The organism is Paenibacillus sp. OAS669, assembly GCF_014873645.1.
GTDB lineage: Bacteria > Bacillota > Bacilli > Paenibacillales > NBRC-103111 > Paenibacillus_S > Paenibacillus_S vulneris.
The window spans coordinates 517,508-575,178 of record NZ_JADBDR010000003.1; the positions used below are offsets into that span (position 1 = coordinate 517,508).

Here is a 57,671-nt window from a genome sequence, read left to right on the forward strand (position 1 = left end):
ATGAGCCGCTGTCCAATCTGGACGCGAAACTGCGTGCACATATGCGTATGGAGATCATTAAGCTTCATAAGTCACTTGCTGCGACCTTCGTTTATGTCACTCATGATCAAATCGAAGCCATGACGATGGGAGACCGGATTGCTGTCATGAAGGATGGGGTCATTCAACAAGTGGATACGCCGGAAGTCATTTATTCCACACCGAGCAATATGTTTGTAGCCAGTTTTATCGGCTCGCCGCCAATGAACTTTATCCAAGGCCGAGTTCTTGAGAATATTCCCGGAAAGCTGGAATTCCACACCCAACGATTTTGGTTAAAAATTCCCGAGCATGCAGCAAGTCTACTAATCAAACACAAACAGGTTAACCGTACGGTAACACTCGGAATTCGGCCTGAGCATATGGAATTGGCTAAAGGGGCGGACGAACAGACTGCGATCCCTGCATACTACAAGCACAGCGAGCTAATGGGTGCGGATCGGTTCCTGCATTTGGATATTCACCAGAAGCAGCCGCTCATCGTGCGTGCTGACCCTGGGATTCGATTGGAGGAGGACGAAATAACGTACGTTACTCCGAATATGTCAGAGGCTTTGTTTTTTCACTTGGAAACCGGGGATCGATTAAGCTAAATCACTATGACATACACGGCATGATGCGGTACGATAGCATAATAACACAGGCTGCCAGTCATCGGCAGCCTGTTAAAATAATGAGCATATTGCTCATTTCATATGAAAAACATTTTGTAATTCCGATATCGTAAACTTTTTCATCTTCAAGTACGCTTGCGTGATCCGATCGCGTTGTTCCGGACTGCCCGTCGCCAACATCTCGTTCAATTCGGCGGGGCAGATCTGCCACGATACGCTGTATTTGTCTCTAAGCCAGCCGCATTGCTCGGCCTCAGGTGCGGCAGAAAGCTGTTCCCAATAATAGTCAATTTCATCCTGCGTCTTGCAGCAGACCATGAGGGAAATTGCTTCGTTGAAGTTGAACGGGTGTTCCAACGCGCTGTCCATTGCTGCGAACCAGGTGTTCTCCAGCATAAAGTCGGTAAACATCACCGTGTCCTCTTTGTTGGGCTCTTGGCCAGGGCCATATCGGAAGAGGGCGCCAGGTTGTGCATTTCGGAATACCGAGAGATAGAACTCACGTGCCTCTTCGGCCTTGCCGCTGTTATTGCCCGTGAACATCAGGGAGGGGACAATGGTGGGCCGCGGCTCACCGTCCGGATTCGTAAGAATGAGCTGCCACGAGACACCAAACTTGTCCTGAACCCAGCCATACCGTTCGCTGAACGGATACTTGTCTAACGGCATAAGCGCCAATCCGCCTTCGGACAACTTATTCCATATCTCGTCGATCTTTTCACTTGCGTTCTTTTCCCGAGACGGATCGAAATTTACTATAAACGAAATCGAAGGATTGATCTTAAAGAAAGGACCTGCAGATATGGCCATAAACGGATGTCCGTAGACGTTGAACGATACAGTATCGCAATCTCCCGATGGAGTATTGTGCAAGGTCGTCATGCTCGTAATAATGGAATCCGGAAATATGGAACAATAAAATTCTGCGGCTTCTTTTGCCTCTTTGTCGAACCATAAGTGCGGTATGATCGGCTGGATACCCTTCTCATATTGACTGTTGGCGTTACTCATCATCATTTCCTCCTTTGGTTTATAGGGTTTACACTTTTTGATTGTAGCACACGGAATCTTTCGATATTTCTTTCAGATTGCGGTATCGGCGGGAAGGATAACGATATGGAAGACAAAAAGATACCTACTGGCGGGTGCCTTTTCGTAGAGTCTGTAAAAAATGATAGAAAGGCTGGTTTGAGAGGATGGCTGCAATGGCTCGATCAGTAAGGAACAAGTAAAGGCGTTTGTAAAAGAAAATAATCTAAAGACCAAGGATGACGTTCAGTCCGCTCTTAAGGAGTTGTTTGCTGAAACGCTGCAGTCCATGCTGGAAGCGGAACTCGACACCGAACTTGGTTACGAGAAGCATGACGTGAAGAACAAGGCGACAACGAATAGCCGTAATGGAAGAGCAAGAAAACGGTAACTAGCGAGTATGGCGATGTTGAAATTCAAGTCCCTTGAGATCATAACGGCGAATTTGAGCTCGTCATCGTTAAAAAGCATCAGTCTACCGGCACCAGCAATAGTTAGACAATGTATGGTTAGGTAGTGTTTTGGGTATGAGTTCGGTACTGTACTGGACTCATGCCTTTTAGTCTTGCCATTATCCGTTTGTGATTGTAGTAATTCCGCTTTCAAACGGACTGTCCGGCTGCTGGTAAATAACAAAAATCGTACAGAAAGACCTAAAGAATCTTAAGGTCTAGAAAGGAAGGGTCACAGTATAGTGTAGGCATCCATGGAGCAAAGCTCATAGTGAAATGAAAGCGATTTATTGCGAGCGATCATTCCTGTCTGCCGAAAGCTCCACATAAAATCCCTAAGGAGGAAATTGTTGAAAAATGTGGACAATTGGTTTGTTTGTTGTGAGGTGATGGGATAGATCCCTGCGGGCTCCCCGAAAAGAATTCCAGCTTGTCATCAGCAAGATAACAGACAAGCAAAGCTGCGTTGATCAGTCTCAGTTGGGCTGAAGGGAGGTGATTTTACAGTTCGTACCGCGGATAATCTATTGCTTCTCTAGGTAGCACGAACGCCGTAGACAATAGGATGATATGATTCCAAGGAGGATTGTACATGGTCAAAAATAACTTCAGACATCTACTGCTTTGTCTCGCAGTGCTGCTGATGCTGCCGCAATGGAGCGGATTAGCCGGGGCTGCAGAGCCGTCGCCGGGTACGGCGGATTCGATGCCGGCGTTTTCACAGGAGGGGAAGAATGTGTCCGATTTCTATAATGTCATCATGCAGACGGGAGCCGACCCTTGGGTTTACAAGCACACGGATGGCTATTACTACAACGTTTTTGCCAACGCTAGCGGCGTCATGATCCGTAGAGCGAAGACGATCACCGGCCTGGAGGCGGGCGAGAGGCGTCTGGCCTGGTCGCCGGTTAAGGGCACTATGTACAGTTCCAATGTTTGGGCGCCGGAAATGCATTATCTCAAAGATACCGACGGCCAATCCAAATGGTTTATTTACTTTGCAGCCGACAACGGAACCAACGCAAACCACCGCATGTACGTGCTGGAGAACGCGAGCGAAGATCCGTTGACCGGCTCCTGGGAGTTCAAAGGGAAGATTACCGATCCTGCCGACCGTTGGGCGATCGACGGCACTGTGCTGACGGTGGGCGAGCAGCATTATTTCATCTGGTCCGGTTGGGAAGGAACGGATGGAAGCTTCCAAAATTTATATATCGCACAGATGAGTGATCCGCGGACCATCAGTTCGGAACGGGTATTGCTCTCCACGTCTCAATATGATTGGGAATCGTCCCCGGCCCGCATCAATGAAGGCCCGCAAGTCACGATAAAGGGCGACACAATCAATCTGGTCTATTCCGCAAACGGAAGCTGGACCGACAGTTATTGTCTCGGGCTGATCACAACCAAGATCGGCGACGATTTGATGAATCCGGACTCTTGGGTGAAAAAAGACAAGCCGATCTTCTCCAGCGCCAACGGTGTTTATGGCCCGGGCCATCACAGCATTGTCACGTCTCCTGACGGCACAGAGGACTGGATTATCTACCATGCGGCCCGCTGGCCAGGAGCGGGATGGACCCGCAAAGTCCACACGCAGAAATTCACCTGGAATACAGACAATACACCATACCTGGGAGAGCCTGCCGATCCGAACCTGCCGATTGCCACGCCTTCGGGCGAGCCGTCGCGGAAGCGCTATGAAGCGGAAAACGCGCTGCTGGTAAAGGATCCGGGCGGTGAAACCTCTCCCGCTGTCCGGATGGAGGCCACCGCTTCCGGCGGGATGAAGGTCGCCAACATCAAGAACGCTCGTGATTATGCCCAGTTTACTGTCAATGTGCCGGAGACGGGATTTTATATGCTGTCCGTGCGCAATGCCAACGGCTCGCCCAATGCGGCCGATGCTTCCCATATTTTGTCGATCAACGGGAACTCTGGCGTCAATTTGAACATCGTCTATTCCGGCGTGAATCGTTGGGGACTTTCCGCGGCGAAGGTCTTTCTGAAGGAAGGCGACAATATTCTCCGCTTCTCGAAGGGGAACAACTTTGCCGAAATCGACAGCCTGGATATATTTAAGCTGGAAACCTCGGAAATGCTATTCGATGCCCCGGGGTACACGCTCGGATTGGGTGAAACCCGCAGCTTGCCCCTGTATACCGTAACAGACGCTACCTATACCGCTGTTGACACAGGAGCAATCTTCAGTTCTTCCAATACGAAGGTCGCCGTTATTGACGGTGGGGTTAGGGTTAAGGCTGTAAGTGCGGGCAGTACCACAATCACCGCCACATATAACGGGAAAACGGCCACAGCCACGGTTACCGTTTCTGCGGATCCTAGAGCTGTGCAGTCGGTCGCCTTCGGCGGATTGCACCGCATCCTGACCAGCGGGCAGACAAGCGGACCATTGCAGGTAACGGCACACTATAACAACTATGAGGTTCAGAATGTGACAGCGACTGCCCAGTATACCAGCAGCGATCCTGGGGTGGTCAGGATTGATTCGGATTCTGTGACCCAATCGGTATATGCGGTTAAACCGGGCACAGCTCTTATTACAGCAGAATACAACGGCAAGAAAGCAGAGCGCAACTTGACCGTTATTGCAGCTTCTGATGTGGTTCAGGTTACTTCAGTAGTGAAGATTCCTTCCGGAGTGGCCCCTAAGCTGCCCAGCGTTGTTGATGTTGTCTACAACAGCCAGCCGAAGAAGGCTGAGGTTGTCAGCTGGGAACCGGAGGGACTTGACCTCAACTCCCTTGGTACTGTTCAGGTGCCTGTCACCCTGAAGCTGGATGGCCGTGATTTTCCTTCCACCGTTTCCGTAAACGTTATTCCGGGATGGGGCCTTGATGAGATTGTGAATCAACTCCGAAACAAGCTGGCCAACTTCTCCTATCCTTTGGGTGACGGGCTGGGCAACTATAGCCAATCCAAGTATGATGCCTTCGTGGCCGAAGTGAACAAGGCGGAAGAAATGGCTGCAAACGCCGATCTGAGTAAAGAACAGTTTAACGAGGAACTGGATAAGCTTGCTCAAGCGGAAGCAGCTTTGTTAGGTTCGCTGAACAGCATTCGGGACGGCGTAATATATAACGCTTACCGGGATTTCTCCGGCGATACGGTTGGCAAATACCCTTACGGCATTACCACCGAAGATCTAACCAATGGCGCTACCGCCACTGTGCAGGAAGAGGCCGGGAATAAATTCCTCCGGCTGACTACAACCGCTACCTCGGGCAAGGCAAACCTGCTCCTACCGTATGCAGGCGAGGTTAAGGCTGAGGCGGATCAGCGCATCGTCATCGAATACCGTGCCAGACTAAACACCAGCTTCCAGTACGCCAATGGCGCCATGATGCGAAATGACAGCGGCACAGGCAATTATTCCATGGTCACGGCTTTTGATATGGGGAAAATTGTAGTCCAGAATGGACCGTCCACAAAGGTCAAAGTCAAAGACTTTCAGTACAATACATGGTACAAAATCAAAATGGTGGCAAACTGGGACGCCAAGACTTATACCGTCTATATAGACGATGTTGAGGTGGCCACTGACTACAACTTCCGGCACACAGGCGGCGACAAGCTGACCGGCCAGCGGTTCGGCATCGATGGCTATGCCAACGCCTCCATCGACTTTGACGATTTCAAAGCGATGGTTATCGGAGGACCGAAGGCTGCGCCCGAAGGGCAGCAATGAAACAGCGGTTGGGGCCAATGATGGAGCATCACCGGGGTCAACCCCTCCATGGAGTGGTCCTCCGACAATGGGAGAACCTGGTTGAGTGTGGAAGGGAATACCGTCGCAAATCCTTCTCCCGGGACTTGACGCGCCATGCTATTTACCGTCTGGCCCGTTTGCATGACGTTGAGACCGAAGGCGGGGAATATTGGTACAGCAAGGCGAAAGACTGGGCTACCGCTTCCGGGATCAGTGATGGCAGTACCCCTGAAGCTTCTATTTCCCGGGAACAACTGATTGCTATCCTGCACCGTTACGCTGGACTGCCTGCTGCAAGCAGCAATAGCAAAAGCTTTGCAGACAGCGGCGAAGTGTCCGCTTGGGCAAATGATGCCATCGATTGGGCTGTATCGGCAGGTATTCTTAACGGCAAACCAGGGAACGTTCTGGAGCCTGCCAGTGTTGTCTCCCGGGCGGAAGTATCCGCCATGATCGTGCGCTTTATAGCCTGGCGTAGCAACTAAAGCCATTGAGTGGATCACAGGTAAAAAAACCAAGGAGCCAAGAGGGAACATCCCGCCCGGCTCCTTGGTTTTTTGCGTTCCGCATAGGCGGATTTGTCAGGGCATAGGATTTGCGGAGGGGGGATGTTGGCGGAACGGTATTCCAAGCGGGCATAGGGCGTGTTCGGCTGATGACTTTTGAAAAGGACCCAGTGCTGCCCTTTTCCGTGAGGCTCCCTGCTGATTTGAAGGAGAAACAAAAATCGCACAGAAAGACCTAAAGATTTTTAAGGCCCGGAATGGACGAACCGCGGTACATTATAAGCATCACATCCAACAAAAACTTTCATCAGGAAAGAAGGGGAAGCCATGAAAACGACGCCTGCCGCCGTAGGAACAGATAGAGTACCGGCAGCCAAAGAGGCTTTTTACCAGACAAAGCGGTTTCGGCAGAATATTCCGCTATTTGTCATGCTTATACCGGGAGTGCTTTATTATCTGATATTCCGCTACTTGCCTATGGGCGGTCTTGTGATAGCTTTCAAGAACTACAACTTTCACGATGGCATATGGTCAAGTCCGTGGGTGGGATGGAAATATTTCGAGATTTTGTTCCAGTCCAACGTCACGCTGCAAATTATCTGGAATACCCTCACCCTAAGCGTTCTGAACCTGGTCTTCGGGTTCCCTGCGCCGATTCTTATCGCCATTGCCTTGAATGAGGTTCGGAAGAGCTGGCTGAAGCGCTGGATTCAGACCATTATTTATCTGCCACATTTTTTGTCCTGGGTTATCGTTGCGGGCATTATCCTGACCCTGTTCTCCATCGACGGCGGCACCATCAACAAGCTGCTGGGCCAATGGGGGATGGAGCCGGTGCCATTCCTGTACCGCACAAACTCATGGATCGCCATCTTTGTCGGCTCCGGCATGTGGAAGGAGATGGGCTTCAGCGCTATTATCTATCTCGCCGCTATCTCCGGCATTGACCCCAGCCTCTACGAATCCGCGGGGATGGACGGTGCAGGCAAGCTTAGGCAGATTTGGCATATCACCCTGCCGGGTATCCGTCCTACGATTATCCTGCTGCTGATTCTTGGCATGGGCCGTTTGATGGAAGTAGGGTTTGACCAGGTTTACAATTTGCAGAATCCCACTGTCCTGCAGAAAGCGGAGGTCATCAGCACCTACGTGTACAAAGTGGGGCTGCAGCAGGCCCAATTCGGCCTGACCACAGCCATGGGCTTGTTTGAATCCTTCGTCGGCCTGGTACTTGTGCTATCGGCCAACGCCTTGGCCCGTAAATTCGATCAGGGATTATTCTAAAGAAGGGAGGGAAATGCTCTTGAGAGAATCCACAGGCGGAAAAATTTTTGTCATCCTTATTCACGTGGTATTGATCATTACTTCGCTCACCTGCATCCTGCCTTTCCTGCATCTGATTGCGCTGTCCGTAAGCTCCGGGCACGCGGTTGACCTGGGCCAGGTCTGGTTCTGGCCGGTGGGGCTTGATTTCACCGTTTACCAATACTTTTTTGAGAATACGCCAGCCTTGCGCGCCTTTACCAACAGCGTGATCATTACCTTATGTGGAACGGCCTTGAGCATGCTGGCCACGGTGCTGACGGCTTATCCCTTATCCCGCCGTTACCTGTATGCCCGCAAGCCGATCACAACGGCTGCATTGTTCACCATGCTTTTCAGCGGAGGCATGATCCCTACCTATCTGGTCATGAACAGCCTGCATTTGACCAACACTTACTGGTCCCTCTGGCTTGGCGGGCTGATCAGCACCTATAACATGCTGATTATGAAAAGCTATTTTGAGAGCATCCCGGGTGAAGTGGCGGAATCCGCCCAGATGGATGGCTGCGGCGAGGTCCAACTGCTCATGCGCATCATACTGCCCTTGTCTCTTCCCATGCTGGCTACGCTGACGTTATTCTACGGAGTGGGCTACTGGAACATGTTCATGAGTGTTATTCTTTACATCAATAAGACGAATTTGCAGAATCTTACTGTTATCGTCCAGGGGATGCTGCAAATTCAGGGGAACTTTAATATGTCGGCCATGGATATGATGCAGCAGCAGGAGATGGTATCCGAAAAGCTGAAAGCGGTTGGGGTTATGGTTATGGTTGTGCCCATGCTGGTGGTATATCCGTTCCTGCAGAAATATTTTGTCAAGGGCATTATGCTTGGCTCAATCAAGGGTTAGCGGCAACAATGAAATAAATCATAGAAGGATGAGGGGGATTCCACATGTTTGGACAAACATTCGCACCAAAAATGAAGATCACGTTAGCGCTGGGACTGTCGGCGGTTATGGCGGCAGGGGCAGCTGGTTGCAGCCAAAAGGAAGAAGGGGCAGGAGGGCAAGCTGAAGGAAAAGCCACAATTACCGTTTCCAATTATGACAGAGGCAATATTCCTGCAGCGGAGGGAACGGTTGAGGACAACCGTTGGACCAAGTGGATCAATGAGCATTCTCCCGTTACGGCCAAGTATGTGCCGGTGGCCCGGGCAGAGGCAGTCAAGAAGCTGAATGTGTTGTTCGCATCGGGCAGTGCGCCGGATATTGTCAATGATTATGATACGGGATTCAGGAATTCCCTGTACCAGCAGAAGCAATTGATGCCTCTGGATGATTACTTGCAATATGCCCCTGAATACCAGAAGCTGCTGGAGAAGTACCCCCAGCTTCGCAAAATAGGCACCAAGCCGGACGGAAAGCTTTACGAAATCGGCAAAATTAATGAGCCCCACCTGCAGAGTGTAGCCTTTATCCGGATGGATTGGCTGAAAAAGCTGAAGCTAGAGGTTCCGAAGACCACCGACGAATTGCTTGTCGTTCTAAAAGCATTCGTTGAGCAGGACCCTGACGGCAACGGGAAGAAGGATACTTATGGAACCAATATGAGCTACACCTCGGACGGCATGGTGGATTCCATGTTCGGCTCGTACGGCTGGAAAATCTCCAATGATGACAAAATTGTAAGGACTTGGGATAATTCGCTGGAGTCTCTTAAGTTCAAGAAAAGATTATTTGAAGAAGGGCTTATCGATAAGGATTACCTGGCGGACAAGAATGGAGCCAAAGCCAAGCAGGATTTTCTGAACGGAAAAATAGGCGTTTACCTTCCTCCTGCTATCACCAACTGGTTTGAGAATACGGTAACGGACGTTAAAACGCTCCGCAAGGTTGTTCCGGGGGCGGAGATTGCGCCGATGGCGGAGCCAAAGTCTCCAATGGGACAATTCGTTCATCATGTGGTCAATCCGGTTCAAATGACCACGGTGATCAATGCCGCGGCCAAGGATCCCAAGGCAGCTATGGAATATATTAACTTCATCATCAAGCCGGAGAACGCCCTTATTTTGAAGAAAGGAATAGAGGGAGAGCATTGGAAGAAAGGCGAGGACGGTTTTCCAAAGGTCATTGATCCTGCGAAGAATGCCAAGGAACTGGATTGGGCCATGGACTACTCCATGTTCTACTCAATCCCAGAGAATCCGCTTCTGATTTCCACCACTGCGTTCGACGTGAATGATCCTGACCAGAAGGCTGGTCTGGACATGCTGAAGAAAGCCGACGAGTTTCTGCTTAATCCCGAGGCCCAGTATCCCGCGCTGAGTCACTATGAGCATATGCCTACCCTGCCGAGCGATTTGGTAGTGATCAATACCAATATCGACAAGGAAATGAAGGACATCTTTACCAAAGGCATTATTGGCGGGGCCCAATATACCCCTGAGCAGGCCATTGCAGATGCCAAAGCTGCCTGGGAGAGAGGCGGCGGCAAACAGATCGAGGAATTTATGAATACCTGGTATAAAGAAAATAAGGACAGAGCCTTCCTCGGCAAGGATATCCTGGAGTTGGTCCGCTCCCAACACAAGTAAGGGCTGAAGGGCCTGGAATAGGATAAATGCGGACCTGGTCCGGCAAAGGCCGGGCCAAGTTTGCTTTCGGAACAATTTATATGAGAAGGAGTATATGAATCATGACAAATGAAATGCTGCTTCAAAAAATCGGACTGGTAGTGGACAAACTTATGAATCTGGGCGGCAGCGACTATGAAAAGGATAAAACTGCGGTCCAGGCCGATACAAGAAAAGGGATTGTCCAACGGGATTTCGGAATTGAGGAATGGGACTGGCCCCAGGGCGTCGGTCTTTATGGTCTGTACAAGCTGCAGAAGTATTACAGCGATACTCGCTATATGGAGTTTTTTCAGAACTGGTATTCCCGCAATATGGAGGTCGGCCTGCCGTCAAAAAACATTAATACGACCGCCCCTTATCTGGCTCTGGTTTTGCTCCTGGATCAGCTTGAGCCTTCCAAGCAGCTGGAACAGCTATGCCGGGATCATGCGGACTGGCTCGTTCATGAGCTGCCCAAAACCAAAGAAGGCGGCTTCCAGCATACAGTCACTGCCATTGGTAACCGGGATGGAATCCACTTGCACAATGAGCAGCTATGGATTGATACGCTCTTTATGGCGGTTCTGTTTCTGAACCAGGCCGGGCGCAAGTTCAATCGGCCGGAGTGGGAGCAAGAAGCAGTACACCAGATTTTGCTCCATATCAAGTACTTGTTCGACAAACATACCGGACTGTTCTTCCACGGCTGGAGCTTCGAGCGCAATGATAATTTCGGCAGTATCTTCTGGTGCCGCGGCAATTCCTGGTTCACCTACGGCCTCGTCGATTACCTGGAAACTTGCCAGGATACGATGAACCCGGGTGTCCGTCAATTTCTGGTTGATACGTATAAGGCCCAGGTCAACGCTCTGGTTCCTCTCCAGGCCGCTTCAGGCCTATGGCACACCGTCCTGCAAGACCCAACCAGCTATGAAGAGGTATCCGGATCGGCCGCAATTGCCGCGGGTATCCTAAAAGGCATAAAAACCGGTATTCTGGATTCCTCCTATCAGGCTGTTGCAGACAAGGCCATCCAGGCGGTTTGTCAAAATATCAGCGGTGACGGAACCGTGATGAATGTGTCGGCCGGAACCGGTATGGGAATGGACAAAGACCATTATAAAAACATTACCATTATGCCAATGGCATACGGACAGTCCCTTGCTCTAATTGCCTTGTATGAAGCTTTAAAATAATACAGGTCAACCGGATCGGAACGTGAAGCGTTTCCTTCCTACGTAGACAGGTAAAATGTAAACGTTGTTTGCTTGGAAGGAACCGTTTTATAATACAATATGAAATTCAAAGGGGGGAGGGGAGCCGACTGCGTCCGACAAGCTGGCCGGGTTATATAGCAGGAAAAATAAAGGGCAGCTTCAAGATCAAACTGATCGTGCTGCTCTCGTGTATGGTAACACTTGCCTTTGCCTTGGCAGGCTGGATGGTCTACCGGTCAAATATCCAGTTAATGGAAGATGAAATCAGCAAGCAGTTCTCCATCGCCAACGAACAGGCTTTGGCCAGACTGGAGATGTCCTTCCAGGAAATCAACCGCGTATCCCAATCCATTATCCTGAACCCGTCCATCGAACTGTTTCTCAAGGAGAACATCGTTCCCGTAAGCGATTCCTACACCCAATTCAAGAACCGCAAGTATGTAGAAGAGCAGTTGAATATGCTGCTGGTGGATGCGCCGTCCATCCGTTCCATTTTCCTGTACAATGAGAACGGGGAAATGACGGCTCTCTCCAAAATCGGTGCGTCAGGAGAGCCGGGAACGGATGACTTGACCAGGATGATGGAAAAGCTTAAGCCCCATCGGGGGAATATGGTCTGGGGCCGGGCCGAGGCGGCCAGTACCATTGATCCGGACGGCCGGAGAACGGTTCTGGTTGCAGCCAGACGGATGCTCAATGAGAAGCTGATCCCGTACGGCACCATGGTGATGGTGATGGAGGAAAGCCTGGTATCCAAAGTGCTGCGGGATCTTACGGAGAACGGCAGCGGCAAGGTGCTGCTGCTGGAGCCTATGGGCGGTGTGCTCTACTCCAATACTGATCAGAGTGAGATGGAGCAACTATTGCAACTGACAAAGGCAAATTATCCTCGTTATGTCAAAATGAATGGCATCACCTATCTGTTTGTCCGCCACGAGCTGATTCCGGCAGGTTTTACCCTATATGGAGGGGCTTCCTTACAGGAGATACAGAGGAAAAATAAAGATATCATCCAAGTATTGGCATTTGCCGGAATCGGCGTGATCCTGCTCAGTGCGTTACTTATTACGATTTCCACCCGGACGCTCCTCACTCCTCTTGCCCATCTGATGCAGGGACTGCGTACGCTGCGTTCCGGCGATTTCACGGTCCGTGTCAAAGTGGATTCCGGCGATGAGCTGGGCTTCATCGGAGACAGCTTCAACAGCATGGCGGAGCAAGTGAGCGAACTGATTAATAAGGTATATCTGGCCCAGATCAGCCAGAGGGAATCGGAGCTGAAGGCCATCCAGGCACAGCTAAACCCTCATTATCTGCACAACCTGTTCAATGAGCTGTATTGGAAGCTGTACAGCAACGATCAGGAGGAGACGGCGCTTCTGATCAACGCCATCTCGGAGATGTTGAAGTATTCCCTCAAATCTGTCCAGACGGATACGACTCTTGGCGAAGAGCTGCACCAGATCCGCAATTACATCAAGATCCAGACAGAGCTGTTCACTGGCGAGATTGAAACCATTATCCAAGCTGAGGAGTCCCTGCTGAGTCTGCGGATGATGCGATCCCTCTTGCTGCCGGTGGTGGAAAATGTTTTTGTACACGCTTTCCGTGATATGGAGAAAGACCGGGTGCTGCGGATTAAAGCGTTCCTGTTAAATGAGGCACTGCATATCGTAGTGGCTGACAACGGATGCGGTATGGATAAAGAAACCTTGAGAGCCTTGACAGAGGCGGAGGCTGTGCTGCCGGACGGCGATAAGACAGGAATCGGCTACAAAAGTGTGCTGAGGCGCATTCAACTGGTATACGGACCCGCATATGGGGTGGAAATTACCAGTAGTGAAGGGAAAGGAACGGTTGTTCACATGACGCTTCCTATTAAATCCGGGACACTGGGGAGTCATGAGGAGGGAAACGGGTGAAGGGCAAGTTGTTTATTGCAGAGGATCAGCCTAACTTCCGCAAGGGGCTGCTGAAACTGGTGGGGAAGCGGTCCGCCGAGTGGGTGGTGACTGGGGAAGCGGCCAATGGCCGGGACGCCTTGTCAATGATGGAGAAATGTGTCCCGGATCTCTTGCTGACCGATATCCGGATGCCCCATATTGATGGTCTGCAGCTGGCAGAAGAAATCAGAAGCCGCGGCTGGCTGACGAAGATTGTGATTGTAACCGGATTCAAGGATTTTTCGTATGCCCAGTCCGCCGTCAAGTTCGGCGTGGTGGACTTTATTACGAAGCCTTGTGTGGAAACGGATATATTAAGCGTACTTGATCGGATTTATGTGCAGCTGATTGAAGAAAGCCAGTCTCAGTTCTTGGTGGAGGGCTGGAAGCGCCAGCATGAAGACAGCGAGCTGCGCTCGGCTATTATGGGCATGCCCTGCAACGGTGAAGAGGTGGAGGCTCTGCTGAAGCGGATGAAGCAATGTGAGCTGCATTTTCTCCGTATTCCCACCTATTTTCCTCCAGAGAAGCATTATTCCGCCGAGGATGTGCCGCTTTTGCAATTTGCTTTCGCCAATATTGCCGGGGAGCACTTGAATAAATGGTTTCCCGGCGGCTTTCGCCTGTTTCCCATGAATGCATCGGAGTGGGCTTTATTGGTGGACCGGAGTGCTTCCCGGCCGGATACATTCCCCTCATGGCCGCAGATACTCACCGACTCGGTCCATCATTATCTGAGGCTGGCTCTTGAATACAGCGGACAAGGGCTATGCGCCAGTACGGAGGAATTGCGTCAGGGCTACAGACGGTATTGCCGGGAAGGGGACAGGGACCACGGTTCTGCCAATGAATCACTGCTCAACCAGACGGCGCTTTACGAGAAGGAGAAGGAAATTGTAACCTGGCTTATGTCGGAGGATAACAGCCGGCTGAGTCGTGAGCTGCAGGAGCAAGTCGTCCGGATCAGCCATTTGCCCCCGCAAACCGCCAAGATTGAAGCGCTGCTGCTGGCTGCTGCCATTCTTCGGCTAGTGCAGGTCCAGTTTCCCGAATGGCAAATGGCTGTGCGCCCCATAGAGTGGGATACTGTCTACAAATGTGTGACGCCGGATGATATTGCGGTATGGCTGCAGGGATACATCCATGAATTCCTGCGGTCACACAATAACTGGCTTGCCAGCAAGAATGATAATCCGGTCAAGCAGGCTATCCGGTTTATTGAAGAGTCATACATGGGGGTATGCGGCTTGGCCGAGGTGGCGGCCCATGTCCATCTCAACCCCAGCTACTTCAGTAATCTGTTTAAAAAGGAAACCGGGGAAAGTGTAACCGGCTATATCCAGAACCTGCGCGTACAGAAAGCGAAGCTTCTGCTGAAAAGTACAGATATGAAAATATTCGAAATTTCCGAAGCCACCGGCTTCAACGACTCCAATTATTTCACGCATATCTTCAATAAAATAGCGGGAGTCTCGCCCAAAGAATACCGCAAGCAGATGGCCGGCCAGTGACTCTTCCAGGAAAAAAGTTCATTTTACACCGTGCCCAAACCTCGCCATAGAAGAGGACTGGATGGACCGGCTTTTGGAAAGCGCATCATCGATTTGTTTGATCGGAAGCCGGTTCTTTTTTTACGTGAATGACAATACGACAAGGCTTTCCTGGCATAGCTGGAAAAAATGGGTAATATGGTATGGATAAGGTAGTTACGGATACCTGGAGCAATTCATCGAAGAATATCAGGCTTCTAAAATAAATAAGCGAGTCGAAATCAAAAGGAAGGTGTGAAGAAATTTGACCCTGCAGACGCAAAGAATTGAATTTGAGGCGGCAAAAAAGATCTATGAGAGCCAGACACTGGTATTTCATGGTGTAGACGGTTTTGATGTCTACAATATTTCGATTCCGTTCATACGGGACGGGAAGCGCTATTTGTTCGGACGGGTAGAACGCCGTGAAGAGTGGGCCCGCTCTTGGGTCCGCCTGTTCGAGGAGACGGGGCAGGATGAATGGACCGTGGTGAAGGATAGCATGATCTATACTCTGGAGGACCCTTTCATCAGTGAGATCGGCGATGAGCTAGTAATGGGAGGGACTCATGTGCAATATCAGAGTGGAAGATACAGTACGTTTTTTGGTTATTTCTTCCGGGGTACCGACCTCCACAATTTGTACTACTTCACTACCGGACCTAACAGAATGAAAGATATTCGCCTTGTTCCGTTGTCGGATGGCAAGATCGGTGTCTTCTCGCGTCCACGTGGCGCGGAGACTAGAGGCAAATATGGGAGCGAAGCAATGATCGGCTTCACGGTCATTGATAGACTGGAAGAGTTAACTGCAGACGTCATTGAGAACGCACCGTACATTTACGGCATCTTCGGGGAAGGTGAATGGGGAGGCGTTAATCAGGCTTATCTACTTGATAGCGGCAAAATCGGCATCATCGGCCACATTTGCTACAAGGATATGGATGAGAATGGAGGGGAAGTGAAGGTGTACCTGAACATGGCCTTCGTCTTCGATCCAACCACCCGAGAGTCCTCGGATCTTCGTTTGATCGGAAGTCGCTCCTGCTACCCGCCGGGACCTGCCAAGGCACCACATTTAGTCGATTGCGTCTTTACTTCGGGAATTGTTATGCGTCCGGACGGCAAGTCCGATCTTTACAGCGGCATTGGCGATTGTCAGGCGGGGCGTATTACGATCGACTATCCGTTCGAAGGACATGGGCGTATTGTTTAGAGGAGGAAGATGGGGTGAATGCGAATCCCGCAGGATGATGCATGACGACCTGAAGATCACTTAAGGATCGGGATCTCCCCTGTGGCTGGCGGTTAGTCGCCCAAGATTGGGAGGGTGGCTAGCATCCTGTGGGATTCCGTAGGTATAAGCACATTCGGGTTCTCATCAGCGGCATTGTTTATTATTCTGCACAACGGCAACGGGCGGAACTCCTGCCTGCAAGACGACATCCTATACCATCACGGATCGACCGTGGCGGTGACTCCGGCATAATACTGAACTATTTTCGATTTGCCCGTACATATGGCATATTGTAATCGTTCGCCGAGACGTGTGAAACTTCGCTCCAACATTGATGAATGGGGGAAAAGACATGGGAATGAAACGAATGGCCGCACTGTCACTATTATTGTTTGCAACCGCTTGCAGCGGCGGAAATGACGGTAAAACGGCCGGTGAGCAGCCCGCTGGTGAGAAGAATGCTCCGCCTCAGGTTTCGACCGAGCCCGTCACGATCAAATTTGGTATTAGTATGGGATGGCTTGGACCTGGGGAGTTCCAGAAGTACTTTGAGGAGCCAATGAAAAAGCGCTATCCGCACATTACAATCGAACCCATTGACTTGTCAAAGCCGGAGAACGGTTTTGATAAGCTGATGGCTGCCGGCAACATACCGGATTTGGTGATGACCGCCTCCCCGATCATTTACCGGTTTGTAGGAACCGGAATGGAAGAAAATATGGAACCGCTGATCAAAAAATTCAATTTCGACCTTTCGCGGTTGGACCCGATCGCCGTTGAATCGGTAAAATCGGCAAGCCGGCAAAATAACTTAATCGGGCTTCCATGGACGATGCACTTCAGCGGTCTCTATTATAACAAAGATATATTTGACAAATTCGGTGTTCCATATCCGAAGGACGGCATGACTTGGGAGGAAGTCAGAGAGTTGGCCCAAAAAGTGACGCGCATCGACGGCGGCGTGCAGTATCGGGGCTTGGAGCCGGATAAATCGACCCGCATGGCTTCCGTGCTATCGTATGGCTTTGTCGATCCGGTAACAGAGAAGCCGACTGTGAACAATGATAACTGGAAAAAAATATTCGAATTACTGAAAAGCATCTATGATATTCCCGGAAATAATACACCTCGTTTGGCTGGCGCCGGTACGGATCAGTTTATGAAAGAACGAACGCTCGCTATGTTCACTTCCGTTAACATGCTTCCGAATTTGAAGGATGCGCAGGATTTGAATTGGGATTTGGCTCAGTACCCGTCATTCAAAGAACGCCCCAACACCGGCATGCAGGTGGATGAGTGGATTCTTCACGTCACGGCGCAGAGCAAATATAAAGATCAAGCGTTTCAAGTCATTTCCACGATTCTATCTGATGAGGTGCAGACGGAAGTAGCCCGCAATGCACGGCTGCCGGTATTGAAGTCAAGCAGCATAGAGCAGGAGTTCGGCAAAAACCTGCCTTATTTGCAAGGCAAGAATGTGAAAGCTGCCTTTAAAAGCAGCCCTGCAAAAGCACTTCCGGTAAGCAAATACGATTCATTCGCGGAAGGTTATATGTCCAATGCCATCATTCCTGTCGTCAAAGGGGAGAAGGATATTAACACAGCACTGAGGGAGGCGGAAGAACAAATATCAAAGAATATTGAAGCGAACCGGCAAAAATAAAAGCTGGAAATGGGAGTGAGGAACTCATCTATGAGTGAGAGGTATTACAAAGAGCCTCAGATCCAATGAAATAAGTAAAGTGCAGACTGCCGCGCGATGCTTGGTTTACCTCCTGCGAACATAGAGATATTTCCTATGTTCACAGGAGATTCATAGACCCGTTGAACCTACTTACTATGATGATACACAAACTTTTTTGACACCATCCTAACACGAGCGGCCTCAAGCAAATAGAGCATCCGTGGTGCTAAATCGTCTCCTGCGTGTCCGCTGAGCCGAATATCGCCCTGTGGATGCTCTAAATCGTGCCGCCGCATGAAGCGGCCTACAAGCCTGCCAAAAACGGAATCGCCAATTCGGCGATTCGCCGGTGGCCCGCCTCGTTCGGATGCAGTCCGTCCGAAGTAAAGTACGGCAGCGTCAGCCGGTTCAGCCCGCTCAATTCATACAAATTCAGCACGGGCAGCGCATACTGCCGCCCAATCGCCACCACCGCATCCGCGTAATCGACAAGCTGATGCCCAGCCGCATTCACATAAAAAATATCATACCCGTCCTTATCCCGCTGCAACGGCGTCCATAAGCTCAACCGGCAGCGCGGATTTTTCATCAATATATCCTCGATCAGTGTTGTATAAGCCCCATAGAACGTATACACATCTGCCTTACCAAGCTCGCCCAGCGGCTTATCGAGCCGAAAATCGTTCACGCCCGCAAAGATCGTCACGCAATCGAGATCCGCAGCGATCGTCCGTCCGACATGCGTCGTCGCACCGTAATCGCGGTCTCCTCCGGCGGTCATCGGACACCCGCCCACCGCGTAGTTGAATACCTCCGTGAACCCCAGCGCCGACTGGACGTGCGGCTGATAGCCGCCTGCCGCTGTAATACTGTCGCCCAGCGTCCCCCACGTGGCACCAAGCCACTTGCTTTGCAATGGACTCTCCATCACACGCTACCACCCCATCCTTAATTGCATTCCGTTTCAAAAGTAACCGCATCGACTTCCACGCCGTCATTCGCCTGTCCTGGGCGCTCACCGAGGTAAGCCCCTTGCTCGATCAGCTTGCGCTGGAGCTCGGGGATAGACACCTCGCGGAAGCCAACGCCCGCGGAGCCGGCCATTGCTGCCGCAATACCGGCGGCCTCGCCCATGGCGAAGCAGTTCGGCATGACGCGCAGTGAGCCCTGCACCGGGCGGTCGGACGAGACCGAGCGTCCGGCGACGATCAGGTTCGACTTGCCCTGCGGCAGCATGCAGCGGTAAGGAACCCCGTGCGACTCTCCCTTCGGCAAATGCTTGATCGTCATCGTGCTGCTGGCGTTCGCCAGATGAATGTCGATGAAGTACGAGTTGCGGGCGATATCGTCCTCGAACGTCCGCATCGACAGAAAATCCTCCACGACAAGCGTGTAGTCCCCTTGAATCCGGCGCGTCTCGCGGATGCCGACCTGATCGCCGGAATGCACGAGATGAATGTGCTCGAAACCAGGCACATATTTGCGCAGGAAGCGGATCTGCGTATCGATCAGCTGGCGGCCTTCGATGGCGGCGCGGGTAAGATCCTCCGCCTTCGTCCCATCAATGCCGAAAATATGGCCGAAGTTGAACCCGACGATAGAGTCGGTAATCCACGCCATACCGGAAATCCGCTTGCGGCCATCCGGTAAATCGCCGTTCTTCTGCGCCTCCGTAACGGTCCGCTCCAGCTGCCCGCGCTCACCGGTCTCCTCCAGAAACTGCTTGAATCGCGCCCGGTCCGCCCCGGTCACCACATAGCACATCGTGCCCGGCTGAAGCTCGCCCTGATCGCCTCCGACCTGGAATGGCACGCCGGCCAGCGCCGCCAAATCCGCATCGCCGGATGCGTCGATGTACAGCTTCGCCTGCACAACCGACCGTCCCGACTTGTTGCTGATGACCAGCCCGCTGATCCGGTCTCCTTCCAGCAGCACTTGGTCTGCCACCGTGTGGAATAGGATTTTGGCTCCGCTTGCGAGCACCTCCCGATCATATACGCGCTTCAGCGTCTCCACATCAATCGGCACCCAGTCGAGCAGGTCCTTATACCGGCTCATAAAATCTTCCCCAGCCTCGATCTTCATCTTCTCCAGCAAATCCAGACCGATACCGCGAATAACCGGCTTCTGGCCGTCGGTATAAGGGCAGAAGGCCGGCACAAGCGCCGCAGTGCCCATGCCGCCAAGATAACCGCGCTGCTCGATCAGCAGGGTGCTCGCTCCATTGCGGGCAGCGGCAATCGCCGCAGCAACGCCGGAGGCACCGCCACCAATAACGACAACATCCGGGGTGTAGCTTACTTCAAGATTTTGCGACGGAACCGTAACCGTCTTCTTAACCGTATTTGACATCAATATGCTCCTCTCAGAGTCCAAAAATGTACTGCAATATGGCTCTTTGATTCTCATTATAGATACTGGGAAGGGGGGAACTAGTTTAATTTTAGTTTAATTAAAAACGATGTCATGCTACGATAGACACATACAGAATGGAGGTGTTGACCCGATGCCTATCCGCAAGGAAGTGACGCTTACTACCATCGCCAAGGAGCTCGGATTAACCGTCCAGACCGTATCGAAGGCGTTCAAGGGCAAGCCCGGCATGTCTGAGGCGACACGGCAGCGTATCTTTCAAACCGCCGAGAAGCTCGGCTACTGTACACTCGACCAGATCCGCAGCCTCCGGCTCGATCATATTACCCCTTACCCGAACGATCGGCGGCGCTTCGTGCTGGTGCAAACCCAGGAATCCGTCCCATATAATCGCCTGCTGTTGCAGGGGCTACAGGACCGGTTTTTCTCCTTCGGGTATCAAATTGAGCTGCTGATGCTGCCCAGAGATCTGAGGGAGCGGCAAATGGCCCAGTGGATCGAGGCAAGCGGCATAACGTACGCGGACGGGATTTTCATCGCGCCAAGCATCGACTCGGCAGCGTGGGAAACGAACCTGTTCCGGCTTCAGGTGCCGAAGATTTTGCTTAATTTCCCTCCCCCCGGCGTAAAAATTGACAGTGTCATCTGGGACGTTTACGACGCAGCCTACCAGTCCGTTGCGTATCTGCACAACCTTGGACACCGCCGCATTATGTACGTTGGCGACATTCATAAGCAGCGAGGCTACATTCTGCGCTGGCAGGCGTTCTGCTATGCGATAGACCGTTTTGGGGGCAGGGTGGATCCGGCCTTCCATTCCATCGGCGAGAGAACCGGCCCTGAATGGCAGGAGCAGCTGATGGAACTGATGGTTCACCACGCGCCTACCGCGGTCATCTGCGGGATTAACGACGAGGTGCCGGTTGTCTACGATGCCTGCAGGCGGCTGGGGTGGCGGGTGCCGGAGCGGATCTCGCTAATCGGCTTCCTGAACGAGCAGTCCGATGACTCGCAGTTACCCTCGTTCACGAGGCCGCTGCTGCCGATTCACGAAACCGGCTACCGCGCAGCCGACCGGATGCTGTGGCGCATCGCGAACCCGGCGCTGCCGTTCGAGCATATTCGGATTCATTGCGACCTGCATCTCGGCAGCACGTCTTCCGAGCCATACAACTAAGGATTCAACCAGAAATCATAAGAATCTCCTATGCCCAAGGCCTCTTGTTTAAGAGATAATAAAGATTATTGCTAAGGTGGGAGGCTGACATCGATGTTCAAGCTGGTCATCGTTGACGATGAGCCGACAGTTCGGCATGGATTGAAAAATTATTTTGATTGGAGCATCTACGAAATCGAAGTGGTGGACGAAGCGGAGAACGGGCTGGCGGCGCTGCAGGTCATTGAGCGGATCAAGCCGGATTTGGTGCTGACCGACGTCTGCATGCCCAAGATGAATGGCATCCAGCTGTCGAATATACTTAGCGAGCGTTACCCGCAGTTGAAGATCGTCTTCATCAGCGGGCATAATGATGCGGATTATTTAAAATCGGCGCTGCAGGTGAAAGCGGTCGATTATATATTTAAGCCCGTCAATGTCCACGAGCTTACAGCGGTGATGGAACGCGTCGTCGACACGCTGAGGACGGAGGAGCAGGAGCGCAGACTCTTTGTGGACATGCAGGCGAAGCTTACCCTGGGCATGCCGCTGCTGCGCGAAAAGTTCCTCATGTCGCTCATTCGCGACGGAGTTGCTTCTCCTCTTCGCATACGGGATCGGATCGATTTTCTGGGACTTCACCTGCCGTTTGAGGCTCCTTACTGGGTCATTGTGATCCGTTTCGATAATTCGGCGGACGTCGTGGAGTCCCGCTCCGAACGGGACAAGCAGCTGTTGTCCTACTCGGTACTCAATATCGTACAGGAGCTGATTGACCGAGAGATCGGGGGCTACGTCTTCGAGAACCGCATGGTCGAATTCGTAGGTATCCTTCGAATGAACGAGGGGGATGACCAGGAGTCACTTCTCTTTAAATTGGCAGAGGATGTGCAGGGTGCGCTCTATCAGTATTTGAAAATCAGCGTGACCATCGGCGTCGGAGAGCAGATTGCGAGCCTAGCTTCTTTGCCACGTTCCTACGCTCAAGCCAGAGAAGCCGCCGATCAGCGGTGGCACCTCGGGAAGAACCAGATCATCTCCATGGACAATCTGGAGCAGAGCGATGACGGTGTCTATCGGTTCGACCCGGCTCAGGACGAGCGGATGATCTCCTCGCTGAAAGCGGCGGATGAGGACAAGCTGCTGGTCGGTCTTCAGGAAATCTACGATGCGTTAGCCCGAAAGCGTCGGGAGGGTTTCCAATACGGGCGCAACATCAGCTTGCAGCTGCTGCTTCTGGCAGGTCGGGTCCAGCTGGAACTCGGCGTGTCCCGGAAGGATGCGGAGGAAAAGGAGAGCCAGCTGATGGTTCAAGTATTCCAGCAGGAGACTCTGGGCGATCTCAAGCAGCTTGTCGAGCAGTATTTGCTCGAGGTGTGTGGACGGATTCGTGAGAAGCGAAGCGGCAAGTCGAAGAATGTGATCGAGCGCGTCCGAGCGTTGATTGATAAGCGGTACGCGGAGAATCTGCAGGTCGGGGATATTGCGAAGGAAGTTTTTTTATCCACTACGTACTTGTGCCTGCTGTTCAAGCAAGAGACCGGCGAGACGATAAACGAGTACTTAACCAAGGTTCGTGTAGAGCAGGCGAAGGCACTGCTGCGGGACCCAGCCAACAAGTTCTATGAAGTTTGTTATGCTGTCGGGTATTCGGATCCCAGTTATTTCAGCAAGCTGTTCAAGAAATATACCGGATTCACCCCGAGCTCGTATCGGGATGATGTGTTGTAAAGGCGGTGGAAGCAGATGAGGCGGTTCCTGTCGCGAAGCTGGAGATATGTGCTGATGCTCACCAAAAGCGTGGTGGCAGCAAGACGTTGGCTGATCGCCTATGTGGTGCTGATTCTGCTGCCGGCTTCTGTGCTGCTGTACTGGTACACCCAGAAATCCTCGCAAATTCTGGATGAAGAAGTGACGCAGACGATGCTGCAGACGCTGAAGCAGGCAGAAATTAACCTGAACAGCCGGTTCGATTCCATACGCGACACGTCCAATGCCATCCTGATGAATCCGAAGCTGCATACGTACCTGCGGGAATCGTCGTCCTATGCCGCTCAGCTGGATGCGATGAAGGAACTGGGCTACCTGATCGATAACGCCCAAGCGAATCCTGCGGTGCTGCGCGTCCGGTTGTTCGTCGATAGTTCGAAATACTTTTCCAACGAGCGAGTGAACTTTTTCCCGTGGGACAGCTTGCTGAACCGTTCATGGTACCCGGAGGTGGCAAACGCAGGCGGCCGAATGATCTGGACGGGAGCGTATGAGGAAACATATATCGATAAGGGCGACATCTTTGTAGTATCGAATGCTCGGGTTTTGCGCGACCCCGACAGGTACGATGCGTTCTCGGGCGTACTCGTCATCGATGTGACGGTCAAGACGCTTGAGGATATTCTGTCGACGATCCAGCTGAACAATCAACAGCATGTGTATATGCTCGCTCCTGACGGCACCATTGTGCTGGACAAGGACCGGTCACTGCTTGGAACGAGGCTGAAGTCTGACGGTGTGGTGCAAGCCATGGCAGGCAAAGGGGAGGGCGTATCCCCCATCGTCAGAGATAAGGACCAAAGCTATGTCGTCTTCACGACTATTCGTTCCACCGGCTGGAAGCTGGTGGTCGAGGTGCCGAAAGCGGAGATCAGCTCGCGCGCCGTTGCACTTAACCAAGTATCGGGCATTGTCACTTTGCTGGGAGCTACGCTCTTGTTCCTGCTGTTGGTTTTTATTCTGATGGCTCTTGTCGTTCGAGGGTTGAACAACCGAATGCAGACCGTCATTAGAATGATCAAGCGGGAAGGCATCGAACGGCTGGACGAGCGGTCCGGGGCGGCTGACGGGGGCGGGGATCTCAATCTGCTGGAAAAAAGCGTCGACAACCTCATCCACAAGGTCCATGACTTGATGGAGGAGACGTTCCGGTCGAGAGTGCAGGAGCGGGAAGCGCAGCTGCGGGCGCTGCAGGCGCAAATCAATCCGCATTTCTTTTACAATATGCTGGATACGATCAACTGGATCGCTATCGGGCATAAGGCTCCCGAGATCAGCCAAATGATTGGCGGGCTGGCCCGTTATTTTCGCTTGAGCTTAAATAAAGGCCAGGATGTCGTCAGCGTCACCGATGAGCTGGAGTTGGCAAAGGTGTACCTGGAGCTCCAGCAGAGCCGGTTCCCGCGGAGCTTCGTGTTCCATATTCAGGTGGAAGACCTGCTGGAGCTCTATGTGATGCCGAAGCTGACCTTGCAGCCGATCGTGGAAAATGCGCTGCTGCACGGGATTCGGGAGTCGGAGAGGGAGTCCGGAGAAATCATCATCCGTGCAAGAATGGAGGGGGAGGATCTGGTGCTATCGGTGCAAGATGATGGCATCGGCATGGCACCGGAGCTGGCGAATCGTTTGCTCATGGAGCCGCGGCCTGATATGAGGGCGGACGGCACTGGCAGCTCCTACGGGTTGTACAATGTGAACGAGCGGATCAAGCTGTTCGCCGGCGAGGAGTACGGTTTGACGGTTCAGTCGGAGCCGGGCGCAGGAACGACAGTGACCGTCAGGTCCAAGGGAGTACGACAAGACAAACAAGGTCCAGCTGCTTCTGCTAGACCTTGAGCGGGATCGTTCAATCGGCTTCCTTAATCCAGGTGCGGTTCATGAAATCACGTCCGCGAACAGTAACCCCGTCGGCATACACCTGCAGTTACAGCCCTTGCGAGGTCCAGCTCGATACGCTGAAGTAATCAATACTGAGGAGGCATTCGGGATAAAAACCCAATGCCTTTTTCTTATCATTTGAGAAGTATACATTGCTTATAGGGGTGGCGTCGGACTGGATAGTACGTTCGAAAATTCGGATCATCATATAAAAAATAATCCAGAGAGTCTGCTCCTGCATATCGCCGAAGGATCGGTCGGGATCGTTAAGTACTTCGGCATCACAACTGTCGGTTCAATCAACTGAATGGTGTTTTCAGTCAGCAGACGGGGATGAATATCCTTTGGAGCTTTTGTACTGCTGCTCACTCCGCACCAACCTCTACATACGCACCTCACTACCCAACACGCACCAACGTCGGTACTGAAACATCTCCCGCCCAAGACCATAAGAAACTACCAGAAACAAAAATATCACCATCTACAGCCTTCCTGACATCCTCCTTATAATAAACACATAACAACTTGGAGGTGAGTCGACGATGAGCGTGACTGATGTAAGCTTGAAGCGCAGAAAAGTGCGTACCACAGTCAAGAGCGATCGATGGAGGCTGATCCGGTCCAACTTGGATCTTTACTTGATCCTGCTCCCGGGGCTGCTGTTCTTGCTATTGTTCAAATATACCCCGATGTACGGCATTGTCATTGCATTCATGGATTTCAACATCTTCGACGGCGTGTCCGGCAGCAAGTGGGTGGGGCTCGATCAGTTCAACAAGCTGTTCCATTCGGAGGAGTTCTACCACGTCTTTATTAACACACTGATCATCAGCCTGTACAAAATCGTCCTGCTCTTCCCGATCCCGATCCTGATCGCGCTGTTTCTGAACGAGGTGAGGAAGGTATGGTTCAAGCGGACGGTGCAGACGGTCATTTTCCTTCCGCATTTCTTATCCTGGGTCATCATTTCTGGGCTGTTCGTGACGATTCTATCGCCAAGCGGAGGCATGGTCAACAACGTCATACAATATTTCGGCGGAACGCCCATCTCATTCTTCCTCGACAACAACGTGTTCCGAAGTGTCCTCGTCTTCACCGCCGGATGGAAGGAATCCGGCTGGAACGCCATCATCTTCATCGCTGCAATCGCCGGTATCGAGCAGGAGCAGTACGAGGCGGCCTCCATCGACGGTGCGGGACGCATCCGGCAAATGCTCTACATTACATTGCCGGGCATCCTGCCGACGATCATTCTTGTGCTGGTGCTGCGCCTTGGACATTTGCTGGAAGCCGGTACCGAGCAAATTTTAACGATGTACAACTCGGTTGTCTATGAATCGGGCGACGTCATCGGCACGTTCGTATATCGGCAAGGTCTTGGCCAGCAGGATTACAGCTTCAGCACAGCGGTCGGGCTGTTTAATTCCGTCGTCGGCTTCATCCTAATCATCCTGGGCAATGAACTCAGCAAGAAGCTCATCAAACGAAGCATCTGGTAGGAGTGGATCGAACTATGCGTAAAAAAACTTTAGGTGACTGGTCACTAGACGCTTTCATTTATATCTTGCTATTGATCTGCGGACTCATCACGCTGCTCCCGCTCGTTAACGTGCTGTCCAAGGCGCTGAGCGAGGAATCGGCTGTCATCTCCGGTCAGGTCGGGCTAATTCCTGTCGGATTTCAGCTGGAGACGATGAAGTATGTCGTATCCTCGGCTCAATTCTTGCATTCGATCTCCGTCTCGTTGTTCATCACAATCGTTGGGACGCTGCTCTCGATCCTGCTCACGGCAATCACGGCGTATCCTTTGTCGAAGAGACATCTGCCCGGTATCTCCCTAATCCTGATTCTGTTCATCTTCACCATGATGTTCAACGGCGGGATCATCCCGAATTACTTGCTTATAAAGCAGCTTCATCTGGTGAACAGCCTGTGGTCCATCATTCTCCCGGCACTGATAAGTGTGTTCAATATGCTTGTGATCAAAAGCTACTACGAATCTTTACCCGAAGCGCTCGAGGAATCGGCCAAAATGGATGGTGCCCGCAACCTGACGATTTTGTTCCGGATCGTGCTGCCTCTTAGCGGTCCCGTGCTGGCAACGATCGCGCTGTTCTACGCCGTGTACTTCTGGAACGACTACTTCAACCCGATGCTCTACATCACGAGTCCGAGCTTGAAGCCGCTGCAGCTGTACCTTCGTGACATCGTGCTCGATGCAGACAGCTCCTCGATGAGCAAGACGGCGGACGAGCTGATGAACGCCTCACCGGAAGGCATTCGGGCGGCCACCGTCATCGCTTCTATCGTTCCGATGCTGCTAGTGTATCCGTATTTACAGAAGCATTTTGTCAAAGGCGTGCTCATCGGCTCTGTGAAAGGCTGAGTTTGCGTTAATGCCCAAACCATAGGGGCTTAATGATATGCTAACATTATTAGGGGAGGTTTACGTATGCAGCAGAAATACAGAAAACTGACATTCCTATCACTCACCGCCTGCTTGTCGGTCACAGCTTTGGCCGCTTGCGGCAATAACACGGGCACAGGAGCCGATACCGGCTCCAAATCGTCGGCAGCTCCGGGCGCATCCGCAGGCCCCAAGCCGGAATTGAAAGCTCTGCAAATTTGGCAGAAGGACGATTACAACACATATCCCGTGGCCAAATTTTTGGAGCAGGCCACCGGCTACAAGGTGCAGTACGATATGCTTCCGCAGGATAAGCCGCAGGATAAGCTGAACATTCTGATCGCATCTGGCGAGCCTTATGATGTGGTAACAACAGCGGGTTCCACCGATTTTAAGGCACTTTATTCCGATTATGCCAAGAAAGGCGCGCTTGTTGACCTCGGTCCGATTCTTGATAAATACGGTCCAAATATTAAAGCTGCGGTCGATCCAGAAGCGCTGGAAGCGGCCAAGGTGGACGGCAAGCTGTATGCCATTCCGACCAAAAGCCTTTTCACCGTCAACACCAGCTTGTTTATTCGCCAGGACTGGCTGGACAAGGTCGGGATGAAAGCGCCGACGACACTGGATGAGCTGGTGGCAGTGCTGAAGGCTTTTAAAGAGAAGGATCCCGGCAGCAATGGGGATAAAAACATTCCACTGACGGTCAGCGGTGAAGCATCTTTCATCGCTAACATTGTAGGCGCTTTCGGTATGCCGAACTTCTGGAACGATGTGAATGGCAAGCTGACGCCGCGCGTCATGGACCCGGCTTACAAGGACTATGTCGCATTCGTCACCGACTTGTTCAAGCAAGGGCTGCTGGATAAGGAATATGCCGCTAACAAGGACGCTACCGCAAAAGAAAAATTCACCAGCGGCCGGGCAGGCATGATTATGATGAACTGGTCCGACGTACCGGCGATTATGGATGCCCTGACGAAGAACGTGCCTGCGGCCAAGGGCGGGTTTATCCCAGCACTGACAGGAAAGAACGGGCAAGTCGGCTTGTCCGCGACCAAGGGCTTCGACCGCATTACGTTCATTCCGAAAGCCTCGAAGCATCCGGAGGATGTGGTCAAGTGGATGAACGCCAAGCTGGAAAAGGACACCTTCAAGACGATGGCTATTGGGGAGGAGAACAAACACTATACGTTTAAGGATGGCAATTATACGCCGATTAACCCGATTTTTACTGATGAACGGAACCAGGCTAACAACTTCTTGACCGGTACGGACGACAAGAACTATCCGATCTACTGGCAAGCCCGCGTGCGCAAAGATATGCGCCTGTTCGACGCTTGGAACTTTATGAACCGGGTGCAGCCGGAGACGACCAAGGTCGCCGACTTGTTAGGCTATGCGCCTTACATGCCGGAGTTCTCCAAGAGCTTCCAATCGCTCAACACGATGGCGGGTGACTACACGACCAAGCTCATCTTCGGAGCGGAGCAGATCGGTAATCTCGACGTCTTCTTGGCCAAGTACAAGGCGGCCGGCGGCGATGCGAGCTACAAGGAAGTTAATGACTGGTACGCTAAGGTGAAGAAGTAATAGTCCACTGTAAGCTGGTTTTTCATACATTTTATTATGGAGGCATCATATCATGTCTATCATCGGCTCTCTTCAATCCAGTCCGATCATTACCCGTCATCCGAACAATCCGATTCTGACGGCGGCGGACGTTCCTTACAATCCTGCGCTTGTGTTCAACGCAGGTGTAACCAAATATGAAGGGCGCTATGTCATGCTGTTCCGCAACGATTACGGCAATGTGGAAGAGCAGACACTGCTGCCAAGCAACACGACGAACATCGGGCTGGCGTTCAGCGAAGACGGCATTCATTGGGATGTGCAGAACAAGCCTTGCTTCGGCATTGAGAGCGAGGAGATCATCCGCACGTACGACCCGCGCCTGACGGTCATCGATGGACGCTGCTATCTCTGCTTCGCGGTGGATACGAAGCACGGCGTACGCGGCGGGGTGGCGGTGACGGACGACTTTGTCAGCTTCGAGGTGCTGAGCATGTCGGCGCCGGACAACCGCAACATGGTGCTCTTCCCGGAGAAAATCGGTGGTAAATACGTGCGTCTGGAGCGCCCGTTCCCGGTGTACGGCAAGGCCGGCAAGGATAGCTTCGACATCTGGATTTCCGACTCGCCGGATTTGAAATATTGGGGCAACACGGAGCTGCTGCTCGGTCTGGAGAAGGTGCCTTTCGCCAATGACAAGATTGGCCCGGGCGCACCGCCGATCAAGACGTCGAAGGGCTGGCTGACAACGTTTCACTCGGTGGACATCGATCCATCCCGCGGCAAGAACGGCTGGGAGCCGTTCTGGAAGAAGCGCTACTGTGCCGGTATCATGCTGCTTGATCTGAACAATCCGTACAAGATCGTCGGCATGAGCAGCGAGCCGCTGCTGGCCCCGGAAACGTTCTATGAGCGGGAAGGCTTCCGCAATGACGTCATTTTCCCTGGGGGTATGATTCTCGAGGACGACGGCGAGGTGAAAATCTACTACGGCGGCGCTGATACGGTGGAATGCCTGGCTACCGCTCATGTGGACGATCTGGTGAATTTGTGCTTGAACGGTAAGTAATTAACCGGCCTCATACATCTTATAGCAGCCTGCCGGAGCCCGATAAGGGTTCCGGCGGTCCCAGCCGTTTGCATACCATGCATCATAGTGCCATGCACGAAAAAAATCAAAGAAAAACGAGCCTCTGGAATCGATCCTAAGGCTCGTTTCTCGTTTAGGAGGTCTGACCCCAAGGAATTTGATTGTTAAAAGTGCTGCTGTATGCTCGCACTTGTTATGATCACACCGCGGGAGAAGTAGGCGTTAGGCTGGCAGATCAGTTACTTGCTTGAGGAATGATTGACCGATCAGGTCGAGACTTTGTCGTTAACGAACAGGGGGATGAGCGATTTATGAAATTCGGCATAATGTGAAAAAAGAGCGGCGCCGTTTCGCCAGGCAATGTTTAGAGCCGCGAAAGCGAGAGGTTAGGCGCTTAACCTTAGAGAGAGGGACAGCGCTATCTAAATCGAAAGGAGATTTGAATACGTCATTATTTCCGATAATAACCGCACATAGCGGGTGTATGGGGACAATAGACAATACAATAGAGCCGGTGGTGACCGGTATCCGGCTTGGGGTGGACGTCATAGAGGAGGACATTCGGGTTACACGGGATGGAGTGCCCATACTTGCCCATGATGATCATCTACCTTCAGTCGATGGTACATGGCATAGCCTCTCCGAAATGACTTATGAAGAAATACTACATTATCCGTTGCTGTAGAGTGTGGCGGGACAGTGACAGCTATGAAGATCCATCGGCTGGAGGACATCTTGCCGCTTATCGCCGCTTCGGGTGTAAGGATGAATCATGACCTGAAGGTGGATGAAAGTATTGTACCGATCGCTGACTGGATACGTCTACACGGATTGTCACAATCCGTATATTTTTCCGGTTGCGAGCGGGATAGATATATTTTCAAAGAATAGCATTATTTCTGGAGGGAAGAATATAATAATTGAAAGTACAAGGCTCTAAAGTGGCAGGATTTGAGTAAGCGCTTACGCGAAATTTCCAATTTAAGTGTGAATAAGCTTTGAGTGTAGTCCTACACAAGAGGAGTCGTTTGTCGTTCATTAAACCGGTTTCATAGCAAGGGGGGGAGGGGACACGGACCGGCCAACAATCCGGCTGATGGGATTATGTTTACGTAAGTCATGCAAGCTTTCATGAAAAGCAGGGCCTAATTGGGTTGGATCCTTTGAAGGGGGTATTTGCATGGTGAAGCGATTATCCGTTTATGTCCTTATGCTAATCTTCATTCTTTTTGCGGCCGCTTGTGAAGACAGCAATGATACAGCGAAGGCGCCTGCCGACAAGCCGCATGTCACGGAACCGGCTAAGACGCCGACCAAAACGCCAGTTCTTTCTGTAAGCGCTTTAACCGAGTCTCCGGTGCTGGAGCAAGCGGTAAAGTCCGGAAGCCTGCCTTCGATCGACAAACGAATTCCTGCAAAGGAAGATGTGATGGTGGAAGGCGTCGTCGAGGAAATCGGCAAATATGGCGGGGAATGGCGCATGCCGTGGAAGGGGCCGAACGACCGATGGGCTATCGGAAAGCCGACGGAGGAAGCGTTGTTTCGTTTTAAATCAGACGGCAGCGGCGTCGAACCGAACGTAGCCAAAAGCTATGAGGTGAATGCGGATTCCACGGAATTTACGATTCATCTGCGTAAAGGTATGAAATGGTCCGATGGAGCTCCGTTTACGGCGGACGATGTCATTTTCTACTGGGAGCACATGCTGAAGAAAGAAACGTTCGGCAAGAAAATTTACGATGCCTATTATTCGGTTGACCCAATCACAGGGGAGAAAGCTCTCGCGGAAGTGACGAAGGTGGATGATTACACCTTTAAAGTGAAGCATAAATATCCGAGCGTACTGTTCTTGGAACGGGTAGCTATTGACAATAAGTGGTTTTTCGCCCCCGCTCACTTCCACAAGACGATTCTACCCGAGTTTGTAGGCGAGGAAAAGGCGCTTGAAATTGCGAAGCAGTGGGGCTTTAAGGATGTTAAATCGTTCCTTGTTGAAACAGGATATTACTTCTGGATCTACCCGCAGATTCCAACCCTTAGAGCATGGCATGCCAAAAACGATCCGAACAGCGACGTATTCGTTATGGAGCGCAACCCGTACTATTGGAAGGTTGACGAGCAAGGCAAGCAGCTACCTTACATAGACCGGATCAATTTGAAAAAAATACAGGATCCTAACCAATCCCTGCTTGACTCCTTGGCGGGTAATTACGATTTGAACCAATTTACGTTTAAAGATTTCACGGTACTGAAGGAAAATGAGAAGCGCGGCGACTACCGTGTACTGCAGTGGACGAATACCGCGTGGTCGAGCACCGGCATTCAATTGAATCAGACGACGGAGGATCCGAAGTACCGTACCTTGTTCCAGGATATCCGGTTCCGGGAAGCGTTGTCCGTCGCCGTCGATCGCAATGAAATTTCCGAGATTATCACCAGCGGACTCGGTAAGCCGCAGCAGGCATCGGTTCCGAAGGGCTTGGTCGGCTACCAGGAGGGCTGGGAGAAGCAATGGGCGACCTATGACGTAGCCAAGGCTAACAAGCTGCTTGATGAAATCGGCTTAACGAAGCGGGATAGCCAGAAGTTCCGATTGTTCGCGGACGGCTCCGATTTGGCACTCACCTTCTACACCGATACAACCACAAATGCGCCATTCATGGAACTAATCAAGAAATATTTCGAGGCGGTAGGCATCAAGACCGACTTGAAAATCGTCGATCAGGGTACCTTACAGGATCTGAAATACGGCAACAAGGTGCCGGCCTTCCCGAATACGGTGAACCTGGTCAACGTAGCGTATCGTCCGGACGAACTGGTTCCGCTTCGGGTACTGACCCCTTGGCTCGGTCATTACGGACTGTATACCCAATCGCAAGGGAAGGAAGGCGTGAAGCCGGAAGGGGACGTAGCCAAAATCCTGGAGAACTGGGATAAAGTGAAGGCAGCCAAAAATCAGGAGGAAATTTTGAAATACAGCAATGAAATCATCAAGCTGCACCAGAAAAATCAATGGGTGATCGGTTATACCGGCCCTACGCCGTCGCTGACTGTGGTGAAGAATAACCTGAGGAACGTTCCGAAGGAGCTGGTGGATATCGACGAATTCCGCAATCTGGGCCATGCGCATCCAGCGCAGTTCTTTTTTAAGTAATCGTCAGTGACCCAAGAGGGGGAGTGACTTCCCCCTTTTCTAAGAAAAGAGGGAGAACGGATGCTGCGATATATCGTACGAAGATGCCTGCTCATGATTCCTGTCGTATTTGTGATCTCCGTGATCGTTTTTTACATCATACAGCTTCCTCCGGGCGACTTCGTCTCGACTTATGCCGCCAAAATGGCAGCGGCAGGAGATGTCATGACAACGGAGGATATGGCGCGAATGAGAGCGCAATATGGTCTGGACCAGCCCTGGTTTATTCAATACTTTTACTGGGCCAAAAATATTATTCTGCACTTTGACTTCGGGTACTCCTACAATTTCAACAAGCCGGTGACGGCAGTCATCGGACAATATTTGCCCCTGACTTTGATCGTTTCCTTGGTTACCATGGCCTTCACTTATCTAATTGCAATTCCTGTAGGCATTTACAGTGCTATTAAGCAGTACACCGTAGGAGATTACATCTTCACGGCCATTGGGTTTCTGGGAATGGCAACGCCCCACTTCTTGCTGGCGGTTATTTTGATGTACCTCTCCTATGTGTATCTAGGAGATCCGCTGCTCGGACTCTTCTCCGAAGAACATGCCAACAGCGCCTGGTCGGTTGCGAAGGTGCTCGACCTGCTCAAGCATATGGTCATCCCGATCATCGTCATCGGCATGGCAAGTACCGCCGAGCTTATGCGTGTCATGAGAGGACAGATGCTGGAGGAGATCAATAAGCCCAACGTGGTAACGGCCCGAGCCAAAGGCTTGCCGGAGATGAAGATCATACTGAAATATCCGACCCGTGCTGCGATCAATCCCATTATCAGCACCATCGGCTGGTCATTGACCCATATCTTTACCGGATCCACCATCACGGCGATTGTACTGAACCTTCCGCTGCAAGGACCCGTTATGTATAACGCATTGCTTGCACAAGACATGTATTTGGCAGGGACATGGTTGTTTTTCATGGCCATTTTGACCGTGTTCGGAACATTGATTTCGGATATTCTGCTTGCTTGGCTTGATCCGAAAATCCGGACGGAATATCGAGGTGCGTAGCGAATGAAAACGATACTCAAACATCCGACCCAGCTTTTCGGCAGACGCAAGGCGAAGGCTGCGACCGAGGAATATTACAGCTCGCAGTGGCGCTTAATGTACAAGAAATTCAAGAAGCATAAGCTGGCTCGCGTGAGCTTGGTCTTCCTGCTGGTATTATACGTCGTTGCCCTATTCGCCCCATTTATCGCCCCGCAGGGGCTCCTGAGCTATGACAGCCAGTATATTAATACGGCACCTATGGCGGTAAGGTGGATTGATGCGGAAGGGAAGTTTCATCTGCAGCCGTTTGTGTACGGGCTTAAATCGAGCAGGGATCCGGTCACCCTCCGCAAAATATATGTGGACGATACGCAAGTCAAATACCCCGTCAGGCTGTTCGTAGAGGGAGAGAGCTACAAGCTGTGGGGGTTCATTCCCACGAATAAACATCTGTTCGGGGTGGATCCGCCCGGAAAGCTGTTCCTGTTCGGCACGGACGGCATGGGACGTGACCTGTTCTCCAGAATTGTGCTCGGCAGCCAAATTTCATTAAGCATTCCGCTGGTCGGCGTAACCATCAGCTTCATCCTGGGCATTGTGATCGGCGGCATATCCGGATACTTCGGCGGCCTGCTCGACTCCATTATCCAGAGACTAATCGAAATCATCCGCTCCTTTCCGACGCTTCCGCTCTGGATGGCGCTCTCTGCCGCCATTCCGCCCAGAATCCCGGTCGTTCAAATGTATTTTTATATCACGATCATCCTCGCATTTATCGACTGGACGGGTCTCGCCCGGGTTGTACGAAGCAAATTCATTTCCTTAAAGAATGAAGATTACGTTATGGCGGCCAAAATCTCCGGGGTACGCAATATGAAAATTATCCGGGTGCACCTGGTACCGGGCTTCATCAGTTACCTGGTCGTAGCCGCTACGTTAGCGATCCCGTCCATGATTCTGGGCGAAACCGCGATGAGCTTTCTGGGTCTCGGCATCCGTTCGCCGGCCACAAGCTGGGGCGTGCTGCTGCAGGAGGCACAGCAAATTGAGAATGTCGCCTTATACCCTTGGAAGCTGATCCCGCTGGGCACGGTCATCCTTACGGTGCTTGCCTACAATTTCGTGGGCGACGGCTTGCGCGATGCCGCCGATCCTTATAAGAAATAATGGAAGTGAGGGAAAACCTATGACGGCACATCAGACGGACCCCGGGTCGCCTCTGCTCACCGTTCAAGATCTGAAGATTCACATCCGTATGGATGCCGGCACACTGGCTGCTGTTGACGGTGTGGACTTTGAAATCAAGAAGGGGAAAACGTTAGGCTTGGTCGGAGAGTCGGGCTGCGGCAAGAGTTTGACCAGCAGGGCGATTATTGCTATCAATCCGAAGGAGTGTGAAACTTCCGGCAGCATTGTGTTCCACGGGGGTGCGGCCCCTTCGGCGAAGCCGGCCGATCTGCTGCAGATGGATCCGAAGGGAAGGCAAATTCGAGCGATACGCGGCAAGCGGATTTCTATGATTTTTCAGGAGCCGATGACCGCCTTCTCTCCGATGTACACCATCGGCAATCAGATTATGGAGGCCATTCTGACGCACCGCACGAAGAATAAGCGTGAGGCCAAGCAGATTGCCCTGGAGATGCTGCGCAAGGTAGGCATATCCGACGAGGAGAAGCGATTCGAGCAGTTTCCTCATGAATTCTCAGGTGGTATGCGGCAGCGGGCGATGATTGCGATGTCGCTGTCCTGCAATCCGGAGCTGCTCATCGCCGACGAACCGACGACGGCCCTTGACGTTACGATTCAAGCCCAAGTGCTCGAATTAATGAAGGAGCTGCAGAAGGAGTTCGGCATGGCGATACTGCTCGTTACCCATGATCTCGGGATCATCGCAGAGATGTGTGACGAGGTGGCGGTCATGTATTTAGGCAAAATAGTGGAGCAGGCCCCAGTGAAGGAAATTTTCAATAATCCGAAGCATCCGTATACCAAAGGACTGCTGCATTCCATGCCGAAGCTTGGACGCAAAAATAAGCGACTGGAGTCGATAGAAGGCACGGTGCCGCTTGCCCTGAATATGCCGCAGATGTGCGGATTTTATGACCGGTGCAAGGACCGGATACCCGGTTTATGCGACAAGAAGGCTGTACCGTTAACCCAAATCGATGCCGATCATACCGTCCGTTGTTTTCTATATAACGAGCAGGGGGTGGAGGTACGCTATGCCCAAGACGATACTGCAGGTTAATCGGCTTACGAAGCATTTTGAAGGGAAAAAGAGCTTGTTCGGCTTTCGCAAGCATGCCCCCGTACGCGTCGTGTCGGATATTTCTTTTGAGCTTCGGGAAGGCGAGACGTTCAGCATCGTCGGTGAATCCGGCTGCGGCAAAACGACGCTGGGCCGATGTATCGTCCGCGGCATCGATGCGACGTCCGGCGAGGTGATCTATTATCCCGAGCAAGGAACGAAGCGCGACTTCCTTAAGCTGAAGGGCGAGGAATATAATAACTACCGCAAGGACATTCAGATGATTTTTCAGGATCCGTACTCCTCATTAAGTCCGAGAATGAGCGTTTTTAATATTATCAGCGAGCCCTTAACGGCCGACGGGAAACTGAGCAAGGCGGAGGTAAGGGAACGGGTTACGGAAATTGCTGAAAAAACAGGCTTAAACGTCAGCTATCTGGAACGTTATCCCCATGCGTTCTCCGGAGGACAGCGGCAGAGAATCGCCATTGCCCGGGCACTCGCCAGCCGGCCTAGGTTGGTCGTTTGCGATGAAGCGGTATCGGCGCTCGACGTGTCCATCCAAGCGCAAATCATTAACCTGCTCAAGGACTTGCAGGAGCAATACAAAATTACTTACATCTTTATTTCCCACGACCTCAGTGTCGTCGAGCATATTTCGGACCGCGTCGCCGTGATGCATCTAGGAAAAATCGTCGAGCTGGCACCGGCCAATTCGATTTTTGCAAGCCCGGGGCATCCGTATACGGAAGCTTTGCTATCCGCTGTTCCTCTACCGGATCCGAACATCCGCAAGGAACGGATTATTTTGGAGGGAGAAGTGCCGAACCCTGCCAAACCGCCGAGCGGCTGCCATTTTCACCCGAGATGTTCCTACAAAACGGAGAAATGCGTCACCGACGAACCGGTCGTACGCGAGATTGCGGATCAGCACTACGTGTCCTGCCATTATGCGGGAGAACTTGCATTGAAAGGCGTAAATACTTACGAGAAGGTGGATTAGAAGCATGGAGCCTAAAAAAATCATTGTATTTCTCGACAGCGGAGACACGATCATTGATGAGGGCACGGAAATCCGGGACGAACATGACGTCGTGATCCGGGCGAACGTAATCCCGGGGGCGGATCTCATGGTCAGAACGCTTGCCGAACGCGGATATACCTTGGCCCTGGTGGCGGACGGGCTGGCTCAATCGTTTAAGAACATGTTCATCCAGAACGGGATTTATGATGAGTTCACGGCGATGATTTATTCGGAAACGATTAAAGCCTCCAAACCGAGCCCGAGAATGTTCAAGGCTGCCATGGGGGCACTTGATCTGCAGGAGAGGGACCGGTCACGGATCGTCATGGTGGGGAACAACCTTAGCCGTGACATCAAGGGCGCCAACCAAATGGGGTTCACGAGCGTGTTCCTGGATTGGACGCCGAGATATCCCAAGCAGCCTGCCGATGAGAGTGAGCGGCCTGATTACACGATCCATATGCCGATGGAATTGATCGATCTTGTCGAACGATTAAATGAGGAATATGTGGAAGCGGAGCAAAGGAGGGGAAGCAGTGAGCGATAAACCTCGGAAAGCGGGATCATCGGCTTGGGGAGAATGGCCAACGGTCACATTCGGAATTTACTAAGCCTGGAGGGGACGATTATTGCCGCTATCTGTGACGTGAATGAATCGGCGGTGAAGAGCAAAGGAGAGGAGCTCGGACTGCCGGAGCATAAACGGTATCGGAAGTACGAAATCTTAAAAAATTGCATCGAAGCGGGAAAGCCGGTCCTGTCGGAAAAGCCGTTTACCCGCACGATGGAAGAGGCGGAGGAGCTTCTTTGCATTATACCGCGAACGCTGCGTACCGTGCATGATCGGGTTCACTGACGGCGTGGGCTACATGGACTTCTTGTGCTATATCTACGCCAACAACCAGATGATGAACGGAAATGTTTTCTATAAGTTGATTTTGCTTCTCCTGTACCTTAAACTTCATGATAGAGCGACCTCCTGGATGGGCTTTTTGAGGCTTTTGACCTCGTGCGTAACCCCATCGTACTGAGGCGCTCGTTTTTCGTTTTACAGGAATTCAAACGGGTACGCTACTTTTATACAACATGACGGCAGCTGGCCAACAACGGATGCCACTTCGCATCTAAAGGTAGGAGTGTTCAACATCCCGAATAGTTAGACGAAAGCTAATATTGCCAATAAGGTGAAACTGCATGGACAAAGCGGAAAGAAAATTTAGAATCGAACAATTAAAAAGAAAAATAAAAAATGAAGTGCATAGTAATGGCTTGTTTCATGAATGTATTGATGCATTAGGTGATAATACACGTATTTATAGTTTGAATGAATCAGTTAGAGTTGTTGCCATGTTAACTATGTCGTTCCCTTTTACGAAATGGGGGCGGATCGACTGGGAATCAGTGGAACGCAAAATAACCATTCATGATATTGATGAAATAAGACGATTAACTGAATTTGAAAACGAAAACGAGTTATTAATTATTTGGGATGAAATGAATTTACCAGTTGTAGAAAGCACATTGCAAAAGATTATTGAGAATATGGATGATGTTGAGGTAGTTGGATTTAATACATGGATAGTAAACATGGAAATGAACAAAATCATTGAAATACACCATGAAGGTCAGATTACTATTGGAATTCACACTAGAGAGTAACCTTTCTGAGGTTCACAACTGCTGAACAAAGTAATTTAAGTTAATACGCTGATTAATTTCGTAATCGAACAATCAAAGATTCAACTGGGTTTTTTTGTAATATTCCTCATAGATTTGATCGAATTTGTCATTGGGCCCAGACACATGTGAACCTCCTTTGTTTTCACATAGGATTAGACACCTAAAACTTACAAATAGCCACAATAAACAAAAAAATTATTAGCCCTATTATCCGTCATTTGCGAAAGTATTTGAGCGATGAAAAAAAGTTGGAGTCCACCATTCATCCCCATTCAGGTGAACCCGTGAAAAAGAGACGTTCCCTGCGTGCGTTAGGGAGTTGATTTTGATAATATTCCATATAGGAAGGAAAAGGGGATTCCCGGCTTCCTGAACAGATGGACGAACGAGGTGGAACGTGCCCATGAATCATGAACAAATAATTGAGATAGGACTCAGCTACTACGGTACAAGCCTGCGGTATCCCTTCGACCCGCATATGCCGGTTCTGTATGTTCGTAACAAAATGTTCGCTCTGCTTGGCAACCAACAGGGCAAGGAGATCGTTAACCTGAAGACGTCACCAGAGGAAGCTTGGTTGCAGCGCGAAAGCTATCCAGGGTCAGTCATTCCCGGATACCACATGAACAAGAAACATTGGAATACGGTCATCCTGGACGGCTCGGTTCCTGATGACGTCATTGTAACGATGCTTAGGGAATCCTACCAGCTCGTCGTCGACAAGCTTCCGAAATCGGAACGGCAAGGACTTATCGGAATGTAGTTATAATTGAAAACATAGGAGAGGGGTTTGCTTCAGGCAGAGCTCCTCTTTTTTCTTTTATGCTTGATACGTGGTCATTTCAAATTGTTTAACAAAAATGATAAAATTAGGTAAACAATTGGATTTGCGGTTTTCATTATCGTATAGAATCCGAATTCGGATTCAGTAAATGGGGGAATAACTTGACAATAATCCCCAATTGATAGAGGTACTTTTTTAGTCATTGGATTAATTCTAGAAGGTTTAGAGATTATGCTGAGCTTAAAGAAGCATTCCAGAAAAATCGATTGAACTATCTTTAAGCCATCGGAAGACGCAGCCAAACGAGACAAAGAATAATCAGGATTAGAAGGTGTAGAATGAAGGCCGCCTTAATTTCCACTTTGATGGTAGCTCTGTTGTGTTTAAGCTTCTTTGCTTTTTTTATTTATGTCGTTTTCATTGATGATGAAATCGGGCCGTTTAATGTACATGATATTTCTGCGGATGAATCAGAGCTTCAAATCGCAACCGATTTGAGCATAGGCAAAGGGACCCGTCTTTTGAAGACAATAACTCTGCATAATCAAATTTATTCTTTATTTGAAGCTCAGCCGGGAGAAATTGGGATTGCGGCGTTTACACCCATTGCAAAGAAAGACAGGTTCAAGTTCGAAGCAGCTACTTATTCCGATAACCTAATCCAAGCGAAACCTATTATGGTAAATGGGAACGCAGGTGTTGTCGTTGGGATTAGTAAGAAATCCCCAATCCATCATTTGACCGTTATGAAAGCTCAAGAATCTATTGAGAAAAAACTTACGACAGAGCAAGATTCTTTAGAAATAATTCATTTCAAATCCCCTCTATCCTCTGATGAAATACTAGTCGTAGGCTACGATATTTCAGGAAACGAACTAGCCAGAACGATGGTAAAGGCTGAAGCTCAATAAAGCTATCGATTATCAAAAATTCCTAAATGAATGCACTATAAAAAGGAAAATATTGGATCAACCTCGAATATTGATATAGGAGTCGATTCGAAAACCGAGAGGAGAAGCAAAATGAGTGAACAAACCGTTGAAAAAAGAACCCAGCCTTACATTATGGATCTAATGACACTGTATCTTCCGGCAAAAAATCCATACCATACAGCAAAATGGTATGTCGACGTTTTCGGATTTGATCCTAATGCCTCCAAGCATTCCCCCCTCCAACCCGATACGGATTTAGTCGTACTTCATACCGCAACTGGCTTAACGCTGTTTTTTATTCAGTCGGAAGATCAATTATCATTGAGCTTTAATAACAAAGATGGGTATAATCACGCGGTTCTCCTCTTTAGGGTCAAAAACTCAGAAATAGAAGACATTTATAAGCGAATGAAAGAACTCGGCGTAGAAATAGCTTCGGATGGAATTAACGATCGCGGCGGGTGTGGAAGGGAAATAGCATTTTACGATCCGGATGGACGGAAAATAGAGCTAAACACGTACGGTACCTAAAGGTGATGCTAAGGGAAACGATAACTCAATAAAACGTAGCGCGGTTGCGGTCATGAAACAGCAGCCGCGTATTACTTTCACCGCTTATACGGTAGACGCAAATTCCTTAAATTTTTCTCACTGAGTGTCGGATAGTGGACGCATAAAAGGGAGGTAGCTCTAGTGAATAACGAGGGCTTGTCATGGATAGATGGACTTCTTACAATGCACTATTACCAATATCTCGAGCTTATTATTTCACCCTGCGATACGGAACTGCTTGTTGTCTTTGGGAATAGCGATATGCCGCATGAAGAATACGCACTGGAGGAGCGAAATCGATCCATATGGAAGCTGGATTCACATGGCGAGGCGTATCAATTAACGGGGCATGAGGAGCAGGATTCACATAGTCCGTGTTACTCTCCGGACGGCAATACCATTGCCTATCTTTCTAAGAAGTCTGGTAAGAAAGAAATATGGCTGATGGACAAACATGGGGAGAACAAGCGCCAATTAACATGTTCCAATTTCGAAGGCCCGGATCCTTTTAATGGTTCTATGTTGAGCTGGTCTCCGGATCACAGATATATATTGTATACGGCTTTGCCGAATGGAAGCAGGTATGGTCAAAATATCGTTCAACGACGAATGGGTAATCGTGAAAAGATTGAAGTTATTTCCGAACCGTCCGATGAAGTAATCCTTTCGCAAAAGAGATTAAAAGATTTAGTATCGACCCTATATAGAGTAGATATAGAAACCGGCCAAACGGAGCCGATATTTACTTTAAAGGGTACTGTAAACAAGCTTCTTGGCTGGTTTGACGATAAGGTCCTACTCATTAAGCACGGAAATGTTCTAAAGCGGGTTCACATCGAAAGTAAAGAGGTCAGTGAAGTATATTCGGGAAGAGCGGACCTTGTCAAATTACTAAATTCCGGCGGGCTCTTATTTGCCAACCTATCTTCCTCGAATGAAGTTGAAATCACATCGTTCTTTGATGGAAAGGTGATTCCAAAAGGGAGAGTAAGTCTGCCTGGCAATAGTAGACTTCATTGCTGGTCGCATGACGGATCAAAGCTTTATGTTTCCTCACAGCAGGGCGTATCCAATATACTATACTCGGTGGATGTCGATGAGCTATCCCTCTACCCAATTACTGCCCAAAATCATGTCGTTCACAGTTATTACCACCCGTCGGGACCGGTAAGCTTTAACAATCAAATAGGTGTCGTGTTTCCCTATAGTGCTCCGAAAGAACCTGCTGAGCTTCATATTGCGGAAGCGGGTTCAATTGAGAAAATTAGTAATTTTCACGGGATCTATCTGCCTCTAAACCTCTCTGACGTTAGGGTTATCCAATATCCAAGTGAAGGCTGGGAAATAGAAAGCATTCTTGTTCTGCCGAGGGATTATCAGCCTGGACATAAATATCCTGCTTTAATTTATTTGCACGGAGGCCCGGAATTCTATGTAGAGGCAAGTTTTACAGAGCTTCTTTCCGCGCGCGCTCAAAGTGCTGCCCACTTTCTGGCGGCTAACGGTTATGCCGTTTTATTGCCCAATTTCCGCGGCAGTGAAGGATATGGGGATGAGCATAAAAATCAGCTTGGCAGCTACCAAATGATGAGAAATCCTTATCATGATGTTATGGCGGCAGTAAATTACCTTATACAAGAAAATATCGCCGATCCTGACAAACTGGGTATTTACGGTACCAGCTTTGGTGCAAATCTAACTGCTTGGACGATATCCCATACTAACTGTTTTAAAGGTGCTGTCAGCGTTATCGGTGTCTATGATAATCTGCATCATGACCGCAGCAACGGCCAGGCCTTTCATGCCCATCCACGATATAAGAATCGACTGGGGAACGCGGATCCAAATGCCATGTGGACAACACCCGACGTATACAAAGAGTTAGATTCCATCGAGCATATCTCTTCCATTAAGACTCCTTTATTGCTTATGGAAACAAGTGCGGAACGAAAGTATGGTCAAAATGCAAAACTACTGTTTAATGGCTTGCGATTTTACGATGTAGAATCCTATTTGGTATTCTATCCCCAAGCTTTCCATTCCGGCGGCTGGAACGATGAATATAAGAAGGACTACATGCTTCGATTAGTTGCCTGGTTTGATTATTGTTTAAAGGGGATTTCTTTGCCAGAATGGTTTAAGAACAATTAATTTAGCTTGGTTCTTGCCAGTGAATTGGGGAGTGAGCTTTTGAGCGTATGGAGAAAAAAAGCTGCCGAGTTATTCGATATTCAATTCGGGGCTAACCAACACCGAACCATTTATGATGTGTTTCAGACTCTTTTACAATTAGTAAAAGAAGCCCATCGGCTTGGTGATGAAGAACAGCTGAAGAAAATATATGAATATGCTGGGTGGTGTTCCGGTCAGCGAGCCAAACATTTATGGAATGCGGCTGGCGTATCCTTTTATGAGCATCTTGTAGATGATAAACTTACCTGCCAAGCAATTCCTTATCGGATAACGCCGGAGATCTTTTCAAAAGTGAAAAGCCTCTTTAAGTGGAGAATGAAGGACGATAAAGCTTATCAAGAATTAGTTGAAGAGTTTAACAGGGTAAATGGAACAAGCATTGAATATAAAGCTGAGTAATGCATTAGAATGAACCACACGGTATGGAACCACAATTATGATAAGCAATCAAGTATAAGCAAAGAGCAGCGTGCCCGAGGCAGCTGCTCCTGCTTTTTTTCAATATGTCCTTCGAATCCCCTGAACCTTCGAAGAGGGCAGCATGCCGGCTTTGGACAGCCCGGACAGTTGGTCCCCCTCTACGGTAACGTCAAATTTCAAATGAAGGCGCATCGGTTTTTTTATGCTAAGGGACCATGTCATATGGCTGTTCTGAATACGCAGGTCTGTCAGCTCCGTTAGTTCATCCCCTTGTTGAAATGTGCCTTGAACTGCTCCATTAACCTCGGTGAGTGTCATGACGATCGAAAATTTGCCGACAGGGGTGGAGATGGTCAAATCCCATGTTCCGGTAACGGTATCATCGGAGAGGCTCTCTGCTGTACTTAACCTCACGGAGGGAGACTTTTCTTTTCCTGAATCGCTCGATTTCATGAAGTTCATCGGCTCCAGCCCTGCTTCGGTCCAAACCGTCCCTCTGCGTTCGTATTCGAACAGCTTCTCTACCGCGTGAGCGACACGCGGGCCCAATTCGCGCTCCACCAAATACAAAGCCACATCAAGGCCCGATGTAACCCCTCCGCCAGTGACGAGCCGCCCGTCCACGACGACCCGGGCAGGTACAGGCTTGGCCCCCATTGCACCGAACGCTTCCATCCCCAGAACATGGGTAACAGCGTAACGCCCCTCTAACAATCCATCCATAGCGAGCAGCATAGCTCCCCCGCATACGGTAGAGACGGTCATGCTCTCATTGTTCATCGCTTGCCTAAGCAGCGGCATGAGCCCGCTCTCCTTGGCCTGAAGCAGCTGCGTTACAACCGCATCCGAACCCGCATCCTCCGGTCCAACCTTGCCCATGGCGCCTGGAACCAACAGGATACCGCCGCAATTCGGATCAATGAACCCACTAGCCGGCAGTCCGGGACCTTTCATGCCGCTTGGGACGATTCTCGCGCCTTCTGCGCTGTCGAAGTTCACATTCAAATGAATCCCGCTAAGCATGCCTGCAGCCATGAACACTTCATATGGACCGATGGCATCCATGAGATCAAAGCCGTCAAACAAGACGATTTGGATATTCAGCATTCGTATTCTCTCCCTTGGTGATTGTAATGGAATTCTTCCCGTTGATTCTAATCACAGCTTCTGCTGCTGCCAGCAAAAGCAGGATGCTTGCCAAGACACTGCACGTATAGGCTTTCTCATAGTCCCAACCAAGCCAATCGGAAAATACGATCAGGCACAGGTGGATGGAGAGGTTCGTAAAGCAAAAGGCGTAGCTTCGTATCATCCAATTGCGATGCTCGGCTATCCTTTTTCGTTTAATGGAGACAAAAGCCATCAGGGTGACGGCAAACCAAGCTATGTTCCACAGGTTGAACATGACACTGACGGTTTTCCCGCCTGTAGAATAAGGTGCCATATAGCCGGAGGTCAGCAAGACGGCAAGCACGCTGAACAAATACATGTATCCCGTCCATCGATGTACCTTTCGGTAATGCCGAAGCAGCCGATTGGAGAAATTAAGGGCGCCTGCCAATAAGGCAGCGGAAGCGAACAGGATGTGGACATCCAACACCGTGAGCCACGCCGGCATAGGAACGGTGCGCTTGAGACCGCTCTTGTGTGAAAGGAATTCCGCCGCACCAGGATCCCATACAAATCGATTCAAGATGGCCCAGAGAATCGATGCGACGGCCATCGCGATCATAACTCGATAAAGGCTTTTGCTATTCATTCAACTTCGCTCCCCTCAGCGGCAAGCGGTTATGACAAGTCGTCTTCCCATGTATCACATGAATCGTCCCCTTTGTATGCTGGATTTGCTGATGTCTGTAAGCATAACCCAAACCTGTTGCAAGACACGGGCTAAAACCATCACAAAACCATCACAAACCGGTCTCGAACGAATCATCACATGGGCTGCCGCAGAGGAAAATGATATACTGTCAATGTGAAAAAGCTGCATTATGCCGAAAACCGAAAAGGTTGTGATTTCTATGAATCAGCAGAAAACCATTATGGTCGTTGACGATGACATCCGTATCGTGGAGCTTATGAGGGACTTTTTGATAAACGACGGGTTTCACGTTATGACAGCGAAGGATGCGGATACCGCGCTGGCCTTATTCCATCGGCATCCGGCAGATTGCCTGATCGTGGACGTCATGATGCCTGGGCAGGATGGCTTCGAACTATGCAGGAAAATCCGCGAAACCAGCAATGTCCCGATCCTGTTTCTAAGCGCACGTGACGACGATATCCATAAGATCCGGGGGCTCGGCATCGGCGGCGACGACTACATTGTAAAGACAGCCTCTCCCGTCGAAGTGATTGCGCGAGTCAAGGCGGTTTTGCGCCGGATGGGCAATTCCGGGCAGGCCGCAGCCGAGAAGATTATTCATTACGGCAAGCTTCAGCTGAATTTGACTACCCGGGAGGTTTACGTGAGCGGAGACAAGGTATCTCTCACGCCCAAAGAATATGATGTATTCCGTTTGTTCGCCGAGCATCCTAGACAAGTGTTTACTTACGAACAGCTATTGGACCGGTTTTGGGACGGGATTGGGGATAAACATACCGTCCGGGTGCTTATGGCAAGATTACGTGAAAAAATTGAGGCCGAGCCCGACCAACCGCAGTATGTCACGAATGTGTGGGGAATCGGCTACCGGTTTGAGGGGAATCCGCTATGAAGGCGTTCAAGGTTCGTACGGTGCTGTTCTTTTCGTTGTTTATCATCTTAACCCTTGCCTGGCTTACTTACGTTATCGTTTATTTCGTCGAAACCAGGTCCATACAAATCGGTTCGGCGGATAGGGGACCAAGCCGGATCGGGATTTGGATGGCGTCGTCCGTCGGCTTGCTGCTTGCGGCTTTAGTGTTCGGCTACGGATTTCGCCGCTGGATTATTAAACCTTTGGAATCGATGGGCAGAGCTGCAAGGCAAATTGCGGAGGGAGATTTGGATATAACGCTGCCGCCTTCGGGAGTTCGTGAGATTACTGAAGTCCGCCAAGGCTTTGACATCATGGTAGCCGGGCTGCGTGAATCCGTTCAACGGCAAACGGCTCTTGAGGAGGAAAGACGATTTTTCATCGGTGCTATTGCACATGACTTGCGAACACCGCTGTTCGCCCTCAAAGGGTATTTGGACGGATTGGAGCTGAACATCGCCTCGAGCCCGGAGCAAATGAACCATTATGTGAAGGTATGCAAGGAGAAATCCAACCAGCTGGATCGGCTGGTCTCCGATCTTCTCGCTTTTGCCAAAACGGAGTACATGGAAACCGTACAGCAGGAAGAATCAATCGAGATTATCGATATTCTGCAGAAATCGGTTGATACCTTGCGTCATTTAGCCGAGTCCAAAAGGCTTTCCATTCAATTGGACCATCCGCCTGCCGGCTCAGGACAAGGAAGCTGTATTGGGGATGCTTATCTCCTGGAACGGGCCTTCAACAACCTGCTGGATAATGCGGTCAGGCATACGCCAAACCATGGTGTCATTTATGTGGGATGCTCTTATGATCGGGATAGAGCCGCGATAACCATCCGGGATTCGGGCCCCGGGATTCCGGAAGCCGATCTAGGTCGTGTATTCGATCCCTTGTACCGAGGCGAGTCGTCACGAAACCGGGAATCCGGCGGGACCGGTCTCGGATTAACGATCGCGAAGCGCATCTTCAGTGCTCATGGCGGGGATTTGACGGCTGGTAACCATCCGCAAGGGGGAGCGGTGGTTACAGGATGGATTCCCGCACAGCGGGATAGCTTGCACACAGCATGAATTTGCATGATTGTTAAGTGACGGTATAATTTGGGTATTTCATATGGAGCGTCCTGCTATGAATTTCAAGGTGTATGGAGTTTAAGAAGCGCAACACAGTTTACGATCGGTATAAAAAATACATCAGTCACACCGGACTATGAACTCTTTCTTTTGAGATCGCCCGGCGAACATAACTTGATTTCTTTTGATAGGAATCTCAATGGAAGCAGCCATTATGATAGTATATTAGGATAAAAGATGCATGAGCCAAGAGCCCCGCTTTAAGGGTCATTTCAATTCGGAGGTTGTATATGACGGATGTGATTTTTTACCGGGATGAGGCGCTGCCTTTTGTGGAAGCGAAGCAATGCCGCAGGAGCGATCTGGCGTATCAGAAGCATTTTCACGAGGAGTATTCCATCGGTCTCATTGATGAAGGAGAAACGCAGGCATGGTGTGACGGCGTCTTGCGGCTTGTAGAGACAGGGAGAATGATCAGCTTTCCGCCCCACATGCTGCACGCCTGCCATCCGGCGGATGATACGACATGGAAATACAAGATGCTGTTTATAAAACCGGAATGGTTCGCTGCTCTGGAGCTGCCTGACGCGGATCTTCTTCAGTTCCCGTTCCTGCTAGAAGCCGGGAAGAATGAAATTTGCAGCAAGCTGCTTAATCGCGTGGTGGAGGCAATGAGCCGAAGGGCTTCTCCGCTCGAGATCGAAACGGCGTTAATCGAGCTGGTGTGCGCATTAGTAAACAAGCACGCTTCCGATCTGACACACGAATCCTGCGGCATGCTGGAGCAGAAATACGTCAACCGGGCCAAGGAATATATTCAGGCGCATTATACGGATAAAATTACGCTTGAAATGCTGGAACGCGCAGCCGGGGTCAGCCGGTATCATCTTATTCGCTTGTTTAAGAAAAGCACTCACCTGCCGCCGCATGCATACCAAAATCTGCTGCGTATCAATCACGCCAAGCGGGAATTGAAACATGGACGGCCCATCGCCGATATTGCCGCGGATACCGGCTTTTATGACCAGAGCCATTTTGGAAAGGCTTTTGCCAAAATCGTAGGTACGACACCCCAAGCCTATGCGGTGTCGTCCTAGATCAGCGCAATTTTTTACAATCCGCCCTTCTGTCTTGTCTGTACACTATTTCTGTATAACAAGACGAGGGAGTGTCTAGTAAATGACAACGACGAATTTGGAACAACAGTTTGCCGAAGCGATGAAATCCATTGCCCGCCGACACGATTTGAAGTCTTACGTCGAGAAAACGCCGGCTATTTACCGGCTGCTGCAGCGTGCGGCAGCAAAGTATGTAGCTGGGGAGAAGCGGGAGGAGGGGCTGGAGGCCGGACAACGGCTGATGGAAAAAGGATATGCCGTCTCGCTCGAATATATCGGTGAAAATACGGCAGATGTTCAAGCCTGCGAAGCGGCAGCACTCGAGCTGTTGCGGCTCATTCAATCATTGGAGGAGCGGAAGCTGCCGGCTCGTGTATCGTTCGATCTTTCCCACATTGGCTTGTCTATAGACAGCGAGCTGGCGTATAAGCAGCTGGTGACATTAGCCTCACAAGCTCAACAGGCCGGCATCGAACTGTTTATAAGCATGGAGGAATCGGTCAAGACCGATTCGATCCTGCAGATTTATGAAAAGGCGGCGGCCGTTCATGGCAATATCGGCATCACGCTTCAGGCGCAATTGAACCGGACGCCTCAGGACTTGATCGGGCTGCAGTCTATCCCTGGCCGGGTCCGTATCGTGAAGGGGGCGTACCAGGAGCCGGAACAGCTCTCGATCCCGCGTTCGTCCGCTCTCAACGAGCGATATTTGCTGCTTGTAGAGCAGGCTGTACGCCAAGGCCACCGCGTGTCGATTGCCACCCATGACGAGGCTGTCATAAAGGAGATCATGCTGCGGGAATGGCTTCATGAGCCGGGGGTTGAGTTCGAGATGCTATACGGCATTCGGCCGGATTTGAGCAGCCAACTGAAACAGGCAGGCTATCCTGTGCGTATTTATTTGACCTATGGTCATGAGTGGTATTTGTACCTATGTCATCGGATTGCCGAATATCCTCCCAATCTGTTTCAGGCGATTCTAGATATTACGGGTTCCGGTGAAATAGATTCTGCGAAGGATTATGAGTAAAACGTGAGAAAAAGTCTATATTTTCGTTTGGAATTTATTTACTATTAGATTACGTAGGAAAATATCAGAAAAACCAACTGTTTTTTCTCGAGAAAAGGAGTGAATATTGTTGTTTTATGTGAACACCCGTGCCATAGTCGAGCGTGAACGCGATGGAAAAACCGAAATTCTAATCCAGACACGAAATAAGCCGAATGAACCGAAACAGCTGGAGCTGCCGGGAGGCAGGGTGGAAAAGTTTGAGTCATTGTTAGCCGCATTGCGCCGCGAAGTGAAAGAAGAAACCGGTTTGGATGTCACTTGGATTGAAGGGGAAGATACGCGAATCGATACGGACGGAATCAATCCTGATATTGTGGTGGAATGTGTTAAGCCATTTGCTGCGTATCAAACGATTAAAGGAGGAATCGATTCGGTTGGTTATTACTTTATTTGTAAGGCTGAGGGCGAACTGCTCGAAGAAGGCGACCATGCGCAAAAAGCGAGATGGATCACAGTAGAGGAACTGGCCGAGCGGATCTACAACGATCCGCTTCGGTTTATTAACATCGATTGTGCGGCTATCAAATTCTATTTGAAACACCGTATGAATGTCCTGCCCAATTAGCATTGAGTCAAGATGATGAGGGCTGCATTAGGGATACAGCTCAGGCAAGTTTCCAGACCTCGTCCCAGCGGCGGGACCGGTCTCGGGCTTGCGACCGCGCGGCAAAACATCCTTGCACACGGGGGACAGATTGAGGTGCAAAGCGTGGCGGGCAAGGGTTCGGTATTTACCATTTACTTGCCGATGTGATAGGCTGGATGGTTCATTTTTTGATAGAAAGAGGGAGGATATGACTTATGAAAATGCTGCTGGATAAATTATAACGTTTCCCATGGAGAACATCTGATGTCCTTCGAATTCGTGGACCGCCGTCCCGCATTTTTACATTTTGAACCCAAAAATAGGGGAGGCTTGATTCAAGATGAGAAGTGAGCAGGAAATGATGAAAATGCTTTTGGATTTTGCTATGAAGGATGATAGAATTCGATTGGTTACTTTGGAAGGATCACGTACCAACAAAAATATTCCCCCCGATCCATTTCAGGATTATGACATTTCTTACTTTGTAACCGAGATGGATTCCTTCAAGGAGAATGATCGGTGGCTCGATAGGTTTGGGAATCGTATCATGATGCAAAAGCCTGAGGATATGGAGCTTTTTCCATCAGAGCTGGGCAGTTGGTTTTCCTATTTAATTCATTTTGAAGACGGGAATAAAGTAGACCTGACCCTCATTCCAATCCATGAATGGGAGGATTATTTGACTAATAGCGACGGTTTGGTTGAGGTCTTGCTTGATAAGGATTATCGAATCCAGCAGGAAGTAATCGCCGATGACCGTCAATATTGGATTAAAAGGCCGACAGCAAGGGAATTTGATGACTGCTGCAACGAGTTCTGGATGGTATCTACTTACGTAGTAAAAGGGCTGGCGAGAAAGGAAATCCTTTTTGCCATTGACCATTTGCATGAGGTAGCCCGGCCTAATTTGTTGAGAATGATGGCTTGGCATATCGGATCGGAGTATGGATATACTTTTAGCGTGGGGAAGAACTATAAATTTATAGACCGGTATCTTCCGAAGGAAGATTGGGACAGCCTCCTGTCAACCTATTCTGGGAATGGGTATCAAGAAATGTGGAGGTCACTGTTCACTTGTTACGAGTTATTCAGAAAATATTCCAAAGCAGTATCGGAAAGTCTCGGATATAAGTATCCGGATTACGATGAAGCTATTTCTAAGTATACGGACAACATTTATTCTACATTGACGTGAGCAATGCTTATGGACCGCCCTCTTAACGGGCGGTTCAGGTTGTTGAAAAACCCTATCGTACAGGAAAATGCGAAAGGTGGTAGGTGGGGTGTCCCCTGGAGGAGCGATAGCGTTCGCCTTTGTTCTCTGGAAATTCCCGATATAAAGCGAAATTAATGAAAGTTTCCAGAGAACAACAGCGACCGGAAGGGGATACCCCACCGGGGGACCGAAGCAATTTTTCAGATTTTCAGGCTTTTCAACAGACGCAACCGCCCTCTTAACGGGCGGTTTTTTTCTGGCGAACACGGCGCTTCCGCTGCATCTCTTGGGATACCCAACGATTTTTGATATGCTGGTTATAGATAATTTGGAAATGGGAAAGCAGGGAAGGGATATGAATAAGATTCTGATCATTGATGATGAGGCCGATCTTCGGAAGCTGCTGAAAGATTATTTTGAAATGAACCGGTATTTCGTGATGACGGCGAAGAACGGCAATGACGCGCTGCGGCAAATTGAAAATCAGCCGGACCTTGTTTTACTCGATATCCATATGCCTGAGCTTGACGGTCTTGAATTGTGCAGAAAAATCCGGCATTTTGTATCCTGTCCTATCTTATTTCTAACGGCCCGAGTGGAGGATGCGGATAAAATTGCAGGCTTCCAGGCCGGAGGGGACGATTATATTCTAAAGCCGTTCAGCATTATGGAGCTGGGTGCGAGAGTAGAAGCTCATTTACGCAGGGAAAGGCGAAGTCACAATAAAATGTCGATAAGGTTTAGTGAAGAGCTGGTCATCGATTATTCGGCACGCGCCATGTACCTTCATGACCAAAAAGTTCCTTTTGCCAAAAAGGAATTCGATATCATTGAGTTGCTGTCTTCCTATCCCGGTATGGTGTTTGATAAAGAACGCATTTATGAAAAGCTATGGGGTTTGAACGACGAAGGCGACAGCTCCGTGATAGCCGAGCATATCAGGAGAATTCGTATGAAATTGAAAGAGCATGGCTGCGACAACATGATAGAAACCGTCTGGGGAGTAGGGTACAAATGGCGAAAATCCTGAGCTGGCTGCAGCTGAAGCGAATGACCTTATTGCAATCCTTCATCCTTTTGTGCTCGCTTATGCTTGTTATCGATATGGCCGTCATCGTATTGGAATTTAAGTGGGCGGAAGCCATACGTCTGCAGCTTGCCGTTGATGCTGCCGTGAACGATTGGGTACTGCCATCCCTCGTTGGGGTAGTGCTGTTAACTGTTGCGGCCTCTATTGTTCTAATGGCCAGCCTCTTTTATAAATTCAAACTGAAACGGCCGCTAGAGCTATTGATGAACGCATCGCAGAAAATGTCGGCCAATGATTTAGCGTTTCATATTTCCTATGACGGTAAGGATGAGATGGGGGAGTTATGCCGTGTATTTGAAACCATGCGCGGACAATTGGAGACCAATTACAAAACACTTTGGCGGTCCGTTGAGGAACGCAAGCAGCTTAACGCTATTTTTGCCCATGACTTGAGGACGCCCCTATCCGTGTTGAAAGGATATTCCGAATTCGTGACCACCTACCTGCCTCAAAATAAGATCCCCGAGGACAAGCTTCTAGACATGCTGCAAACCATGAAAGTCCATATTATGCGTCTAGAAAGCTACACGGAGGCGATGAATTCCATTCAGAAGCTTGAGGATATGCCGGTACATAGCCGTGTGATTGAAATGGACCATTTGGTATCTTTACTGAATGGCAGCGCCAGACAAATTAGCGAACCATGCGATAAGACGCTTGACTCTTCTATGGCTGCGGATACGAACGAAATAGCTGTGGATGTCCATCTGGTGATGCAGGTTTTTGAGAATTTGGTGGCTAATGCGGCGCGTTATGCTTCGCGTAAGGTGAGCATTCAATATAGCCTTTGCAAGGGCTTTTTTATGATAACTGTTATGGATGACGGACCCGGCTTCTCTGACGAAGCGCTTCAGAAGGCCATGCTCCCTTTTTACCGCGGTGAAGTATGGGATGCGAATGATCATCATGGACTGGGACTTTATATTTGTAAAGTACTGTGTGAAAAGCACGGAGGAAGTCTGCATATCGAAAACGGCTCCCATGGCGGCGGGGTCGTAAGAGCAAGTTTCTTTGCGGAATTGATAAATAGTTGAAAATTATAAATTACCATTTCCTTATCACGTGATAAGGAGTGTAACTATGACCATTAGGTACAAGAAAATAAGTCTATGCTTGAGTTGTTTATTGCTGGTGCTGTCATTCCTGACTAAGCCTGCCTCCGCAATGGAAATCCGAAACAAAGCTGAAATACAGCAAGAAATGAACGACTTCGTCGTAAAAAATATGAAAGCCAATCATATTCAGGGTGCAGCTCTTGCCGTAGCCAATAATGATGAGGTGTTCTATGCCCAAGGTTACGGTACATTTTCAGATGGCCGCGAGATCACCGGCAATACCCCTTTTCCCATTGCTTCATTGAGTAAATCCTTTACTGCACTGGCTGTCCTGCAGCTGGCGGATAAAGGACTTATCGATCTTGATGCACCATTCATCTCGTATTTTCCCGAGCTTTCACCAAGTGACGAACAGGTTCGTGATATGACGGTGCGACATTTGCTTAATCAAACAAGCGGTCTGAATGACAAAGTGAATCCGGACATGACGAATGTCCATCCGTATCGGTCGCTGCAAGACATTAAGCAATCGCTGAATACGGTTAAGCTTGCCCATGCTCCTGGAACAGTCTACAGCTACCACAACCCCAATTATCAATATTTGGCTCTTCTGGTGGAGAGAGTGAGCGGTCAGAGCTTCTCCGCTTATTTGAACAATCATCTATTTGAACCTCTGGGGATGAACCATACCTTCAACGTCAGCACGACACAACAAATCAATGAGAATCCCGCCATTCCTCGGGGACATTATCTTGTATTCGGCTATCCTGTAAGCCAAGCCGAGCCCTTATGGTTTGTTGACGGCCCCGCCGGTATGGTTTCAACTGCAGAAAGTATGGCAAAATGGATGCTTGCTCAATACAGCGGCCGTCTTCTTTCCCCAGAACTGATGAAGCAATACCACGCAGCCGGGCAGATCGGCCCCTATGGAATGGGATGGCTCGCAGAGGAGGATGAACACGGGGCCAGGACAATTTCCCATAGCGGAATTTTCTGGACCTATAAAGCGGAAGAAGCCATATATCTGGACGAGCAGCTGGGCATCATGATGATGTTTGACACTGGCTTAAACGCTTTTACCGATTATCACGCTTTTATCGATGGCATCGCAGCGATAGTAAAGGGCAGACAAGCGGAAGCCTCTCCTTTTAGCAGCGGGACCATGGAGGCGTTTATGATTTTTCTGGTGATTGCGACGATTCTGTGGGCAGTGTATAGACAATCCCGTATCCGTAGGAGCCGAAAGAGCATCACGACCGTAAGGCTGATTCTTTTATCCGTCGGAAGACTGTTCCCGATCTTCCTTCTTTTGTTTCTGTCACCATTGACAACATTGATCGGTGCCGGGCGAGTTGTTCCCTGGTTTGGACTATGGACCACCATGTCATCCCTGGTAATATGGCTTATTGTACTATCCCTGGCCAATGTAATGAGCATGATAGGCAGTTTAAGAATGTATTACCAAGCCAAGAAGAGAACCGGTTGGTAAGGATGCTCGATGAAGCTTGGGATTGTGAGATTGAGTAAAACCACCCACAATTGCCCAATTATGGTAGAATCGTATCACACAACAAAGGAGGGGATTGGGATAAAAATACATATTATTGGCGGTGCAGGAAGCGGCAAATCCTACATATCGGCATTACTGAGTCAAAAACTCCAGATACCGTATTACGAATTGGACGAAATCTATTGGGATAATGAAGCGGAGGTATATGGGGTAAAAGCTCTGGCAGAGGAGCGGGATCAAAAGTTGAGAGATATGGTCGCCCAAGACTCGTGGATCATAGAAGGGGCCTACAGATCATGGGTAGCCCCAAGCTTTTCAGCAGCGGATAAGATTGTTGTTCTTATGCCTCCTTTGTCGGTTCAAGAAGCAAGAATATGGAAGAGATATGAAGAACGTATCTCAGGGGCTGTTATAAGCAAAAAGCGTGAGACTCTCGAGGGTACGCTGAACCTTATCGAGTGGAACAAAGAATACAATCTAGTGAAGCTGCCCCATTTTATCGAGACATGTGAATACAAAGACAAGTTCATTACTGTAAAAGACAACTTGGACGTTTTAGAGTTATTTACAAATTAGGGCATCAGCCACAACGTGACTAACGGTCGCGCTGTGGTTTTTTTATTGGAGCCAATGTGTGGTTCAATTACCTCAGCTATCTGGACAGAGTGGTTAAATCTTTGCTTCAACAAGTTAATTTTGTTGCTTACGGTCCCTGCCCCCGCAAGGTAGACTATAGAAAACTACTACATGGGGTGAAATTCATGTCTACCGAAACACATACGCAATACGCCTCGAGCCCGCCGGTCAGCCATAACAGGAGGAAACGTTCGACGCAGTGGCGGGAGGATTTGGCGGGGTTCGCTTTTGTCAGTCCGATGCTCATCGGGCTTTTCACATTGACACTGTTTCCGATTATTGCCTCGTTTTTTCTCAGCTTCACGAACTGGAATTTCGTTGCGGGCTTCTCCAAAATGAAGCTTGTCGGTTTCGATAATTTTATCAAGCTGTTCAAGGACAGTGTGTTCATCATGTCGCTTGAGAACAATCTGATTCTCATCATTGTCGTGCCGGTGACGCTCATCTGCTCGTTATTGCTCGCCGTTATTATTGATAAGAAGGTATTTTTCAAAGACCTGTTCAAAATCATTTATTTCATTCCGTACATTTCCAGTATCGTAGCCGTTGCCATCGTATTCCAGGTGCTGTTCCATCCAAGCTACGGTCCGATCAACCAAATGTTAATGTCCTTCGGTGTGGCCAATTCTCCCAAGTGGATTGCCGATCCCGACGTTGCGCTGTACTGCGTTATGGGGTTGATGGTATGGGTCAATATCGGTTATAACATGATTATTTTCCTGGCGGGCTTGCAATCGATTCCGAAGGATTTGTATGAAGCTGCCGATATCGACGGCGCCTCCAAATGGAAGCAATTTTACCGCATTACGGTCCCGCTGCTGTCGCCAACGACGTTTTTCCTGCTGGTAACCGGCATTATCGGTTCGTTCAAAGTTTTCGATATTATTGCTGTGCTGACGAATGGCGGACCTGCGAATTCCACTACCGTGGTCGTATACCGCTTGTACGAGGCAGCCTTCATCAACCTGCAGTCCGGTTACGCATCCGCAATGGCTATTGTTCTCCTGTTTTTTGTCCTCGTGGTGACATGGATACAGTGGATCGGCCAGCGGAGATGGGTCAATTACTAATAGAAAAAGGACGGAAACGCAATGGATAAATGGAATACGGTTAAAAAAGCGATTTATACGGTACTCATGTTTGCCTTCGGATTGATGTTCATGTCACCCTTTCTCTGGATGATCTCTTCTTCCATGAAGCCGGAGCTGGATGTATTTACGTTCCCGATCGAGTGGATCCCCCGGCACTGGAATGCAATAGAAAATTATACGACCGTATGGACAACAACGAACTTCCCTTTGTATTATTGGAACTCGATAAAGGTTACTGTAACAACTACAGCTATATCCGTTCTGTTATCGTCCATGGCCGCTTATGCATTCAGCAAAATCAAATTTCGTGGCAGGCATGTCCTGTTCCTTATCGTGCTGGCTATCTA

Annotated in this window: 53 protein-coding genes and 2 pseudogenes (2 of these 55 running past the window's edge); 48 read left to right on the forward strand and 7 right to left on the reverse strand. The window is 49.9% G+C overall.

The window, feature by feature from the left end; translation table 11 throughout:
- Nucleotides 1-632 carry the 3' portion of an ABC transporter ATP-binding protein gene (locus tag GGC63_RS10215; protein WP_192702195.1) on the forward strand. 478 nt of this gene lie to the left of the window's left edge, so the window shows 632 of its 1,110 coding nt (coding positions 479-1,110); its start codon lies off the left edge, out of view; its stop codon occupies nucleotides 630-632.
- Nucleotides 633-725: 93 nt separating this feature from the next.
- On the opposite strand, the gene GGC63_RS10220 is transcribed toward GGC63_RS10215, so the two are convergent.
- Nucleotides 726-1,664, reverse strand: coding sequence for a VOC family protein (locus tag GGC63_RS10220; RefSeq protein ID WP_192702196.1), 939 nt, complete (start codon nucleotides 1,662-1,664; stop codon nucleotides 726-728).
- Nucleotides 1,665-1,866: 202 nt separating this feature from the next.
- Here GGC63_RS10220 and GGC63_RS10225 point away from each other — a divergent pair.
- A pseudogene (locus tag GGC63_RS10225) lies at nucleotides 1,867-2,108 on the forward strand (transposase); the annotation flags it as partial.
- 83 nt (nucleotides 2,109-2,191) lie between these two features.
- Here GGC63_RS10225 and GGC63_RS10230 read toward each other — a convergent pair.
- Nucleotides 2,192-2,275: pseudogene (locus tag GGC63_RS10230) on the reverse strand (IS3 family transposase); the annotation flags it as partial.
- Between the two features lie 451 nt (nucleotides 2,276-2,726).
- On the opposite strand from GGC63_RS10230, the gene GGC63_RS10235 reads away from it, so the two are divergent.
- The 11 genes from GGC63_RS10235 to GGC63_RS10280 all read left to right on the forward strand — a co-directional run bounded on the left by GGC63_RS10235 (nucleotide 2,727) and on the right by GGC63_RS10280 (nucleotide 17,841).
- Entirely contained in the window at nucleotides 2,727-5,843 is a 3,117-nt protein-coding gene (locus tag GGC63_RS10235) for a family 43 glycosylhydrolase (protein ID WP_225948080.1), read from the forward strand.
- The gene (locus GGC63_RS34425) at nucleotides 5,840-6,349 is read left to right on the forward strand and encodes an S-layer homology domain-containing protein (RefSeq protein WP_225948081.1); all 510 of its coding nucleotides are present in this window, start codon (nucleotides 5,840-5,842) and stop codon (nucleotides 6,347-6,349) included. The genes GGC63_RS10235 and GGC63_RS34425 overlap by 4 nt, the downstream gene beginning before the upstream one ends.
- A gap of 348 nt (nucleotides 6,350-6,697) precedes the next feature.
- A complete protein-coding gene (locus GGC63_RS10240) occupies nucleotides 6,698-7,654 on the forward strand; it encodes an ABC transporter permease (RefSeq protein WP_079912805.1) in 957 nt (318 codons plus the stop codon).
- A 13-nt stretch (nucleotides 7,655-7,667) separates the two neighbouring features.
- Nucleotides 7,668-8,546, forward strand: a complete 879-nt coding sequence (locus tag GGC63_RS10245) for a carbohydrate ABC transporter permease (RefSeq protein WP_192702197.1) — start codon at nucleotides 7,668-7,670, stop codon at nucleotides 8,544-8,546.
- Nucleotides 8,547-8,590: 44 nt separating this feature from the next.
- Entirely contained in the window at nucleotides 8,591-10,231 is a 1,641-nt protein-coding gene (locus GGC63_RS10250; RefSeq protein WP_225948083.1) for an extracellular solute-binding protein, read from the forward strand.
- A gap of 101 nt (nucleotides 10,232-10,332) precedes the next feature.
- Nucleotides 10,333-11,448, forward strand: coding sequence for a glycoside hydrolase family 105 protein (locus tag GGC63_RS10255; protein ID WP_192702198.1), 1,116 nt, complete (start codon nucleotides 10,333-10,335; stop codon nucleotides 11,446-11,448).
- Between the two features lie 212 nt (nucleotides 11,449-11,660).
- On the forward strand, nucleotides 11,661-13,391 hold the full coding sequence (locus tag GGC63_RS10260; protein WP_225948084.1) for a sensor histidine kinase: 1,731 nt from the start codon (nucleotides 11,661-11,663) through the stop codon (nucleotides 13,389-13,391).
- On the forward strand, nucleotides 13,388-14,923 hold the full coding sequence (locus GGC63_RS10265; protein WP_192702199.1) for a response regulator transcription factor: 1,536 nt from the start codon (nucleotides 13,388-13,390) through the stop codon (nucleotides 14,921-14,923). Before GGC63_RS10260 ends, GGC63_RS10265 begins: the two co-directional genes overlap by 4 nt.
- 283 nt (nucleotides 14,924-15,206) lie before the next feature.
- Complete coding sequence (locus GGC63_RS10270) at nucleotides 15,207-16,157, forward strand: DUF1861 family protein (protein ID WP_192702200.1); 951 nt, start codon at nucleotides 15,207-15,209, stop codon at nucleotides 16,155-16,157.
- A gap of 114 nt (nucleotides 16,158-16,271) precedes the next feature.
- On the forward strand, nucleotides 16,272-16,430 hold the full coding sequence (locus tag GGC63_RS10275) for a hypothetical protein (protein ID WP_192702201.1): 159 nt from the start codon (nucleotides 16,272-16,274) through the stop codon (nucleotides 16,428-16,430).
- A gap of 100 nt (nucleotides 16,431-16,530) precedes the next feature.
- Entirely contained in the window at nucleotides 16,531-17,841 is a 1,311-nt protein-coding gene (locus GGC63_RS10280) for an ABC transporter substrate-binding protein (protein ID WP_179136160.1), read from the forward strand.
- 325 nt (nucleotides 17,842-18,166) lie between these two features.
- Here the strand turns inward: GGC63_RS10280 and GGC63_RS10285 are convergent, their stop codons facing one another.
- Both GGC63_RS10285 and GGC63_RS10290 read right to left on the reverse strand, forming a co-directional pair.
- The gene (locus GGC63_RS10285) at nucleotides 18,167-18,790 is read right to left on the reverse strand and encodes an SGNH/GDSL hydrolase family protein (protein WP_192702202.1); all 624 of its coding nucleotides are present in this window, start codon (nucleotides 18,788-18,790) and stop codon (nucleotides 18,167-18,169) included.
- Between the two features lie 20 nt (nucleotides 18,791-18,810).
- Nucleotides 18,811-20,214 (reverse strand): FAD-dependent oxidoreductase, encoded by a 1,404-nt coding sequence (locus GGC63_RS10290; protein WP_079912798.1) that lies wholly within the window; start codon nucleotides 20,212-20,214, stop codon nucleotides 18,811-18,813.
- 109 nt (nucleotides 20,215-20,323) lie between these two features.
- Between GGC63_RS10290 and GGC63_RS10295 the strand changes: the two genes are divergently transcribed.
- From GGC63_RS10295 to GGC63_RS10370, 16 genes are all read left to right on the forward strand, one after another.
- The gene (locus tag GGC63_RS10295; protein ID WP_192702203.1) at nucleotides 20,324-21,412 is read left to right on the forward strand and encodes a LacI family DNA-binding transcriptional regulator; all 1,089 of its coding nucleotides are present in this window, start codon (nucleotides 20,324-20,326) and stop codon (nucleotides 21,410-21,412) included.
- A 93-nt stretch (nucleotides 21,413-21,505) separates the two neighbouring features.
- Nucleotides 21,506-23,122, forward strand: coding sequence for a response regulator (locus GGC63_RS10300; RefSeq protein ID WP_192702204.1), 1,617 nt, complete (start codon nucleotides 21,506-21,508; stop codon nucleotides 23,120-23,122).
- A gap of 15 nt (nucleotides 23,123-23,137) precedes the next feature.
- On the forward strand, nucleotides 23,138-24,997 hold the full coding sequence (locus GGC63_RS10305) for a sensor histidine kinase (RefSeq protein WP_192702205.1): 1,860 nt from the start codon (nucleotides 23,138-23,140) through the stop codon (nucleotides 24,995-24,997).
- 584 nt (nucleotides 24,998-25,581) lie between these two features.
- Nucleotides 25,582-26,538, forward strand: a complete 957-nt coding sequence (locus GGC63_RS10310; protein WP_079912794.1) for an ABC transporter permease — start codon at nucleotides 25,582-25,584, stop codon at nucleotides 26,536-26,538.
- 14 nt (nucleotides 26,539-26,552) lie between these two features.
- On the forward strand, nucleotides 26,553-27,425 hold the full coding sequence (locus tag GGC63_RS10315) for a carbohydrate ABC transporter permease (RefSeq protein WP_192702206.1): 873 nt from the start codon (nucleotides 26,553-26,555) through the stop codon (nucleotides 27,423-27,425).
- A 66-nt stretch (nucleotides 27,426-27,491) separates the two neighbouring features.
- A complete protein-coding gene (locus tag GGC63_RS10320; protein WP_192702207.1) occupies nucleotides 27,492-29,039 on the forward strand; it encodes an extracellular solute-binding protein in 1,548 nt (515 codons plus the stop codon).
- 52 nt (nucleotides 29,040-29,091) lie between these two features.
- A complete protein-coding gene (locus GGC63_RS10325; RefSeq protein WP_192702208.1) occupies nucleotides 29,092-30,087 on the forward strand; it encodes a glycoside hydrolase family 130 protein in 996 nt (331 codons plus the stop codon).
- Nucleotides 30,088-30,592: 505 nt separating this feature from the next.
- Nucleotides 30,593-30,793 (forward strand): glycerophosphodiester phosphodiesterase family protein, encoded by a 201-nt coding sequence (locus GGC63_RS35340; RefSeq protein ID WP_192702209.1) that lies wholly within the window; start codon nucleotides 30,593-30,595, stop codon nucleotides 30,791-30,793.
- A 23-nt stretch (nucleotides 30,794-30,816) separates the two neighbouring features.
- Entirely contained in the window at nucleotides 30,817-30,999 is a 183-nt protein-coding gene (locus GGC63_RS10335; RefSeq protein ID WP_225948085.1) for a hypothetical protein, read from the forward strand.
- Nucleotides 31,000-31,288: 289 nt separating this feature from the next.
- Complete coding sequence (locus tag GGC63_RS10340; RefSeq protein ID WP_192702211.1) at nucleotides 31,289-33,262, forward strand: ABC transporter substrate-binding protein; 1,974 nt, start codon at nucleotides 31,289-31,291, stop codon at nucleotides 33,260-33,262.
- Between the two features lie 60 nt (nucleotides 33,263-33,322).
- A complete protein-coding gene (locus tag GGC63_RS10345) occupies nucleotides 33,323-34,321 on the forward strand; it encodes an ABC transporter permease (RefSeq protein WP_192702212.1) in 999 nt (332 codons plus the stop codon).
- Between the two features lie 3 nt (nucleotides 34,322-34,324).
- Nucleotides 34,325-35,470 (forward strand): ABC transporter permease, encoded by a 1,146-nt coding sequence (locus GGC63_RS10350; protein WP_192702213.1) that lies wholly within the window; start codon nucleotides 34,325-34,327, stop codon nucleotides 35,468-35,470.
- A gap of 19 nt (nucleotides 35,471-35,489) precedes the next feature.
- Complete coding sequence (locus GGC63_RS10355; RefSeq protein ID WP_192702214.1) at nucleotides 35,490-36,551, forward strand: ABC transporter ATP-binding protein; 1,062 nt, start codon at nucleotides 35,490-35,492, stop codon at nucleotides 36,549-36,551.
- Nucleotides 36,526-37,554 carry an ABC transporter ATP-binding protein gene (locus GGC63_RS10360; RefSeq protein ID WP_192702215.1) on the forward strand — a complete coding sequence of 343 codons (1,029 nt, stop codon included), beginning with the start codon at nucleotides 36,526-36,528 and terminating at the stop codon, nucleotides 37,552-37,554. The genes GGC63_RS10355 and GGC63_RS10360 overlap by 26 nt, the downstream gene beginning before the upstream one ends.
- 4 nt (nucleotides 37,555-37,558) lie before the next feature.
- Nucleotides 37,559-38,122: an HAD family hydrolase gene (locus GGC63_RS10365; RefSeq protein ID WP_192702216.1), complete on the forward strand. Its 564-nt coding sequence runs from the start codon at nucleotides 37,559-37,561 to the stop codon at nucleotides 38,120-38,122.
- 33 nt (nucleotides 38,123-38,155) lie between these two features.
- Nucleotides 38,156-38,431: a Gfo/Idh/MocA family oxidoreductase gene (locus tag GGC63_RS10370; RefSeq protein WP_192702217.1), complete on the forward strand. Its 276-nt coding sequence runs from the start codon at nucleotides 38,156-38,158 to the stop codon at nucleotides 38,429-38,431.
- On the opposite strand, the gene GGC63_RS10375 is transcribed toward GGC63_RS10370, so the two are convergent.
- Complete coding sequence (locus GGC63_RS10375) at nucleotides 38,388-38,540, reverse strand: hypothetical protein (RefSeq protein ID WP_192702280.1); 153 nt, start codon at nucleotides 38,538-38,540, stop codon at nucleotides 38,388-38,390. The genes GGC63_RS10370 and GGC63_RS10375 overlap by 44 nt on opposite strands.
- A 229-nt stretch (nucleotides 38,541-38,769) precedes the next feature.
- Here GGC63_RS10375 and GGC63_RS10380 point away from each other — a divergent pair, with 229 nt between their 5' ends.
- The 6 genes from GGC63_RS10380 to GGC63_RS10405 all read left to right on the forward strand — a co-directional run bounded on the left by GGC63_RS10380 (nucleotide 38,770) and on the right by GGC63_RS10405 (nucleotide 44,115).
- On the forward strand, nucleotides 38,770-39,234 hold the full coding sequence (locus GGC63_RS10380) for a hypothetical protein (RefSeq protein WP_192702218.1): 465 nt from the start codon (nucleotides 38,770-38,772) through the stop codon (nucleotides 39,232-39,234).
- Between the two features lie 424 nt (nucleotides 39,235-39,658).
- Nucleotides 39,659-40,018 (forward strand): MmcQ/YjbR family DNA-binding protein, encoded by a 360-nt coding sequence (locus GGC63_RS10385; protein ID WP_192702219.1) that lies wholly within the window; start codon nucleotides 39,659-39,661, stop codon nucleotides 40,016-40,018.
- 359 nt (nucleotides 40,019-40,377) lie between these two features.
- Complete coding sequence (locus GGC63_RS10390) at nucleotides 40,378-40,950, forward strand: hypothetical protein (protein WP_192702220.1); 573 nt, start codon at nucleotides 40,378-40,380, stop codon at nucleotides 40,948-40,950.
- 111 nt (nucleotides 40,951-41,061) lie between these two features.
- Complete coding sequence (locus GGC63_RS10395) at nucleotides 41,062-41,502, forward strand: VOC family protein (protein WP_192702221.1); 441 nt, start codon at nucleotides 41,062-41,064, stop codon at nucleotides 41,500-41,502.
- Between the two features lie 162 nt (nucleotides 41,503-41,664).
- Complete coding sequence (locus GGC63_RS10400; protein WP_192702222.1) at nucleotides 41,665-43,674, forward strand: S9 family peptidase; 2,010 nt, start codon at nucleotides 41,665-41,667, stop codon at nucleotides 43,672-43,674.
- Nucleotides 43,675-43,713: 39 nt separating this feature from the next.
- On the forward strand, nucleotides 43,714-44,115 hold the full coding sequence (locus GGC63_RS10405) for a hypothetical protein (RefSeq protein ID WP_192702223.1): 402 nt from the start codon (nucleotides 43,714-43,716) through the stop codon (nucleotides 44,113-44,115).
- A 99-nt stretch (nucleotides 44,116-44,214) separates the two neighbouring features.
- On the opposite strand, the gene GGC63_RS10410 is transcribed toward GGC63_RS10405, so the two are convergent.
- Together GGC63_RS10410 and GGC63_RS10415 are read right to left on the reverse strand one after the other, a co-directional pair.
- A complete protein-coding gene (locus tag GGC63_RS10410) occupies nucleotides 44,215-45,243 on the reverse strand; it encodes a DJ-1/PfpI family protein (protein ID WP_192702224.1) in 1,029 nt (342 codons plus the stop codon).
- Nucleotides 45,215-45,895 carry a DUF2306 domain-containing protein gene (locus GGC63_RS10415; RefSeq protein ID WP_192702225.1) on the reverse strand — a complete coding sequence of 227 codons (681 nt, stop codon included), beginning with the start codon at nucleotides 45,893-45,895 and terminating at the stop codon, nucleotides 45,215-45,217. Before GGC63_RS10415 ends, GGC63_RS10410 begins: the two co-directional genes overlap by 29 nt.
- Before the next feature lie 262 nt (nucleotides 45,896-46,157).
- Between GGC63_RS10415 and GGC63_RS10420 the strand changes: the two genes are divergently transcribed.
- The 13 genes from GGC63_RS10420 to GGC63_RS10480 form a co-directional block, all read left to right on the forward strand.
- Nucleotides 46,158-46,853 carry a response regulator transcription factor gene (locus GGC63_RS10420; RefSeq protein WP_192702226.1) on the forward strand — a complete coding sequence of 232 codons (696 nt, stop codon included), beginning with the start codon at nucleotides 46,158-46,160 and terminating at the stop codon, nucleotides 46,851-46,853.
- Nucleotides 46,850-47,947: a sensor histidine kinase gene (locus GGC63_RS10425; RefSeq protein WP_192702227.1), complete on the forward strand. Its 1,098-nt coding sequence runs from the start codon at nucleotides 46,850-46,852 to the stop codon at nucleotides 47,945-47,947. Before GGC63_RS10420 ends, GGC63_RS10425 begins: the two co-directional genes overlap by 4 nt.
- A gap of 293 nt (nucleotides 47,948-48,240) precedes the next feature.
- Nucleotides 48,241-49,047 carry an AraC family transcriptional regulator gene (locus GGC63_RS10430; protein ID WP_192702228.1) on the forward strand — a complete coding sequence of 269 codons (807 nt, stop codon included), beginning with the start codon at nucleotides 48,241-48,243 and terminating at the stop codon, nucleotides 49,045-49,047.
- Between the two features lie 82 nt (nucleotides 49,048-49,129).
- The gene (locus GGC63_RS10435; protein ID WP_192702229.1) at nucleotides 49,130-50,098 is read left to right on the forward strand and encodes a proline dehydrogenase family protein; all 969 of its coding nucleotides are present in this window, start codon (nucleotides 49,130-49,132) and stop codon (nucleotides 50,096-50,098) included.
- A 118-nt stretch (nucleotides 50,099-50,216) separates the two neighbouring features.
- Nucleotides 50,217-50,705, forward strand: coding sequence for an NUDIX hydrolase (locus GGC63_RS10440; RefSeq protein WP_318781022.1), 489 nt, complete (start codon nucleotides 50,217-50,219; stop codon nucleotides 50,703-50,705).
- A gap of 15 nt (nucleotides 50,706-50,720) precedes the next feature.
- Nucleotides 50,721-50,894, forward strand: a complete 174-nt coding sequence (locus GGC63_RS10445) for an ATP-binding protein (RefSeq protein WP_225948115.1) — start codon at nucleotides 50,721-50,723, stop codon at nucleotides 50,892-50,894.
- Nucleotides 50,895-51,066: 172 nt separating this feature from the next.
- Complete coding sequence (gene ant(6), locus GGC63_RS10450) at nucleotides 51,067-51,921, forward strand: aminoglycoside 6-adenylyltransferase (protein WP_192702232.1); 855 nt, start codon at nucleotides 51,067-51,069, stop codon at nucleotides 51,919-51,921.
- 376 nt (nucleotides 51,922-52,297) lie between these two features.
- Nucleotides 52,298-52,972: a response regulator transcription factor gene (locus GGC63_RS10455; protein ID WP_192702233.1), complete on the forward strand. Its 675-nt coding sequence runs from the start codon at nucleotides 52,298-52,300 to the stop codon at nucleotides 52,970-52,972.
- Complete coding sequence (locus tag GGC63_RS10460) at nucleotides 52,957-54,066, forward strand: sensor histidine kinase (protein ID WP_192702234.1); 1,110 nt, start codon at nucleotides 52,957-52,959, stop codon at nucleotides 54,064-54,066. The genes GGC63_RS10455 and GGC63_RS10460 overlap by 16 nt, the downstream gene beginning before the upstream one ends.
- A gap of 46 nt (nucleotides 54,067-54,112) precedes the next feature.
- Nucleotides 54,113-55,576 (forward strand): serine hydrolase domain-containing protein, encoded by a 1,464-nt coding sequence (locus GGC63_RS10465; RefSeq protein ID WP_192702235.1) that lies wholly within the window; start codon nucleotides 54,113-54,115, stop codon nucleotides 55,574-55,576.
- Nucleotides 55,577-55,585: 9 nt separating this feature from the next.
- Nucleotides 55,586-56,173 carry a DNA topology modulation protein FlaR gene (locus tag GGC63_RS10470; RefSeq protein ID WP_192702236.1) on the forward strand — a complete coding sequence of 196 codons (588 nt, stop codon included), beginning with the start codon at nucleotides 55,586-55,588 and terminating at the stop codon, nucleotides 56,171-56,173.
- Between the two features lie 185 nt (nucleotides 56,174-56,358).
- Nucleotides 56,359-57,303, forward strand: a complete 945-nt coding sequence (locus GGC63_RS10475) for a carbohydrate ABC transporter permease (protein WP_192702237.1) — start codon at nucleotides 56,359-56,361, stop codon at nucleotides 57,301-57,303.
- Nucleotides 57,304-57,324: 21 nt separating this feature from the next.
- Nucleotides 57,325-57,671, forward strand: the 5' end (the start) of a protein-coding gene (locus GGC63_RS10480) for a carbohydrate ABC transporter permease (protein WP_079912758.1). Its footprint extends 484 nt past the window's final position; 347 of the gene's 831 nt are visible here — the first part of the coding sequence; the start codon lies at nucleotides 57,325-57,327; its stop codon lies off the right edge, out of view.

Excerpts from the sequence above, each read along its gene's own strand:
- GGC63_RS10220 (WP_192702196.1), bottom strand. The coding sequence starts at position 1,664 with ATGAGTAACGCCAACAGTCAATATGAGAAGGGTATCCAGCCGATCATA.
- GGC63_RS10235 (WP_225948080.1), top strand. The coding sequence starts at position 2,727 with ATGGTCAAAAATAACTTCAGACATCTACTGCTTTGTCTCGCAGTGCTG.
- GGC63_RS34425 (WP_225948081.1), top strand. The coding sequence starts at position 5,840 with ATGAAACAGCGGTTGGGGCCAATGATGGAGCATCACCGGGGTCAACCC.
- GGC63_RS10240 (WP_079912805.1), top strand. The coding sequence starts at position 6,698 with ATGAAAACGACGCCTGCCGCCGTAGGAACAGATAGAGTACCGGCAGCC.
- GGC63_RS10245 (WP_192702197.1), top strand. The coding sequence starts at position 7,668 with ATGCTCTTGAGAGAATCCACAGGCGGAAAAATTTTTGTCATCCTTATT.
- GGC63_RS10250 (WP_225948083.1), top strand. The coding sequence starts at position 8,591 with ATGTTTGGACAAACATTCGCACCAAAAATGAAGATCACGTTAGCGCTG.
- GGC63_RS10255 (WP_192702198.1), top strand. The coding sequence starts at position 10,333 with ATGACAAATGAAATGCTGCTTCAAAAAATCGGACTGGTAGTGGACAAA.
- GGC63_RS10260 (WP_225948084.1), top strand. The coding sequence starts at position 11,661 with ATGGTAACACTTGCCTTTGCCTTGGCAGGCTGGATGGTCTACCGGTCA.
- GGC63_RS10280 (WP_179136160.1), top strand. The coding sequence starts at position 16,531 with ATGGGAATGAAACGAATGGCCGCACTGTCACTATTATTGTTTGCAACC.
- GGC63_RS10285 (WP_192702202.1), bottom strand. The coding sequence starts at position 18,790 with ATGGAGAGTCCATTGCAAAGCAAGTGGCTTGGTGCCACGTGGGGGACG.
- GGC63_RS10290 (WP_079912798.1), bottom strand. The coding sequence starts at position 20,214 with ATGTCAAATACGGTTAAGAAGACGGTTACGGTTCCGTCGCAAAATCTT.
- GGC63_RS10295 (WP_192702203.1), top strand. The coding sequence starts at position 20,324 with ATGTCATGCTACGATAGACACATACAGAATGGAGGTGTTGACCCGATG.
- GGC63_RS10300 (WP_192702204.1), top strand. The coding sequence starts at position 21,506 with ATGTTCAAGCTGGTCATCGTTGACGATGAGCCGACAGTTCGGCATGGA.
- GGC63_RS10305 (WP_192702205.1), top strand. The coding sequence starts at position 23,138 with ATGAGGCGGTTCCTGTCGCGAAGCTGGAGATATGTGCTGATGCTCACC.
- GGC63_RS10310 (WP_079912794.1), top strand. The coding sequence starts at position 25,582 with ATGAGCGTGACTGATGTAAGCTTGAAGCGCAGAAAAGTGCGTACCACA.
- GGC63_RS10315 (WP_192702206.1), top strand. The coding sequence starts at position 26,553 with ATGCGTAAAAAAACTTTAGGTGACTGGTCACTAGACGCTTTCATTTAT.
- GGC63_RS10320 (WP_192702207.1), top strand. The coding sequence starts at position 27,492 with ATGCAGCAGAAATACAGAAAACTGACATTCCTATCACTCACCGCCTGC.
- GGC63_RS10325 (WP_192702208.1), top strand. The coding sequence starts at position 29,092 with ATGTCTATCATCGGCTCTCTTCAATCCAGTCCGATCATTACCCGTCAT.
- GGC63_RS35340 (WP_192702209.1), top strand. The coding sequence starts at position 30,593 with ATGGGGACAATAGACAATACAATAGAGCCGGTGGTGACCGGTATCCGG.
- GGC63_RS10335 (WP_225948085.1), top strand. The coding sequence starts at position 30,817 with ATGAAGATCCATCGGCTGGAGGACATCTTGCCGCTTATCGCCGCTTCG.
- GGC63_RS10340 (WP_192702211.1), top strand. The coding sequence starts at position 31,289 with ATGGTGAAGCGATTATCCGTTTATGTCCTTATGCTAATCTTCATTCTT.
- GGC63_RS10345 (WP_192702212.1), top strand. The coding sequence starts at position 33,323 with ATGCTGCGATATATCGTACGAAGATGCCTGCTCATGATTCCTGTCGTA.
- GGC63_RS10350 (WP_192702213.1), top strand. The coding sequence starts at position 34,325 with ATGAAAACGATACTCAAACATCCGACCCAGCTTTTCGGCAGACGCAAG.
- GGC63_RS10355 (WP_192702214.1), top strand. The coding sequence starts at position 35,490 with ATGACGGCACATCAGACGGACCCCGGGTCGCCTCTGCTCACCGTTCAA.
- GGC63_RS10360 (WP_192702215.1), top strand. The coding sequence starts at position 36,526 with ATGCCCAAGACGATACTGCAGGTTAATCGGCTTACGAAGCATTTTGAA.
- GGC63_RS10365 (WP_192702216.1), top strand. The coding sequence starts at position 37,559 with ATGGAGCCTAAAAAAATCATTGTATTTCTCGACAGCGGAGACACGATC.
- GGC63_RS10370 (WP_192702217.1), top strand. The coding sequence starts at position 38,156 with ATGGCCAACGGTCACATTCGGAATTTACTAAGCCTGGAGGGGACGATT.
- GGC63_RS10375 (WP_192702280.1), bottom strand. The coding sequence starts at position 38,540 with ATGAAGTTTAAGGTACAGGAGAAGCAAAATCAACTTATAGAAAACATT.
- GGC63_RS10380 (WP_192702218.1), top strand. The coding sequence starts at position 38,770 with ATGGACAAAGCGGAAAGAAAATTTAGAATCGAACAATTAAAAAGAAAA.
- GGC63_RS10385 (WP_192702219.1), top strand. The coding sequence starts at position 39,659 with ATGAATCATGAACAAATAATTGAGATAGGACTCAGCTACTACGGTACA.
- GGC63_RS10390 (WP_192702220.1), top strand. The coding sequence starts at position 40,378 with ATGAAGGCCGCCTTAATTTCCACTTTGATGGTAGCTCTGTTGTGTTTA.
- GGC63_RS10395 (WP_192702221.1), top strand. The coding sequence starts at position 41,062 with ATGAGTGAACAAACCGTTGAAAAAAGAACCCAGCCTTACATTATGGAT.
- GGC63_RS10410 (WP_192702224.1), bottom strand. The coding sequence starts at position 45,243 with ATGCTGAATATCCAAATCGTCTTGTTTGACGGCTTTGATCTCATGGAT.
- GGC63_RS10415 (WP_192702225.1), bottom strand. The coding sequence starts at position 45,895 with ATGAATAGCAAAAGCCTTTATCGAGTTATGATCGCGATGGCCGTCGCA.
- GGC63_RS10420 (WP_192702226.1), top strand. The coding sequence starts at position 46,158 with ATGAATCAGCAGAAAACCATTATGGTCGTTGACGATGACATCCGTATC.
- GGC63_RS10425 (WP_192702227.1), top strand. The coding sequence starts at position 46,850 with ATGAAGGCGTTCAAGGTTCGTACGGTGCTGTTCTTTTCGTTGTTTATC.
- GGC63_RS10430 (WP_192702228.1), top strand. The coding sequence starts at position 48,241 with ATGACGGATGTGATTTTTTACCGGGATGAGGCGCTGCCTTTTGTGGAA.
- GGC63_RS10435 (WP_192702229.1), top strand. The coding sequence starts at position 49,130 with ATGACAACGACGAATTTGGAACAACAGTTTGCCGAAGCGATGAAATCC.
- GGC63_RS10445 (WP_225948115.1), top strand. The coding sequence starts at position 50,721 with ATGAGGGCTGCATTAGGGATACAGCTCAGGCAAGTTTCCAGACCTCGT.
- GGC63_RS10455 (WP_192702233.1), top strand. The coding sequence starts at position 52,298 with ATGAATAAGATTCTGATCATTGATGATGAGGCCGATCTTCGGAAGCTG.
- GGC63_RS10460 (WP_192702234.1), top strand. The coding sequence starts at position 52,957 with ATGGCGAAAATCCTGAGCTGGCTGCAGCTGAAGCGAATGACCTTATTG.
- GGC63_RS10465 (WP_192702235.1), top strand. The coding sequence starts at position 54,113 with ATGACCATTAGGTACAAGAAAATAAGTCTATGCTTGAGTTGTTTATTG.
- GGC63_RS10470 (WP_192702236.1), top strand. The coding sequence starts at position 55,586 with ATGAAGCTTGGGATTGTGAGATTGAGTAAAACCACCCACAATTGCCCA.
- GGC63_RS10475 (WP_192702237.1), top strand. The coding sequence starts at position 56,359 with ATGTCTACCGAAACACATACGCAATACGCCTCGAGCCCGCCGGTCAGC.